Source organism: Rahnella sp. ATs2, from assembly GCF_051851855.1.
GTDB lineage: Bacteria > Pseudomonadota > Gammaproteobacteria > Enterobacterales > Enterobacteriaceae > Rahnella > Rahnella variigena.
The window spans coordinates 1-51544 of the sequence record NZ_JBLYPL010000030.1 but is presented as its reverse complement, the minus strand read 5'-3'; the positions used below and the strand labels follow the sequence as shown (position 1 = coordinate 51544).

At 44.4% G+C, this 51544-nt stretch carries 41 protein-coding genes and 15 pseudogenes; 41 read left to right on the top strand and 15 right to left on the bottom strand.

Annotated elements, in window-relative coordinates; translation table 11 throughout:
• The first annotated feature begins 7 nt into the window (after positions 1-7).
• The gene (locus ACJY2G_RS23405) at positions 8-88 is read left to right on the top strand and encodes an IS3 family transposase (RefSeq protein WP_439292210.1); all 81 of its coding nucleotides are present in this window, start codon (positions 8-10) and stop codon (positions 86-88) included.
• Here ACJY2G_RS23405 and ACJY2G_RS23400 read toward each other — a convergent pair.
• Positions 85-687: a DUF4142 domain-containing protein gene (locus ACJY2G_RS23400; RefSeq protein WP_439292263.1), complete on the bottom strand. Its 603-nt coding sequence runs from the start codon at positions 685-687 to the stop codon at positions 85-87. The two genes, ACJY2G_RS23405 and ACJY2G_RS23400, sit on opposite strands and share 4 nt — an antisense overlap.
• A gap of 422 nt (positions 688-1109) precedes the next feature.
• Here ACJY2G_RS23400 and ACJY2G_RS23395 point away from each other — a divergent pair, with 422 nt between their 5' ends.
• From ACJY2G_RS23395 to ACJY2G_RS23385, 3 genes and pseudogenes are all read left to right on the top strand, one after another.
• Positions 1110-1505, top strand: coding sequence for a YgiW/YdeI family stress tolerance OB fold protein (locus tag ACJY2G_RS23395; protein WP_439292262.1), 396 nt, complete (start codon positions 1110-1112; stop codon positions 1503-1505).
• Between the two features lie 221 nt (positions 1506-1726).
• A pseudogene (locus ACJY2G_RS23390) lies at positions 1727-2007 on the top strand (type II toxin-antitoxin system RelE/ParE family toxin).
• Positions 2007-2309, top strand: a complete 303-nt coding sequence (locus ACJY2G_RS23385; protein ID WP_439292261.1) for a HigA family addiction module antitoxin — start codon at positions 2007-2009, stop codon at positions 2307-2309. The pseudogene ACJY2G_RS23390 and the gene ACJY2G_RS23385 overlap by 1 nt, the downstream one beginning before the upstream one ends.
• A gap of 124 nt (positions 2310-2433) precedes the next feature.
• Here the strand turns inward: ACJY2G_RS23385 and ACJY2G_RS23380 are convergent.
• The 7 genes and pseudogenes from ACJY2G_RS23380 to ACJY2G_RS23350 form a co-directional block, all read right to left on the bottom strand.
• A pseudogene (locus ACJY2G_RS23380) lies at positions 2434-3550 on the bottom strand (IS3 family transposase).
• 166 nt (positions 3551-3716) lie between these two features.
• On the bottom strand, positions 3717-3977 hold the full coding sequence (locus tag ACJY2G_RS23375) for a Txe/YoeB family addiction module toxin (protein WP_439292260.1): 261 nt from the start codon (positions 3975-3977) through the stop codon (positions 3717-3719).
• Positions 3974-4219: a type II toxin-antitoxin system Phd/YefM family antitoxin gene (locus ACJY2G_RS23370; protein WP_439292259.1), complete on the bottom strand. Its 246-nt coding sequence runs from the start codon at positions 4217-4219 to the stop codon at positions 3974-3976. Before ACJY2G_RS23370 ends, ACJY2G_RS23375 begins: the two co-directional genes overlap by 4 nt.
• Before the next feature lie 211 nt (positions 4220-4430).
• On the bottom strand, positions 4431-5210 hold the full coding sequence (locus ACJY2G_RS23365) for a tyrosine-type recombinase/integrase (RefSeq protein WP_439292258.1): 780 nt from the start codon (positions 5208-5210) through the stop codon (positions 4431-4433).
• Between the two features lie 619 nt (positions 5211-5829).
• Positions 5830-5994, bottom strand: a complete 165-nt coding sequence (locus tag ACJY2G_RS23360) for a DDE-type integrase/transposase/recombinase (protein ID WP_439292257.1) — start codon at positions 5992-5994, stop codon at positions 5830-5832.
• Between the two features lie 220 nt (positions 5995-6214).
• Positions 6215-6445: pseudogene (locus tag ACJY2G_RS23355) on the bottom strand (IS3 family transposase); the annotation flags it as partial.
• 647 nt (positions 6446-7092) lie between these two features.
• Positions 7093-8191 (bottom strand): annotated as a pseudogene (locus tag ACJY2G_RS23350) (IS3 family transposase).
• A gap of 1152 nt (positions 8192-9343) precedes the next feature.
• Between ACJY2G_RS23350 and ACJY2G_RS23345 the strand changes: the two are divergent.
• From ACJY2G_RS23345 to pilV, 16 genes and pseudogenes are all read left to right on the top strand, one after another.
• Positions 9344-9898: a tyrosine-type DNA invertase gene (locus ACJY2G_RS23345; protein WP_439292256.1), complete on the top strand. Its 555-nt coding sequence runs from the start codon at positions 9344-9346 to the stop codon at positions 9896-9898.
• 1077 nt (positions 9899-10975) lie between these two features.
• Entirely contained in the window at positions 10976-11545 is a 570-nt protein-coding gene (locus ACJY2G_RS23340; protein ID WP_439292255.1) for a helix-turn-helix domain-containing protein, read from the top strand.
• Between the two features lie 403 nt (positions 11546-11948).
• Positions 11949-14459 carry an autotransporter outer membrane beta-barrel domain-containing protein gene (locus ACJY2G_RS23335; RefSeq protein ID WP_439292254.1) on the top strand — a complete coding sequence of 837 codons (2511 nt, stop codon included), beginning with the start codon at positions 11949-11951 and terminating at the stop codon, positions 14457-14459.
• Positions 14460-14693: 234 nt separating this feature from the next.
• Positions 14694-15384, top strand: a pseudogene (locus tag ACJY2G_RS23330) (IS1 family transposase).
• Positions 15385-16127: 743 nt separating this feature from the next.
• Positions 16128-16550, top strand: coding sequence for a hypothetical protein (locus ACJY2G_RS23325; protein WP_439292253.1), 423 nt, complete (start codon positions 16128-16130; stop codon positions 16548-16550).
• Positions 16547-17302, top strand: a complete 756-nt coding sequence (locus ACJY2G_RS23320; RefSeq protein WP_439292252.1) for a toxin co-regulated pilus biosynthesis Q family protein — start codon at positions 16547-16549, stop codon at positions 17300-17302. The genes ACJY2G_RS23325 and ACJY2G_RS23320 overlap by 4 nt, the downstream gene beginning before the upstream one ends.
• Positions 17303-17308: 6 nt before the next feature.
• Positions 17309-17755, top strand: a complete 447-nt coding sequence (gene pilM / locus ACJY2G_RS23315; RefSeq protein ID WP_439292251.1) for a type IV pilus biogenesis protein PilM — start codon at positions 17309-17311, stop codon at positions 17753-17755.
• A 13-nt stretch (positions 17756-17768) separates the two neighbouring features.
• Positions 17769-19412, top strand: coding sequence for a PilN family type IVB pilus formation outer membrane protein (locus ACJY2G_RS23310; RefSeq protein WP_439292250.1), 1644 nt, complete (start codon positions 17769-17771; stop codon positions 19410-19412).
• Positions 19413-20729: a type 4b pilus protein PilO2 gene (gene pilO2, locus ACJY2G_RS23305; protein ID WP_439292249.1), complete on the top strand. Its 1317-nt coding sequence runs from the start codon at positions 19413-19415 to the stop codon at positions 20727-20729.
• Positions 20716-21279 carry a type IV pilus biogenesis protein PilP gene (gene pilP, locus ACJY2G_RS23300; RefSeq protein ID WP_439292248.1) on the top strand — a complete coding sequence of 188 codons (564 nt, stop codon included), beginning with the start codon at positions 20716-20718 and terminating at the stop codon, positions 21277-21279. Before pilO2 ends, pilP begins: the two co-directional genes overlap by 14 nt.
• Before the next feature lie 9 nt (positions 21280-21288).
• On the top strand, positions 21289-22830 hold the full coding sequence (locus ACJY2G_RS23295) for a GspE/PulE family protein (protein ID WP_439292247.1): 1542 nt from the start codon (positions 21289-21291) through the stop codon (positions 22828-22830).
• 10 nt (positions 22831-22840) lie between these two features.
• A complete protein-coding gene (locus ACJY2G_RS23290; protein WP_439292246.1) occupies positions 22841-23947 on the top strand; it encodes a type II secretion system F family protein in 1107 nt (368 codons plus the stop codon).
• A 1-nt stretch (position 23948) separates the two neighbouring features.
• Entirely contained in the window at positions 23949-24551 is a 603-nt protein-coding gene (locus ACJY2G_RS23285; RefSeq protein WP_439292245.1) for a type 4 pilus major pilin, read from the top strand.
• A 63-nt stretch (positions 24552-24614) separates the two neighbouring features.
• Entirely contained in the window at positions 24615-25094 is a 480-nt protein-coding gene (locus ACJY2G_RS23280) for a lytic transglycosylase domain-containing protein (RefSeq protein ID WP_439292244.1), read from the top strand.
• Positions 25094-25753 (top strand): prepilin peptidase, encoded by a 660-nt coding sequence (locus ACJY2G_RS23275; protein WP_439292243.1) that lies wholly within the window; start codon positions 25094-25096, stop codon positions 25751-25753. Before ACJY2G_RS23280 ends, ACJY2G_RS23275 begins: the two co-directional genes overlap by 1 nt.
• Before the next feature lie 13 nt (positions 25754-25766).
• Positions 25767-27152 (top strand): shufflon system plasmid conjugative transfer pilus tip adhesin PilV, encoded by a 1386-nt coding sequence (gene pilV, locus ACJY2G_RS23270; protein ID WP_439292242.1) that lies wholly within the window; start codon positions 25767-25769, stop codon positions 27150-27152.
• A gap of 61 nt (positions 27153-27213) precedes the next feature.
• Here the strand turns inward: pilV and ACJY2G_RS23265 are convergent.
• A pseudogene (locus ACJY2G_RS23265) lies at positions 27214-27510 on the bottom strand (integrase core domain-containing protein); the annotation flags it as partial.
• Positions 27511-27632: 122 nt separating this feature from the next.
• On the opposite strand from ACJY2G_RS23265, the pseudogene ACJY2G_RS23260 reads away from it, so the two are divergent.
• The 3 genes and pseudogenes from ACJY2G_RS23260 to ACJY2G_RS23250 form a co-directional block, all read left to right on the top strand.
• Positions 27633-27812, top strand: a pseudogene (locus tag ACJY2G_RS23260) (IS110 family transposase); the annotation flags it as partial.
• Positions 27807-28194, top strand: a pseudogene (locus ACJY2G_RS23255) (IS1 family transposase); the annotation flags it as partial. The pseudogenes ACJY2G_RS23260 and ACJY2G_RS23255, both read left to right, overlap by 6 nt.
• A gap of 429 nt (positions 28195-28623) precedes the next feature.
• Positions 28624-29517 (top strand): Mig-14 family protein, encoded by an 894-nt coding sequence (locus ACJY2G_RS23250; RefSeq protein ID WP_439292241.1) that lies wholly within the window; start codon positions 28624-28626, stop codon positions 29515-29517.
• A gap of 360 nt (positions 29518-29877) precedes the next feature.
• On the opposite strand, the pseudogene ACJY2G_RS23245 reads toward ACJY2G_RS23250, so the two are convergent.
• Positions 29878-29979, bottom strand: a pseudogene (locus ACJY2G_RS23245) (IS6 family transposase); the annotation flags it as partial.
• 169 nt (positions 29980-30148) lie between these two features.
• Between ACJY2G_RS23245 and ACJY2G_RS23240 the strand changes: the two are divergent.
• The 11 genes from ACJY2G_RS23240 (at position 30149) to ACJY2G_RS23190 (ending at position 37836) form a co-directional block, all read left to right on the top strand.
• Positions 30149-30783, top strand: a protein-coding gene (locus tag ACJY2G_RS23240) for an IS6 family transposase (RefSeq protein ID WP_439292240.1) whose coding sequence is annotated in 2 segments (ribosomal slippage) — positions 30149-30602 and positions 30602-30783 — 636 coding nt in all. Because the reading frame shifts where the segments join, the coding sequence is not laid out codon by codon here.
• 64 nt (positions 30784-30847) lie between these two features.
• Positions 30848-31189 carry an inverse autotransporter beta domain-containing protein gene (locus tag ACJY2G_RS23235; protein WP_439292266.1) on the top strand — a complete coding sequence of 114 codons (342 nt, stop codon included), beginning with the start codon at positions 30848-30850 and terminating at the stop codon, positions 31187-31189.
• Between the two features lie 206 nt (positions 31190-31395).
• Positions 31396-31635 (top strand): hypothetical protein, encoded by a 240-nt coding sequence (locus ACJY2G_RS23230; protein WP_439292239.1) that lies wholly within the window; start codon positions 31396-31398, stop codon positions 31633-31635.
• Positions 31632-31859 carry a hypothetical protein gene (locus ACJY2G_RS23225; RefSeq protein ID WP_439292238.1) on the top strand — a complete coding sequence of 76 codons (228 nt, stop codon included), beginning with the start codon at positions 31632-31634 and terminating at the stop codon, positions 31857-31859. The genes ACJY2G_RS23230 and ACJY2G_RS23225 overlap by 4 nt, the downstream gene beginning before the upstream one ends.
• A gap of 377 nt (positions 31860-32236) precedes the next feature.
• Positions 32237-32605 carry a DUF2913 family protein gene (locus ACJY2G_RS23220; protein ID WP_439292237.1) on the top strand — a complete coding sequence of 123 codons (369 nt, stop codon included), beginning with the start codon at positions 32237-32239 and terminating at the stop codon, positions 32603-32605.
• 601 nt (positions 32606-33206) lie between these two features.
• On the top strand, positions 33207-33830 hold the full coding sequence (locus ACJY2G_RS23215; protein ID WP_439292265.1) for a DUF2913 family protein: 624 nt from the start codon (positions 33207-33209) through the stop codon (positions 33828-33830).
• A gap of 726 nt (positions 33831-34556) precedes the next feature.
• On the top strand, positions 34557-35354 hold the full coding sequence (locus ACJY2G_RS23210) for a DsbA family protein (RefSeq protein ID WP_439292236.1): 798 nt from the start codon (positions 34557-34559) through the stop codon (positions 35352-35354).
• Positions 35355-35581: 227 nt separating this feature from the next.
• Positions 35582-36352: an Lnb N-terminal periplasmic domain-containing protein gene (locus ACJY2G_RS23205; RefSeq protein ID WP_439292235.1), complete on the top strand. Its 771-nt coding sequence runs from the start codon at positions 35582-35584 to the stop codon at positions 36350-36352.
• Between the two features lie 29 nt (positions 36353-36381).
• On the top strand, positions 36382-36789 hold the full coding sequence (locus ACJY2G_RS23200; RefSeq protein ID WP_439292234.1) for a hypothetical protein: 408 nt from the start codon (positions 36382-36384) through the stop codon (positions 36787-36789).
• A gap of 370 nt (positions 36790-37159) precedes the next feature.
• Positions 37160-37573 (top strand): lysozyme inhibitor LprI family protein, encoded by a 414-nt coding sequence (locus ACJY2G_RS23195; RefSeq protein ID WP_439292233.1) that lies wholly within the window; start codon positions 37160-37162, stop codon positions 37571-37573.
• Between the two features lie 38 nt (positions 37574-37611).
• Entirely contained in the window at positions 37612-37836 is a 225-nt protein-coding gene (locus ACJY2G_RS23190) for a hypothetical protein (RefSeq protein WP_439292232.1), read from the top strand.
• A 563-nt stretch (positions 37837-38399) separates the two neighbouring features.
• Here ACJY2G_RS23190 and ACJY2G_RS23185 read toward each other — a convergent pair.
• Both ACJY2G_RS23185 and ACJY2G_RS23180 read right to left on the bottom strand, forming a co-directional pair.
• Entirely contained in the window at positions 38400-39800 is a 1401-nt protein-coding gene (locus tag ACJY2G_RS23185; RefSeq protein ID WP_439292231.1) for an HdeD family acid-resistance protein, read from the bottom strand.
• Between the two features lie 350 nt (positions 39801-40150).
• Positions 40151-41116 (bottom strand): annotated as a pseudogene (locus ACJY2G_RS23180) (integrase core domain-containing protein); the annotation flags it as partial.
• Between the two features lie 66 nt (positions 41117-41182).
• On the opposite strand from ACJY2G_RS23180, the pseudogene ACJY2G_RS23175 reads away from it, so the two are divergent.
• A pseudogene (locus ACJY2G_RS23175) lies at positions 41183-41950 on the top strand (IS110 family transposase); the annotation flags it as partial.
• A 403-nt stretch (positions 41951-42353) separates the two neighbouring features.
• Here ACJY2G_RS23175 and ACJY2G_RS23170 read toward each other — a convergent pair.
• Positions 42354-43127 (bottom strand): SDR family oxidoreductase, encoded by a 774-nt coding sequence (locus ACJY2G_RS23170; RefSeq protein ID WP_439292230.1) that lies wholly within the window; start codon positions 43125-43127, stop codon positions 42354-42356.
• 196 nt (positions 43128-43323) lie between these two features.
• Between ACJY2G_RS23170 and ACJY2G_RS23165 the strand changes: the two are divergent.
• The 3 genes and pseudogenes from ACJY2G_RS23165 to ACJY2G_RS23155 all read left to right on the top strand — a co-directional run.
• Positions 43324-43392: pseudogene (locus ACJY2G_RS23165) on the top strand (hypothetical protein); the annotation flags it as partial.
• A gap of 72 nt (positions 43393-43464) precedes the next feature.
• Entirely contained in the window at positions 43465-44178 is a 714-nt protein-coding gene (locus ACJY2G_RS23160; protein ID WP_439292229.1) for a LysR substrate-binding domain-containing protein, read from the top strand.
• A gap of 408 nt (positions 44179-44586) precedes the next feature.
• Entirely contained in the window at positions 44587-45474 is an 888-nt protein-coding gene (locus ACJY2G_RS23155) for a benzoate transporter (RefSeq protein WP_439292228.1), read from the top strand.
• A gap of 604 nt (positions 45475-46078) precedes the next feature.
• On the opposite strand, the gene ACJY2G_RS23150 is transcribed toward ACJY2G_RS23155, so the two are convergent.
• Positions 46079-46471: a hypothetical protein gene (locus ACJY2G_RS23150; RefSeq protein ID WP_439292227.1), complete on the bottom strand. Its 393-nt coding sequence runs from the start codon at positions 46469-46471 to the stop codon at positions 46079-46081.
• A gap of 137 nt (positions 46472-46608) precedes the next feature.
• A pseudogene (locus ACJY2G_RS23145) lies at positions 46609-46725 on the bottom strand (IS1 family transposase); the annotation flags it as partial.
• Between the two features lie 390 nt (positions 46726-47115).
• Here ACJY2G_RS23145 and ACJY2G_RS23140 point away from each other — a divergent pair.
• The 3 genes and pseudogenes from ACJY2G_RS23140 (at position 47116) to ACJY2G_RS23130 (ending at position 51306) form a co-directional block, all read left to right on the top strand.
• A pseudogene (locus tag ACJY2G_RS23140) lies at positions 47116-48379 on the top strand (IS3 family transposase).
• 294 nt (positions 48380-48673) lie between these two features.
• Positions 48674-49603, top strand: a complete 930-nt coding sequence (locus ACJY2G_RS23135; RefSeq protein ID WP_439292264.1) for an aminotransferase class I/II-fold pyridoxal phosphate-dependent enzyme — start codon at positions 48674-48676, stop codon at positions 49601-49603.
• 171 nt (positions 49604-49774) lie between these two features.
• Positions 49775-51306 (top strand): annotated as a pseudogene (locus tag ACJY2G_RS23130) (IS3 family transposase).
• Positions 51307-51544 lie beyond the last annotated feature (238 nt).

Sequence of the window (51544 nt, the reverse complement as noted above, 5' to 3'; positions counted from 1 at the left end):
CATTGAAGTGGATTACAATCAGAAACGTCGACATAGCACACTGGGTTATGTCAGCCCGATGGTATTCGAACGACAAGTCCTCTCTTAAGGGCGTGTCCACCAAATCTGGGCCAGATCACCTGCTGACATATCTGTTTGCATGGACATCTGCTGGGCCGATTTTAGATGCTTTTCAACGACAGGCGTATGGGCGTCAGCAAGAGCCTTCACATCCGGATCATTGATCTTCTTGGCGTCACTTTGCAGTATCGACAACACCATCTTGTGATCCTTTGTGCCGGCGTTTTCCATATACATCTTGTCAAATTCGCTTCCACTCTGCTTTTCCAGCTTGGCAGCCATGGCCATGTGCATGGCGTCCGGCTGAGTAGGCAGTGCTACACCCTTTTGCCTCGCGGTGATCTGTACTTTCATTAAGGCATGACCATGGTCTTCGGCCATCTGCTGAGCGAATGCTTGGACTTCGCTGCTTTGGGCCTTACTCTGCGCAATTTTGGCTGCGGCGACTTCATTGATATCTGCTTGCGCCATATCCTTTAACGCCTTTTCGTCACCGGAGCTGATCTTAACGCTCGATGCATTCTGGGCAGCGCCCGCCGGGGTTTGGGCGTGTACGCCGACAGTGCTGAACATAGCAGCCACTGCCGATACCGCTAGCAACTTTTTCAAGGTTTTACACTTTTGCATGTTGTTCTCCAACTGGTCATGGGTAAAGTTGGTGTGGGGTAATTACCGTGCATAGTTTCGTGGGTAAATTACGACTTCGAATGATAAGTATAGTAAACCATCGATATATTGCAGCTTTTCAGAACTACTGAAAATAGCAGCTAGGAAGGAAGTTGCCAATAAAATACATTTTCTTTGAATACTAGAAGGTAAATCCTATAATTCAAACTTCAGCTTCAGCTTTGTAGTGGGCAAGCATAAATGGACTCGGTTTCCAGAATAATCTTTCTGACTCATTCGGCATGAGACCCTCATTATATTGATGTTGTATGAGCTGGCAGTCAGCGTGCTCTGAGTTTCTCAACTAATATTGATTTAGTCCTGAGTTTGACACTTCTGAATATGTAGCTATAAATATATAATCACTTAAAAAGGAGACAAAAATGAAAAGATTAATTCTGGCGTCCATCTTAATGTTATCTAGCTTACCTGCATTTTCTGGCCCCGGAGGTGGATTTGAGGCTTCAGAAACACCTCCGCCATCTTACAAACAGGATAGTGGGATAAAAGGTTCTGAAGATGCAAAAGAGTCTACAGTGAAGATGGCGATTAATAATGACAGAAATTCGTGGGTAACACTTGAAGGGAATATCATTAAAAAGACCGCAGAAAATCATTATATTTTCCGCGACAAAACCGGCGTTATCGCTATCTCCCTGAAAGATGATAAGTGGAATGGGCAGAAGGTGACACCTAAAGACCTCGTGAGCATCAGTGGTCCCCTTATAAAGGAAAAAGGGAACACAGTCATTCAGGTAGAACAAATCCGAATTCAGTAATCCTTCTCCCTGTCACACTCATATTTAAACTTAATTGTGATATTTGAAATAGAGAACATCTCATTTTAGTTACTACAAACCAGATACAGATAATGATATTTATATTAATTAAATCAATCACTTAATCAAAAAAATGATGCGATTGAGCTTCGTGCTTTTCATTAAATTGTAAAAAGTAACAAAGCAAGGTGTTTCCTTTTAGGAAACAGTAAGTGATTAAAGTGATAAAAAGCTGGAAGCACAAAGGGTTGCAAAAGCTCTATGAAAAAGGGACGTAAGCGGGGTACAAGCTAAAGACGCTGAACGTATTAAGCTCCGCTTGCTCGTACTCGATGAAGCATCAACCACTGATGACTTTAGACTTTATCCAAATCTTAAACTACACCCTCTGAAGGGTGATAAACATAATCTGTATTCTATCACTGTTAGGGCTAATTGGCGGATCACCTTCGAATTTAGAGATGAGGATGCCTATATACTTAATTTAGAGGATTATCATTAATGGCTATGTTGAACCCACCGCACCCTGGCGGATTAATTACGGAATATCTTGAAGATTATAAAATCACGCTACGCTCTCTTGCCCGAGATCTTGGTATCTCGCCGTCAGCTTTGAGCAAGGTGGCCACCGGTAAAACGGCGATTAGTCCAGAGATGGCGGTACTCCTCGAAGCTGGGTTAGGCATAGCAGCACGCCTTTGGCTTACTATGCAGGCAACTTATGATCTCAGTAAAGCACGTGAAACAGTAGATATCTCGCATGTTGTTCCATCTCCACATGCTCAAATTACTCTAATACACTAAAAAGAGCCTCACCTTAGCGAAGTTCTTTTATTCGAAACAGATCTTGCATTGAGTTGATTTTTCGCCTTCTGACTACACGTAATTTCCGACTGGTTTGACCTGCCCCCAGGATTAGATACAACGCTCACTTAGTAATGTCGGATCCTTCACTATCAGGATTACCCTTTCTCCAGGCCGCCGCAAATTCAGACGGCGTCTGATAATTCAGCGTGGAGTGCGGGCGGCACTCGTTATAATCCTGACGCCATTCACTGATGGTTTTCCTGGCATGACGGACGTCACTGAACCAGTGCTCATTCAGGCATTCATTGCGAAAGTGTCCGTTAAAACTCTCAATAAATCCGTTCTGTGTCGGCTTGCCGGGCTGGATAAGCCGCAGCTCCACGCCATGCTCAAAGGCCCATTGATCGAGCGCGCGGCAGGTAAATTCCGGGCCCTGATCAGTTCTTATCGTCGCCGGATAGCCGCGAAACAGCACAATGCTGTCCAGAATACGGGTGACCTGCACGCCTGAAATCCCAAAGGCAACAGTGACCGTCAGGCATTCCTTCGTGTAGTCGTCCACGCAGGTAAGGCACTTGATCCTGCGACCGGTGGCCAATGCGTCCATGACGAAATCCATCGACCAGGTCAGATTGGGCGCCGCCGGACGGAGCAGCGGCAGACGTTCTGTTGCCAGCCCTATCCGACGCCTTCTGCGTTTTACACCCAGGCCACTGAGGTAATAAAGCCGGTACACGCGCTTATGATTAACATGAAGCCCTTCACAGCGCAGCAACTGCCAGATGCGACGGTAGCCAAAACGCCTGCGCTCCAGTGCCAGCTCAGTGATGCGCCCTGATAAATGCGCATCAGCAGCCGGACGCTGAGCCTCATAGCGGCAGGTCGACAGGGATAGACCTGTTAGCCTGCAGGCACGACGTTGCGACAGACCGGTCGCATCACATATCAACATCACGCGTCAGTACTTTCGCCCAAGAGCCACCTGAAGCGCCTCTTTATCCAGCATGGCTTCGGCAAGCAGCTTCTTGAGTCTGGCGTTCTCTTCCTCAAGCGACTTCAGGCGCTTAACCTCAGGCACCTCCATACCTCCATACCTCCATACCTCCATACTTCTTACGCCACGTGTAAAAAGTGGCATCGGAAATGGCGTCCTTGCGGCAGAGTTCACGGGCGGATACCCCGGCTCCAGCCTCGCGGAGAATACTGATGATCTGTTGGTCGGAAAAAAGCTTCTTCATGGGGATGTCCTCATGTGGCTTATGAAGACATTACTAACATCGGGGTGTACTAATCTACGGGGAGCAGGTCAAACACGTTATCAAAGAAATATGCGACTCTAACGATCTTACTTTTCAGATGCGTTTGCCCCTACAGGCACAAAAAAGCGCGCAGAATGCGGGCCTATCAGATGCCGGTGTAATGAAAACGACAGGCGATGATAACAATTTCGCCGTCTTTTACGTAATAGACAAGCCGGTGTTCACGGTCGATACGCCGTGACCACAATGGCCTTTTGTGCTTTAGAGGCTCGGGCTTACCTATCCCGACGAACGCGTCAGCATGCAGGGCTTTAATAAGTTGGCGCATGCGTTCAAACTTCTTCGGGTCGTTATCTTGCCAGTATCGATAGTCCTCAGCGGCGCGCGCCGTGAATACGGTTTTCATACATCAATTTCAACCGTTTCACCGCGATCTAAATGGTTCAATGATTCCTCTAAATGCGCAGCGTTTGCCGGGTTACTGAACAGGTAAAGCGTCTCAACCATGCTTCTGTATTCGTCTGCATCAATCATCACTACGTCACGGCTGCCACGACGGGTGATAACGAGGGTATCGGCGTCATCGCTGACCTGATTCAGTACGTTCGCGAAATTAGTACGGGCTTCTGTAAAAGTGATATGTCGCATTGAACAGCCTCCTTAAAGCAATTTGTGATATAATACCAATGTACTTATTTAAGTACAAGTATGTCATCTAGCATTGCCCTTGGCTTCTCATAAGGCTGAACACAATGCATCATGTACTCGTTATATTCACGGGCTAAGACACGTATTCATTACATACTAAAATGGTACAAATATAGTGCCGTAACAGCGTGCTAATGGAGTCATTTTTGTGTCAAAAAACCTTCTCTTGATACGTTTCTTTCAGCAACATCACTGCCTGTGATTCAGGCATGCTAAACGTGATCTGCTGACTGGCCGCAATGTCTAACGCAAACACCCGCGTATACACTTCCGTACTTTCCGCTTTCTCATGGCCGAGCAGTGCCTGCAGCACTTTCAGCGGCGTATGCTGATAGCAGTGGTGCATAGCGTAGCTGTGCCGAAACACGTGCGGCGTGACCGGTACCGAAAATGTGACGCCGTCACGCCTTGCCTCATCCACCGCCCGGGTTAACCAATTTCTAACCGTTCTGTCGGTCGCCGTCCAGATGGGAAGCGGACGTCGTTCACCGGTCTGCGCATCTGTCTCATTACGCTCGCGCGTACTGGCGAACAGCCGGCGCAGCTCGTCCACAAACCCCGGATCGGATAAAGGCACTACGCGGTTTGCCGAGTTTCCCTTGGCCGGACGGCCTGTGCCGGCGCGGCGCTGCTTGGCGGTGCGGATCACCACGTGCGGGTAATCGCCGTTAAGTCGGAAGTCCCGCCTTTTCAACGCGAGCACTTCATTGATCCGCCCGCCGGTGTTCCACAGCGTGGAAACCAGGGCGTGCTGTGACCAGTCGGGTAAGTAGTGGAGCAGGGCGCTGACCTCCGGCAATAAAAGGTATCTTGGCAGGTCGACATAGGCCATCGCCATTTGCCGAAGGGCCAGCGCGCGCCGGTGATCTTCCGGACGCACCATTAACATGGGGCGACGCTCCGGTCCCGGCAGCGTGGTCAACTCAGTCATCGGTCATCTTCCCCTTCAAACAGAACCGCAAATGTCATCACGTGTGGCCAAAAACGGCCGAGATCGCGCTACGTAAAAATTAGCCTACTCACCCCCTGATCGCTTTTCAGAATTCACTCAGCGCGATCTGCGCAAAGTTGTCCGCCGGCGGCGGCTAAGGTGACCATTTTCGCCCAGCGGCGAGGCGGATACCACGGCAAAAACTCGTGGACGCTTCCGGTCATCGTTTCCGACTTATGGAATTATGCCATAAAACGGAATCAAATAATTCGGCACTGCATTTAGTGGATTGATACAGATGTGAACACCATATAGCGGGGTTTAGGCCAAAATTCCGCCCGGCGGACGCGGTTGCCGGTAATTACAGAAAACGGAAAAGCCAAGCAATCAGATTCAGAGAAGGAGATGTTTAGCTGGTTCATCATATTAATCACAGCTAGCCGGCAGAAGATGTATGCCTGTTTTTAAGGCAGACAACAGGCAAAATTCCTTCACTGGCGGCAGTTCATTTCTGCAGGATGTTGACGTTTACGTATCATCTGGATAAGTTCAAATCCCGCCGAAACAAGCTGAATCCCCACATCAGCCGCTGTGTTGGCTCCACTTTTATCGATTGTGATCAGCTATAGTTCGCCGTGATGACCAATGGCCTTGCGAAAAAAAGTAATGTGGTTGCAGTGTTCCGTTTGTCCGTCATCAGGAAGGTGATGGTGTGGCCAGCAGTGTCCATTGTGTGGTATCGATATTTCCAGTGGAGTTTGATTTTATTGTAGGTTTTGTCCATGCACACTCCTGTGCGCCTGGGTAGGCGGAAAGCCTTATTTAGGAAAGGTATCAGCCTGATAACCCAGTGCGATACGCTAGCATGATCAACAATAATACCACGCTCAGCTATCATATCTTTGAGGTTGCGTAAACTCAATGGGCAAGCCAAATTGTATTGATGAGATGGACGACACCGCGTAAAGCGCCCTGAGTTATCCGATTAGTGAGAACTTTTAAATGAGTCTGACATCAAGAACGCGGTGGTTTTTTAATATAATATTAAATTTCAATATGTTGTGTTTTTTCTTTGGACACCGTATTTAGATTTGTTCCGGGGTTATTAGAGGGGCTTTTGACCTTTTTCCCAGCCGTTCATCACGCAGCTGTTTTACCTATTTCATCATCGTAGAGAGGTCTACCTCCATGGCCTACATTACCTGAGTGGTAGTGTAATTTTGATCGACAACCAAATTGGCTGATTCGCGTTTGAATTCAAGACCCTAATTCAGGTGTAAAATATACTGCGCGTAAGGAGCAGTCATTGCCATACCTGCTGATTGTTTTCCACGGGCTTATTCAGTTTCGCCGCGACTATTTGTCGTTGTTCATTTCCATGGCCAAGAAGCGTTTATTAACAGGGGCGTTGTCGCTTTGCAACTAGCGAACCTGCTTTTCAATTTTTTGTATTCGCCGTTGTCCGGAGTTGAAGCACTTGCTATTGGTATGTTTCCACCGATCTCTCCTCCATACTGCCTAAGTACAGCAACCTGGGCCACTGTTTACTTGTGCCGCAGAACAAAATTGACAAATTTCTGCTCGAAAACTCATGGGTAAACCTTTTTGCATTCTCACTTCGTTAGTGTCGCTCATTATATCTCTGACAAAGTGCTCGGTTTGAATTGACGATTACACGCTTACAGGGTATTGGTTTAAGCCCTTATTGTTAATGAAATATAGACCATCCTCAGTAGGGCTTGTGAGCCAAGGAATCATCATACCGGAAGAGCTATTGTCCAATGCCGCTACCATGGGGTTGTAAGCATACCTGTTTTAGTTCCACACACTTTTTGAGAGTTCCGTTTTTTTGATCCCTTCCCAATATTGATGCCAGGATAAATCAGAGATCCCGGTCTGTTTGCAGGCTTCGGACAAAATCTTCCGGAGTCTGGTTATTTAATGAGGAATGTGGCCGGTACTGGTTATATTCCTGCCGCCAGTGCTCGATCTTCTCCTGAGCATCTTCCAGTGACAGGAACCAGTGCACATTCAAACACTCATCGCGCAGGCTCCCGTTGAATGACTCGACCAAAGCATTATCTGTCGGTCTGCCGGGCCGTGAGAAGTCCATTGTCACCTTATTTTCGTATGCCCATCGGTCAAGCGCTTTAGAGATAAATTCGCTGCCATTATCCGTCTGCAACCGGTGTGGTATACTGTGCTGCATTTGTTTCAGGCGCTCCATAACAGCCACCACATCCTATCCGCGCAGCCCCTGACCAACTTCGATCGCCAGGCATTCACGACTAAAATTATCCACTACAGTTAGGGCACGTATCCGACGCCCGTTGAACAGATTATCAGCAACAAAATCCATGCTCCAGCACTGATCAAATGCGGTCACTTCCGGACGGGCGTGTCGGTGCCTGGCTGTAACATGCCTGAGTGGGCGTTTTGCTCGCAGATTCAGTCCTTCCTCACAGTAAATTCGGTGGGTTTTCTTGTGGTTGACTAACCAGCCTTCCCTGCGCAAAAGAATATGAATGCGCGGGCAACCATAGCGGATCCGTGTCTCCGCAATTTCTCTTATCCGGTGAGTCAGGGCCCTGTCATCACGACAACTGCGATAGAGGTATACCGTGCGACTCTGCATCATTAAACGGCAACCACGACGCAGCCCGATACGATAGGCGTCCAGCAGGTAAGTCACCGCTTCACGCTTCTGAATGGGCCTCAGAACTTTTTTCGAATGACATCCTGGAGCATTTCCTTATCCAGACTGAGGTCCGCCACCAGACGCTTAAGCCGTTGGTTTTCGTCCTCAAGCTGCCGCAAACGGCGCAGTTCTGTTACGCCCATACCGCCAAATTTTTTCTTCCAGTTATAAAAAGTGGCTTCAGAAATACCCATCTTTCTGCACCCTCCTCCACCCGCGTGCCTGTTTCGGCCTGTTTAAGGGCGAATGCTATCTGTTCTTCGGTATAACGGGTCTTTTTCATGGTTGATATGCCTCTCAGTGAGATGAAAGAAAGACCGGATACTTTAGTTTAGGCTGGCACTGTTTTCAGGGAGGAGATCAGGGGCATGCATAGCTTACCGGAGATAACATGTGTAACAAAATTGACAGCCTTTTGAACAATACAGGCGAGTTCACACTTATCAAACCAAAAACTTTACTTTTCTTGGCGTGCGTATTCAAAAATCATCATCGAACCTCCTAAAGGTCGACTTAAACATTCTGCTGGAGCGACTTTCTCCAGAAAAACGATTTTATTCTTTACCACCCTAAAAACTGCTGTGCAGCTTTTGATGAGCTGATTACGCTACTGCAACAGTACCCTTCAAATTGAAAATGTAGTTTCAACAAACATTTCTTGATTAAAAGAATCAAAACGCTATATTTATGATTTGTTTGACACTAACTATTCACCTACTTTGAGCAGGGTTAGCAAGAGGGCTGATGAGAGTCTGATATAAAGAACCAGATGTAAATAAATGGTATACTTCGGAGGGCTTATTCAGTCTGCAACTTTTTGCATGGATTCAGAAGTTGAAATGTGAATACTACAATCAAGTCAGTATTATATTATAATGCTTTATTATTGCATTGAAATAATTAGGTCTATTGTGATTTATACTTGAATAAACTCCTGCTACTCTGATGAATCCATTATGACTATAGTGACTACGAGAGCGCGGAGTCATAGATTAAGTATTTCTTCCTTGTTTATCTGATTTTAGGAATAGTTATCTAGCTGGGGTTTCTGCTAATAATTGAACGTATTTACGAGATGATTTGATTTTTTATTGAATTTTCTGTGTTTCTTAGAAACTCACCAACAAAATGCGATTCATTTTTTTACAAAATAAAAAGTTATTGGCAACCAATGGTTTGTTTTATCCATATTTTTCATAAAATATTATTTATAGGTGTTATCTTATATATATTGCCGTATCGTATAAGCATATTCACATATTTTCCGGAAAGGGTTATCTCTGAGCGGTCCATCATTTTATTCTGTAAAGCAGTCGGGTATCATGTCTATTATTTTTCACAGAGGTCCGTCCCAGTTTTAGCTGGGGATTTTAAGTAAGGTAGCTGTCATCGACTGGTGGCAATAAAGAAATTAAAGATTTAGAGGCGAATTTAAATGAAGAAAAGAAAACATTTAACAAAAAGTGAAATTCAAAAGTTGTTAAGTATCAGCAACATAGGTATGCACGGAATGAGGAATCATTGTATGATTTATCTTGCTTTTACACATGGTTTAAGGGTGAGTGAGCTTTGTTCTTTACGGGTTTCTGATATTGATCTAGAAGAAAAAACAATTTGTATATATAGATTGAAAAACGGTTTATCTACAATACATCCATTAAGAGATGAAGAAGTGGATATATTAAAGGAGTGGCTAGAGTTAAGGGGGGGGGTTAGGGGTGCCAATAGCGAATGGGTCTTCCTATCGGCTAAAGGGTCTAAAATATCAAGGAAGAGAGTATATAGCATCATCTCCGCTCTGGGGGTGATAGCAAAAATAACAGTGAAAGTTCACCCCCATATGTTGAGGCATTCTTGTGGATTTGCCTTAGCGGATCAGGGGGTGGATACAAGACTGATTCAAGACTACCTAGGGCATCGTAATATTCAACATACCGTAACATATACGGCAAGCAACTCGAATCGATTTCTTAAGCTTTGGAAAGTATAATTTTTTTTGCATGTCACTATAAAAATAGACAGCAGTTATTTGAACTTAATGGAACAGTTTAAATATAGATTCCAATCTAATCTGCCATCTTGCCCGTTAGCAAGGTATTCTATCCAACCAGCAGTTCAAGTGGAGAAATTACTCTTGGGATGGCGGTCTCACCGCCGTTACATCAGGGTAGGAAGTGGTTCTTGCTTTAAATGGCTGCTTCGTTGATTCATTACGATCAAAACCAACCACACAGTGCTTGAGAATACTCTCCGGATGAATATATACAGCGGTGGGGCATAAGTTAACTTATAACTACAAAAGCAGCCTAAAGGGGGGAAGTTTCACGAAAGGAGACAGTTTGATACAAAATGTCTCGTCATGAGTCAATACGATTTAGAACATTAAGCACGGACAAAAAACATCCAGCTAAAACCCTTTTAAAACCTTTATCTGAAAAAAGTATAGCAGGTAAATCTCAAAAATTAAAATAAACGAATTAAAAACAAATCACAAAGCCCCCCCTAAAAACTTAACAAAAAAAATCACCTCATATAAATTCCTTAAATATCAATCTAATGGAGCCAAGATGCAAAAGGAGACATTTTGTATCAAACTGTCTCGTGCGGTAGCTATGCTAAAGGCAGCTAACATTTATCGCAGTGTAAGACCGACCTCAAGAAAGGGGGTGAGTAAGGAGATTGCATGAGTGTGTTTTCTTTTTACCTGAAAGCGAAAAAACTCACTACCATTGCCAACGTCAAGCTGTTTTGCATCGCTTGCGTTGTTCTGTTCAGTATGAGTGTTTTTGTCCTTACGGGCTGCATGGTTTTGTATTTTATTTTATTTGTGGGAGTAAGTTCATCTAGATTTCGTTTGCTTATTTCTGTTATGGAAGAATTCAGCCAATCCTCATGACTTGATATCTTGCTCTAGGGAGGGTTGTACTTATTTGGTTAGATTTTCTGTTGTTGGATCTGATTCATGTTTTAGTGACATTTATTAATCGATGTTGTTTTCAAAGAGTCAAATTCAATTTATTTCTTCAGATCTCCTGAGGAGATACGGAGTGTCATGAGGACGCGGCAATTGAATGTTTCGGTTATAGGGGACTCACCTTTTTGTGTTCTTGGGTTGGAAATGATGCTTGGTAACATAGGAGTGAATGTACTTACGGTATATAGCAGTCTGACGTCATTGCGGGAATACGAGCCAAGGGGGGGGGCGATTATCATCGATATGTATTTCACCGACATAATGCATGTCTATCGCGAGGCACATAAAATAAATGCTACTCGTGGGGGACGGTTCGTAATCTTCACAGATACTGTTCGGAGCGGTTGGAATGGTATGACTTTTATTCGCCGCGGTGAACAATTGGACACGATAAGAAAATATTTACTTCAAGGAATTATCGGCGGCAGGAATGAAATTTCTATCCCATATGAGCGACCGGTGATGGAGATAGACAGTAATATTACCCGCTCAGAAGCTTTTGTTTTGAAAGAGTGGCTTCGCGGGCAGACAGTGACTGACATTGCACGTCTTAGTAATCGCAGCGTAAAAACCATTAGCTCACACAAACGGAGCGCCATGAAAAAACTCAAGGTAAGTAATAATTGTGAATTGTATGGGAAATTATTAAAAGGACAGGGATAACGGAGTAAAACCTCTTATGCAGTAAAATTTACTATCAGGTTTTTTCACCTAGATAACCCATGCCTTAGGGAGGGGAATTGCATGCTCGAGAATGGTTTAAATATGCAAAAAATTCTTAAGAGGGTACGGGTGACTAATTATTTTATTAATCTGCCAATTTTAGCGTGCATAAAAGTTAATTTCGTAAAGCATTTATGAATTTAATATAGAAGCGAAATGATAACTTTTCAGATACATCAGTGCTGATTTCATTTTTAGCTTGAATAATTCCGAATCGAGTTGTTTTTTTATTCAAGCTAAAAGTGCAAGTTGCTACGAAGCATGCAAGTCGGTTAAGTAGCTAAATACATGTGTTATGGAATTATCTTATCAAGTTAATAAAGTATATAAGGGGAATAGAGGGATGAATGTAAATACAAATAAAAAGCCGTTGGCGATTGCACTGTCAATGGCGCTATTAACGGTTTCTCAGGCGGGATTTGCTGATACGCTCGGCCATACTCTGACCCAGCCGGGCCTTATTACAAGTTCAAATCCTGTGACTGATGGGAAGGTTATTGATGGTCAAAGGGTTGTCGGTGAGGGGAGCGGTTATTTCGTTTATCACGGAAGGGTTCAAAACTCCTCGTTCACTCAGGGGTCACAATTGTTGCTCTCCGGTCTTTATGACAGTTCTACCACCCCTCATATCGTTGCCGACAATGCGAATTCAGAAAATAACAACTTTCAGGATAATTCTCATGCAATTATTAAATACGGGCATTCAGCGGGCGATAGCTTTACTGATACCGCCGCACAATTTCTGGGGCATCCTGACTCTGACGAGAATATAGAAAAAAGTACAGCAGTACGCGGCTCCTTTAACAAAGGGGCCTACCAGGTACTTGAAAGTGATAGCTCTGCATCTGAGAGCCATTTTAATGACCATTCAGCACAGTGGCTTACGGATAATGCATCGTCTATCAGTAACGAATTTTCGGGTGAAAGTAGCCAAATATTGGTGCCTACCACAAAGACGGGAAGTGGAATAAATCCGTCGTCTATTTCTGACCATTTCAAAGATGCATCAAAACAATATGCCACGAATGCTGGTCAAATTGATAATGCCAGCTTTACCGACCAGGCGGGACAGGAGCTGATAGGCAACGCAACCTCACGTGAAAGTAACTTCAGTGCTCATTCCACACAGTCCGTGGGAAGCGGTGCTAAGTCAATCAAAGATAAATTCACCGACAATGCAATACAAACTATTCACAACGGTGGTGTGGCCACCGGGACAAATTTCTCAAGCAGTTCCGCATTAATACTTGAAGATGGCGGTGAGTCAGGAAACGCCACCTTTAATGACAATGCGAGTGGCATGGTCGCGAACAATGCCCGCATGTCTGGTACCACCACGTTGAACAATGGTTCTGTTCTGACCGCTGTTGCCGGCGACCGGCTACCGGACGAAAATATACACGTAGATCCAACGACCAACCAAATCGAAAATATTGTCATCAATAATGGTGCACGTCTTAATATTATGGCTGCTAGCAATGGCAGCAGTGTGAACAAAGATGTGACTACGGGCTCGATTGTCATGAATGGCGGTACCATTCAGTTTGGACATGAAAGCGGCACTGACCACTACAGCACTTTGTTTGCAGACTCGGTGACGGGTACAGGTGGCAACCTGATTATGAATGGCAACCTTGCAAATCATCATACCGATGTTTTGAGTACGGGAACCATGTCGGGGTGGTACTCTCTCACGCTGAATAATCAGGATTCCGGCAGCGAAATCGCAAATGATGATGATTTGCATAAGCTGATTCAAATTGATGACGATAAAGGCACTGTATTTACCCTGAACACCCCTGATAAGGAAACAGGTAAACCCACTCCAAACAATCCAGATAATCATGGTACTGACCAAGGTACGCACAAGGTCACGGTCGTCACCAAAAAAGATCCAAACACCGGTAAAACCATTGTTGGCCTGATTACAGATACCAGTAAAACCTCCAACTCCACCGATGCCGTGATGGGCCTGGCTTCTGCTACCCAGTATATATTTGATGGCGAGATGCAGGCCCTGCGTACCCGTCGTGGCGACATTCAGCGTTTTGACCAGAGTGAAGGCGGTGTCTGGGGCCGTTATCTGCATAACTCCAGTGACATTAAAGCGGGTGCCGGTGCAGACTATCGCCTGGGCCAGAACGGCATGGAGTTGGGTGGGGACAAGGTGTTTGATGTAGCAGACGGCAAACTCTCCGTTGGCGCCATGACCTCGTACTCCAAGAGTTCGGTGAAGCAGCGTGGCGACAGCAGTCAGGTCAGCAGCTATGGCGTGGGGCTCTATTCCTCCTACCTGAGCTCATTAGGTTATTACATTGATGGCGTGGTCAAGTTCAATCACTTCAACAATGACCTGCATACCCGCACCGACCGCGGTCAGGCGGTCAAGGGGAGTTACGACCAGAACGGCTATGGTGCTGCGCTTGAGGCAGGTTATCAGTACACTCTGGATAATGGCATCAACATTGACCCGTATGTGCGTGCTAACTACTTTGCCGCTCAAGGCAAGGACATAGAGTTGAGCAACGGCATGAAGGCAGCCATTGGCAGCCAGAAGTCCGCGAAAGGTGAGCTAGGTCTATCCGTGGGCAAGGCCTTTGAAGTGCGCAGCGTGACGCTGAGCCCGTACATCACCGCCGCCGTGGAGCATGAGTTCCTGAAAGACAACAAGGTGACATTCAATGACCGTTATACTTACAAGAACGACCAGTCAGGCACGTTGGGCAAGTTCGGGGCCGGGGTGACTGCCCAGGTGACAAAAAACGCTCAGGTTTATGTGGAAGCGGATTATCGCAAGGGTAAAAAGGTTGAAAGCCCGATTATTGGCAATGCCGGCTTCCGTATTAATTTCTAAGTGCAATAAGCGGCCGGCATGCCCTGGTGCTCCGGCCGAATCCACAACCTTGTCAAAGAGCTGCTTGTCATCTTAAGTACGCTTGCTGTGTGGTTTGTTCCCTTTGCCCAACTTTACCGCTGGGCTTTTTTATCGCGCGTGGCCATCAGGTTTTAGAAAATACAGATTTTCCTATTATGGTAAGCTTCTCTATATTTGAATCCGAAATATAATGTTCGCTTTTGCGGATCTCTCATGACAAGCGTTAACGTTCAATGTCGCTGCTGTAAGTCCACTCAGGTGTACCGTTAGGGGCAGAACCCTAATGGTCATGACCGATTTCGCTGCCACGACTTCAACCACGTATTTCAGATCGCTTACGCTTATGAGGATCATAAATCCTGAATTAAAAAGCAGATCACAGAAATGGTCTGTAAGGATATTGGCGTGCGGGAACAGCAAAAACATTGAAATTCGATATCAACACGGTCATTGGCACTTTAAAATACTCTCTCCGAAGAGAATAACATCCTCTCAAGCCGCATCATGCTGATGTTGCATTTATCTGCTAACTTAATGAACACAGGGTTTTGTAGGGAACAAAGCTTGTCAGCGCTAACTCTGATACGCGTACAACTCTAAAACATGTGGCGTGAATGCCTGCCCCTTCGGTCCGCAGAGGATGAAACTCACCGCGAAATGCTAGTACTGCTGCCCCCTATTTACTGTCGGAATGATAACAAGTGGTGATTGGGGGTTATGCCAGGGAAGTTACAAAGGATAAACTCCTGATGGGAAAGGTTTTTACTCAACGTATTGAACGTAACAACCGACAATAAAGACAAGCCTAAAAACGTCTGGCCCGTAAAAAACCAGTTTTTCAAGCTTAATTGGGTTACATGAAAAGGTCACAGGGGCATTTACTGAAAAATATATGTTTAAATAATTCCAGTCCGCACCGAGCCTTCAAATACGTTAGTGATATTTATTTTTTTATCTTCTTCATAACCCTATAATCATGACAGTTATGAAACAAATTTAAGACTTGGAATAGTCGGGCATTCACCTTCCAGAGGCATACCAACTCTAATACTAGTGACAGGATTATCAATACTTACTGCCAATATTAAACATGAATACATAGAAATCCCGCTGACCTAAAGCTAAAAAGAAGCATTATATGTTTAAATATGCAAGTGGTTCTACACGGCCTGCTGAGTTAATTGAAGATGGCAAATATATAGGTTGTGTTATATAAGGTCCACTTAATTGCATCATCAAGTTTTAACATGATAATCCGATGTAGGTTAGTTATATGCGATGCCAGAGGTAACTTCATTATCCCAATAGCGATAATTTATCACTAAATGAAGAATCTAATTGTTAGCAGTGCGTTGCCAAAAAACAGATTGAAAGTTTTTTGTCAGTCAGTATATTACAGCCTACATATTGATTGTAGGATAGAGCTTGGTTGAAGTAAATTATCCCTAAATTAAACAGGAGCAGGCAAAGGTAAGTTATAGATGGTGATAAGGTAATATCACATTCACAGGAAGGTGGACTAAATATAATTAGTGCGGGGTGATGGGTTATCCGCGTTATCGCCCATTAGCAGCTCGACGCGCGAGTAATCACAGCTGGCTATGGCCGCGCTGGACAGAAAGGCATCTAAAAAAGGAAGCAGGAAAAATGATGACAAAGTATATAAAACTTAGTGTCCAAGTGGGGGGCTTATGCCTGGTGCTTATTGGTACCACTGCGTGTCAAAACACGAAGACAAGTGAATCCTTAGCAGCCGAAAAGGTTGGAGTCACCAAGATGATATCGGAGGAAAGCTTACACAAACAACGTGAGGTTGAATTGCTACAGCAGTGCCAAGATCTACTGGGCGTATTACATAATATTAGAGCTAAAGAGTTTCAACAGTATAAGCAGGCTTTCGACAGTTTATTGAGCGGTGCTTCGCAGTATGCCGAGATGCGAACCAAGGTTAATGGGGATACCCAACAGACCATGGACGCATTATATCGCTATAAAGCCAATTTCCTGTGTGCCGGGGTGAATCAGGCTGTGCTAACGACCCTAGCCGAACGTGGGGAGTTGGTTAAATGAAGCGGGTGCTCTATTTGTTTTTTTTTTGGGGGGGGGGGGCATTGTTGGCCTTGAGTAGGGTTCACGCAGATGAATACGAGCCAGCTCTGCTACAATTTTCTCAACAATACCAGCGTCAGTATGTTAAGTCGGAGACTCCAGCGAGCAATAAGGCCCGCAATCACATGAAAACGGTTGTGCCAAAAATTAAACATAAGAGTCACCACCAGATAAATAGGCAGGCTTCCCCTCCGGAAGTCGGTGCTTCGAGTGTGAATTGGAATAATGATTTAGTTTCCATAGCTTTTTTAGAAGAACAACCCAAGAAAAAACCACCTCAGGCTAAGACGCCAATATCGGATAAATTACTGAAACCAATTATTCGGAATAAGGCTACGGACACGAGGTTACTTGGCAGAGGTGAAGCCATTTTTTTGGAAAAAAAATTCATTGGAAAGATGGTGACAAAATCCGATGTATCAGATAAAAAGCCACAACTGGTTAAACTCTCAGTCTGGCGCGGTGAAGTCGGTTCAACATTAAAAGACACAATATTCCGGTGGTCTGCATCTCAAACTTGCCTCGATGGTGGCGGTTGGCGTGTTATTTGGGATACACCCGTAAATTATAGTATTGATGCTCCGTTACATTTTGAAGGAGATTTCAAAAAAGCATTAAATGACATCTTTAGTCTGTATCAGTATGCAAAAAAACCATTATATGCGTTGATAAATAACAACCAGTGTTTGATTAAAGTTTCTAATAAGGGGTAGGGTACGATGGGATATCTGCTTTTTTCGCTATTTCTCGTTATTTTTTCTCTTGTTGGTTATATCGATAATCGATTGGTGCTTTCTCAAGAAAGTGCGGAGGCTGAGTTAGTTACAACACAACGTGCCATTAATACGGTAATCCTTATAAATACAATAAATGATTACATTTATGATCATCCTGATGAAATTGATAGTGATGACCCTATTGTGCTACCCCAAGATAAAATAAACATTCCTGTTGATCCTGTAATAAAAAATGTCATTTTTAGGAAGAGGGTGTATGTCTGGCAAATGCCAATGCGGGGCTTAATGAATGCATTGAAAGTGCAAACGCGCAACTCCTCCTTAATAGGCGTGGTTAAAGATCGGCGGCTCATTGATGAGGGACACCTTGATATGAAAGTTGATATTCCCGCACAGATCCCTGAAGGCGCATTAGTCTATTTAAATTAAAGTGGAATGCCTCATGAAATTTATTAAAAAACTGCTTTTCACATGCTCAAATGCGCTAGTTACAGCTGCATTACTCAACGGTTGTGCCAGTGTTGATCGCATTAATAGTACTATGGATAAAGCCAATTTAGACTATGACCGAGCGCAACGTCATATGGAGAACTTACAATCTCAAGAATCAGTTGTGAAAGAGACAAATGTACAATGGATTAATCCAACGCCAATTATAGAAAAGCATACAGTAAATAATGTAGCTCCTGGGTGTTCAATTACACTAAATCGACAGGGAACTATCACGCTCAGAGAAATAACACAACGGATCACTTCTGTATGCGGTGTTCCCGTGACTGTCTCGCCTGATGCGACGATGGTTTTGGGGGGCGTAAGTGGCGGGAAGACAGAGCAGATCAGCGGCACTATTCCTGTGCCTGATGCAACGGGCATGGTGCCGCTGGCGTCAATGGGGGGAGCAACAAAAAATGTTGTTGCGAGCACTGGGAATACCTTGAACGGATTATACTGGAGCGGCTCATTATCAGGCTTGCTCGATACCATTTCCAGCAGATTAGGTATTTCCTGGCGTTATGAGCAGGGGCGTATTTTCTTCTATTACCTGGAGACACGCTCTTTCACCATTGCTTTCATGGATTCAAAAGCGGATTTTAATTCAAAAGTGGTCAGTGGGACAACTTCATCCAACGGGAATACCGGTGCTGGCGGCAGCAGTATTGCCGGGGATTCGAACACCTCTCAAAGCACGACAATGGAAATAAAAAGTTCGCTTTATGCCGATCTGCAAGAGTCGGTTAAATCAATGCTTACTCCAACATCAGGAAGGATGTTTCTGTCCGCAGGAGTAATGACTGTCACCGATACGCCGCAAGTTTTGGATTCTATTGGTAAATTCATTGAAACCCGTAATAAAGAGCTCAATCGCCAAGTGGTGCTCAATGTTGAGGTACTCAGCGTTGAAAAACGCAATCAGGATCAGTTAGGCATTGACTGGAACGCGGTGTTCAGTAGCGGCAGTATCGGTGCTACGTTAGGCAGTCCTTTTACCGAAGCTACCGCTCGCACCATGACTGGCGGGTTGTCTATCATTGATGGAACACTGGCGGGCTCGAAAGCTTTTATCAAAGCGCTGTCCGAGCAGGCTAGGGTGAGCGTTGTAACACAGCAGGCGAGTACAACAACCAATATGACGCCGTTGCCAATGCAAGTTGCTGATCAGGAGGATTACGCTGCTCAGATCAGCACCAGCTCTACGGCTAATGTGGGGACATCAACCTCTATCACTCCAGCGACTATTACCACTGGCTTTAACATGACGTTGTTGCCTTACATTATGCCGGATGCTCACAACCTACAACTCCAGTTTTCTATCAGTTTGTCGGATTCGCCAACCCGCAGAACATTTACCAGTGGTGGCAGTTCGGTGGAACTGTTGAAAACAAAACTGAAAACAGTCAATCAGCGCGTCAATATGAAGTCTGGTCAAACCATTGTACTCAGTGGGTTTCAACAAGGGAGTAGTAAAGGTAGTAAGCAGGGGGTGGGCAGCCCGAACTTTTTTGGGTTAGGTGGTGGCTATAACGGCGAGAATGACAACTCCTTGTTGGTGATTCTCATAACACCAACAATCTTGCAGGGGGAGTAAATGAGCTCCGTTCAAGACAATGCCAATGTATGGCCCATCATTAGAGGGAAAACGGCCTATCTCGCTGGCGTAAATTGGGTGCCTGTATCCACACGTTATCGCAAAAACATCAAGGGATTAGCAAGACGGCTAGGCGCAGACAGAGTTGTCACTTATTTCTATCAAAATCAGGATGCTGGGCGTGAGTACGTGGCCGGGTTAATCAACTTGGCCGAACTGACTCCAGCTGTGCAGGCGGTGAAAGGCGTTTATGCCCTGGCACTGATGGTTATCCCTATTTTAGAGGGAGCAGGATACGCCATTATTCGCCTCGCACCTGATATTTATACCTTCGTCGGTTGTGTCGATGGCGTGTTGATGAATGATGTTGTTGGGGACAAATCGGCGATGGAGCAGGCGCAACATACGTTCCTTCAATTTAATCTGGAACCGGAATCAGGCTGGAAGTGTTATGCGCCACCGGAATTTGGTTTAGCAGGATGCTCAATCTTCGATCTGGATCGCCTTCTAGAGATCAAAAAACTTCCTGCATCGGCGCGGTTTTATTCCGTGTCCGCAAAAAAACCGCTCGCTAGCTTCATCATGTTGGTACTTGTCTTGTGTAGCAGTTATTACGGCTATTGTCTATATGCTGACCGCGAGGAAACCTTGCGATTGAACGTTGCCCGCGAAGCGTATATACAGGCGCAGGAGGCGGCTCATAGAGAAGCAACAAAGGGGGAGGAGCCTTGGAAAAAAAGTCCAAGTGTCAAGAGCTTCATTGCAGGCTGTTCAGCACACTGGGGATTAGCGCCTTTGTCCATAGGCGGTTGGATATTCAGTGAGGCTGAGTGCGCGCAGATGATGGGGAGCCAAGCGCGTATCCGACTGGCCTATACCAAACCACAGGGTGGCAATGTGGGAGATTTCACCGTTCGTTGTAGACGCTATTTCATTGGTGAATATAAGCCTTTCTTTAACGTTCCTGGGCCGGGGGACGTGGGAGGGATTACGCAGCCCATAGAGATGCTAGCAAGTAACGATAACAGACCGCTGCCAAGTGCAGATATTCAGGTACAACGTATGACCATGTTCGCACAGCAAACCCACCTCCAGTATAGTTTTGAAGAAGATAATAACCGTATGGTCAGCGAGAGCGGCGTAGAGACGTTATTGCCGTGGAGGGTCTTTACGATGTCATTAAAAACCGATATTTCTCCAACACTGCTCTTTTCGGGATTAGACGATACGGGTGTGCGATTAAGCGCTATCAAGCTATCACTCCAACAAGGGCGCTTGACGTATCAAATTGAAGGGAGGTTCTATGCTCAAAAGTAAATTAATTCCATGGTGGCGTGTCCTAATTATTTGTGCAATGTGGGGTCAGTTGCCCGCAAATGCTGAGAAAAGTGATTTACCATCACCTCTATCTGCACAGGCGTTCGAACAGGTCGATTCATCAAAAAAACCTACTAAAACTGAGAACGATGGTAATGAAGGGAAAGGTATCACCCTTAGCAGTTTGGAGAGGATACAGACCGAGACAGTTATCATAGAAGCGCAGGTTGCAAGGGCAAATGCTCTGAAATCACTCGAAGACAGCGGCTCTTCAGGCAAAATACAAGATGTGACGACCGGTATACCCGCAGCGGGCGTCAATGTATCACAAGCACAAGAAAAAACGATACCTTTGCCGCAGATCAAAGAGATTTATGGTGCAGGTAGCCGGCTCATCGCCCGCTTAGTGCTTGATGATGGAAGCTATGCGGAATTGACTGCCGGGCAGCAAGTGCCTGGAACTACGCTGAAAATCACCAGCATCTCAGCGAGGGAAGTTCGCGTTTCAGCTCTAGATGGTGGGGGGCAGAGGGTATTACCGTTCAATTAAGGAAAAATGATGGAAAAGATTATTGATTCCCCTGATAAAGACATAGAACGCTATGTATGTGCGTTTTCTACTGATGACGATGTTATCGAAATAGTGGTGGCAGAGAACCACCGAGCGCAATTCTCGGTGCAGAATTATGTCACTACTCTGCAACGTAAATATCCAGGGAACACTAATGTAAAATTTGTCTCCCTCAATGAGGTAAGCCAATTCCGCGAGGCTAAAGGCCTTGATAAGCAAGAAGATGATATTCTGGCCAATGTAGAAAATCAGCAACGTGTGTTGCATTATTTCAAACAAGGTGTCGAGCTTGGCGCTTCTGATATTCACTTTACCATTGGCCGAGATAACGGTGAGTTTACCTATGTAGAGGTTCGCGTTCACGGCGAACTGGAGCAGATTGACTGCATTGATAAACAAGATGGGATGCGGCTGGCTGCAGCTATCTGTCAGGGTATGTGTGATGTGACGGAAAAGCAGTTTTATCCGAACAGGCAGCAAGATGGCCGTATTAAAGAGGAGTTCGTAAAACCACTCGGTATTTTTGGTGCTCGTTATAGTCATACCCCTGCGGTGGGGGGGCTTTACGCCGTGATGCGAATTATTCCCGATGATGGTGATAATGTTCCTTCACTAGAGACCCTCGGTTTCTTGCCTGATCAAATTACTACTATCAAACGCATCCTGCTCCGCCCGGAGGGCATTGTTGTTCTGTCAGGCCCAACAGGTTCTGGAAAATCGACCTCGCTCAGATCCTTTTCCTCGTATTATCTGTCGAGGGCGGGGAAAAATAGAAACGGTTTGCCAAGGAAAAGACTTCTGACGATAGAAGACCCGCCAGAAGGTCGCATACTCGGTGCAGTACAGACGCCTATTATCGCGGATAAAAAGGATGCACGTGCGGTAACGCTTGCATGGCTTCGGGCTATATCGTCGGCACTCAGGTTAGATCCAGATGCTATTTTGAATGGCGAGATGCGCGATATGGATTCTGCAATGGCCGCGATTAATGCGGCTATGACAGGGCACTTGCTGATGACAACTCTACACGCCAATGATGCAATCAGTATTATTGAACGTCTGGAAATTATGGGAATAAATGTGCGCTTAATTACCGATGCGCAACTTATGGTGGGGTTGATAAGTCAGCGCCTGGTGCAACGGCTGTGTCCGCATTGCAAAGTACCCTACAGAACAGCAGCGGAGCTGATGGAAGAAGATGATCGCAACATCATAGAACACCACTGTCAACCTGAGCATGTGTATCTGCGTAATCCTAGCGGATGTGAGCATTGTTTTAAAGGTGTAATTGGTCGAACTGTTATATCTGAAGTTATTGCTCCGGACGCGAAGTTTTTTGAAATATATCTTTCGCAGGGAAAAGCTGCAGCCAAAACATACTGGAATAAAACCCTAAAAGGTATCACTAGAAACGAACACCTGTTGTATTACATCAATTCTGGTGAAGTTGATCCACTGGCAGCCGATGAGATATGCCCAATTGATGAAGATACTTATTCTTTAATTAACGAAAAACAGCTTGCTTTATAGAGAATTTGAAATGAATCAGAGACTGCAATTTTCATTGCAGTCTGTCAAAGAAAAAGCCTCCAATATCAATCGATGGCTATATCGACATACATTTTCTGCCAATGATCGCATAGAGTTTTACGAACTGCTTGCGTTTTTATTGGATAATGAAAAATCTTTGCGACAAGCTTTATCTGACATGTGCGACGTTGCAACGGATTTTGGTCGAAATAAACACCCTTCTGCGGTGTTACTGACAGACTGCATAAATTCTCTAGATAACGGGGAATCAATAGAAGTGGCATTACTTGATTGGGTTCCTAACCAGGAAGCAACATTGATCGGTGCAGGCGTTCTCGAAGGTAATATTGCTCAATCGTTACGCCGTGCCAGCAAAATAGTAGCTGCCAAGACGGAAATGTTAGGCGCCATCAAAGGCGCTGTTATGTATCCTTGCGTGTTAATCGCTCTTGTAGTAATGATGATGTATATGGTGAACCAAAAATTCATCCCGCAACTAGAGAGAATGGTACCGCGTGAGAAATGGAAAGGAGCCATATGGTGGTTGGGTAATTTGTCTCAAGGAGTTATAGAAAATGGCGCTCTATTAATTATTTTTGTAATCTTGATAATTGGGTTGATTTATTGGTCTTTAGAAAATTATACTGGTAAAGTAAGAGGATTCTTGGATTTAATAACACCTTGGTCACTATATCGTATTTTCCAAGGGGTGACATTCCTGCTAAATATATCATCGCTACTTCGTGCTAATATTCAAACGTTAGTTGCATTGGATATTCTTAACGAGAATTCCAGCTCTTGGTTGCAACAGCGGATTATAGAAACACAAAAATATATCAGGCAGGGGCAACATTTAGGAATGGCATTAAAAAAAACAGGCTACAACTTTCCTTCAAAAAAGTGTGTAAGTCAAATGATGTTACTAACCGAAGGAGATGGTGCTGAGAGTATTATTGAAATTTATGCTACTCGCTGGCTTCAAGAGGCAATAAAGGATGTAAAGAAAAAAGCACTTCGTTTAACAATTATTTGTTTTGCTCTTGTGTTTTTATATATGACGCTACTGTTGTTGGCAATATCACAAATCAATTCACTTGTTGATACATTAGGAAGATAAAATGAGTTTAAATATATGTAATGAAAATAAGAATCCATTCACTAATAAAACAGACGACATACACCGTGGCTGGTTAGGACTGGAAGCAGGCGGTGTACTGCTACTGATTATGGTTGGTACGGTATTAGCGTTAGTCTTGGTCGCTTCGCTGTTTAGCAAAAATGATGTTAGTACGGAGATTTCTAACGCACAGTTTATTATGAACCAGACCCGAGGTCTTTTAAAAACACGGGGGATCTATGATTTCACTGATACCAAAAAAATGACCGGTACCTTGGTTGAGTTTGGTGGTGTTCCTTCTAGCATGACCGTTGTGGGGGATGCTTCTAGAGGAGATGCGACGGTAACTAACGTTTGGGGAGGAGATGTAGCAATTGCACCTGTACTTTCCAAAAAAGGATTCACGCTGACCTATAAGGGAGTGCCTCAAGAGGCATGTGTAATAATGGCAGAGAAAATGAGTGAGACCAAGCTGGTAAGTGAAACAAACGTTGGAGGAAAAAATAAGGTTGGTGGTGTAACCTCACAAAATGCTGGTGCTATGTGTATCGCTGATACTGGCTCTACCGGTAATAACACCATGATTTTCCAGTCCAATAACTAATTACATTTTCCCATCAAAAATAACTGGGTCGGTGACCCAGTTATTAGATAAATAAGGGTGCGAATGAAATGTATTTCTCTTGTTTTTTTATATGTTGCTATACTAAGTATTCCATTATCGGCAACAGCATATTGTTTTGATTTTGCAGGAGAGAAGTATAAAATTGACCCGCTGTTACTAAAAGCAATAGCAATACAAGAAAGTGGGCTTAATCCAAAGGCTATTAATTACAATAAAAGTAAATCAGGAAAAATAACCAGCATCGATTACGGTTTGACACAGGTCAACTCAACTCACATCCCTACTCTCATACGTATGGGTGTAATTAACTCCAAGGATGACTTGCTCACAAATCCCTGCCTGAATGTACAAATTGGTGCATGGGTACTGGCTAAGCACATAAAAATATGTGGAGTGAACTGGGTGTGTCTGGGAACGTATAATGCTGGTTTTAGAAATGATACCGATAAACAAAAAATGAAATATGCTAGGCAGGTTTACATTATTTATATGTCACTATTAACTAAAAATAGGACAACATAATGAACGATTTTTTATATATGTACTTTTTTGCCTGTGCATTTCAAGTGCTGGCATTTTTTTCTTCTAAACAGTTTATTAAAATATATGATGCTAGCTATTTTTTTACCAGTAGCTGGTATTATGTGTTATTAATCACGTTGTTTTCATTATTGGCTGTGCTGTCAATTCAAAAAGACATTAAAATAATAAATATATTGTTTATTTCAATTTTTTATGGTTTTTTGTCACTCTTTATCATATTAGATATCAAGCGTAATTGGTTGCCGAAATGCTTCACTCTTACCTTTATTATTATTGGTATTTTTTACCAAGTTATTGAGGTGGATGGTGAGTGGTGGGCGAAGGCTGGAATGCCATGCATTTTGTTTTTTGGTTTGCTCCTGTTTAGAATATATATTAATCAGCGTTGTGGAGGAGATGTTTTTGGTTTGGGAGACGTTTATTTAATATTAGGTCTGGCTGTTTGGTTTTCAGTTTTAATAGTGTTGGAAATAACAATTATTGCAACGTTTATCGCAATTACTTTTATTATATTAAAAAGGTATCATTTTCTTTCTCGCTGGTGCCACCATAATGAACATCCAGGCGTACCATTCGCTCCTTTCTTGTGCGGAGTGACGGCTGTATGGGGAATTCTGCCTGTTGCAATCTTCAAATAATCAGGATTAGACAATGAAATTTATTCCTTCATCCCCAAAGATAGATCGGGGTTATATGGCGTTAGAAGCGTTAGGCGTCTTGCTAATTATTATGTTTGCGTCGATATTCGCTGCTGAAAAAGTTAACGAGTATCTTCAAGAAAAAGAGTGGGGCGTCATGGCAATGCATGCCACAACTTTCAACACAGCAGCTAAGATCTATATTGCTGATAATACAGACTTTCTGTTAGCAAATACCCCCATCAAGATCACCCCATCCTTGCTGATCAGCAAAGGATATTTGCAGAATGGTTTCTCAAAAGAGAACAGCTTTGGGCAGACCTATGTAACGGGAGTGGTTAAAAACGGTAAACTGAAAAATAAGCTTCAAGCATTGACATGTACTGTCAATGGCATGGCAATCCCATATCGTGGTTTACGGTCAATTTCAACGCAAATTCTAGGAATGGGGGGCTATGTGAATGAAAATAATGTTGCAACCGGTGCATATGGTGGCTGGACGAGTAACACGCACGATTTTGGGGTTAGTTGCACGAAAGGCCATATTGCTATTGCGTTGTCATCGGAGGTGCTGGGAACTGCAATGCAGGAGAGTGACCGGTTATATCGCTATCAGGTCAATGGAAGGCCTGACTTGAACAAAATGCATACCAGCATTGACATGGGGAGCAATGATCTGAATAGTGCAAATATCATTGATGCGGAAACTGGTAATTTCAAGCACAATATCAACGGTCAGAATGTCTATGCGAGTGCCGATATGACGACAAATCGTCTTGTAGCCAAGAGTTCTGTTGTTTCCGGGGGCGAAGTTGAGGCGAATGGTAGCATACGAAGTGATACTGGGTGGCTCATCACTAAAGGCGAGAATGGTTGGCTCAATGAAGAGCACGGCGGCGGGTTTTATATGAACGATGATAAATGGATTCGCGCGGTTAAAAATAAAGGTATATATACTGAAGGGGACATTAAAGGCGGAACAGTCACCTCCAAGGGGCGAACTTCAGTTGGAGAATATTTACAACTTGATACTGTAGTTGTTCAGGGGGATAATTGTTCTCCTAATGGTTTACAAGGTCGTAATGAAGCTGGGAAAATATTATCTTGTGTTTCTGGAGTGTGGCAGGGAGTAGCCATTAAAAAGATAATAATTGATGGGCCTCCAATATGTAAGCGTTCAACATTTGGAGTCGCAAAGTGCCCATCGGGTACTATTTTATTAGGAGGAGGATATGAAAAGGTTGGAAATGATTATGATAGCCATGATGGCCATGCGGAAAACTCACCCGATGCATCGGAGCCTGCCTTAAATAATGATTTCAACGGATGGGGAATAAAGACACCAGGTACCCCAGGATTTTGTATGAGGCCTGTAGCGCTCTGCGGGGGGGTAAACTGAAATAACAATGCAATTAATTTTGAAGTTTAAATATTATCTAGCTTGACCCAGGTTAAGAACACTAGTTTTGTTCCACATTTTTTAATTTTACCGTCTTCTCAGCCATCAGTCGATATTCTTCCCTAGTCTGGTTATTTAGGGGCTCATGGTGACGCCCACTGTTATATTCGGTCAGCGTTCTGTTATTTCCCGTGATTCATTTAATGTTTTGAACAGATAAAAATCCTGTATTTCTGTCCATTACGTTCGGTTTAACCATTTAAAAACGCGACTTGCGTCGGTTGCCTACCTTAATATGTCCAAGAATTATGCAAGGGTCCTCAGCCCATTGTGCCAGAGCCAGTGATATCATTTCCGGCTCGTGATACTTGTTGATTGCATCCTGCTAGCGTTTAAATCTGCTATTTTCTCCAATTTGTAATGTCTGTGTCTTTCACAAGTGGACAAAATTAATAAACATTTTACTTAGTAACATGGTGGATCGGGACTGTGATTGTCCTAGATATCGCTAAAAAACATCACGAGGCAAAGATTTGGCACCCGGATGGACGAACATCTTACCTGTATATAGAAAATACCCTGGAAGGGTTCAATGGATTGCTTGATCTCACCGCTTCACCCCATGAAGCTATTATCTCTGACTTTGAACCTACAGCTGACGTTTCATTTATCTGAGAACTTGATGAACAGTAAGCTTTGTTGGCAACAAACCTCATCAGCACTGGCTCTGGTACACATGTACAACCCTAAGGCAGGCGGTGTACTGGCCTACGCCTTTTGACCGTGGACGGATTAAACCTATCGCGAATTGCTGGTACAGCTGCCCCCTTTCACTTTCTGATTGATAACCGGTGATGACTGGATGGAGTTATACGGGGGGATCTCCAAAGGTAAGCATCTGACGATAAAGATTTTTACACAACGTATTGCACGTAACAACCTTATGTTAAGGACACGCATAAATCATCTGGCCGATAAAACAATCTGTTTTTCATGCTCAGTTGAGTTACATGAAAAAGTCATAGAGGCATTCATTGAATAATAGATGTTTTACTAATTGGAATCATCACATTCTCAAGGTTTTAATCCATGATTCATTCAAATGTGTTCGTGATTGTCGTCTCACTTCTTTACTTTCTCGCCATTTTAGTTTCGGCAAAATACTTTATTTTTTCAAACTTAATTAAAATTGAACGAGGCTGTGTTTCCACACTTATAGCGATTATTTGCTTGTTGGTTCTAATTTACTAGCACCAAAATATAGGTTTCTCCTACTCATCGTAAGGGTGCGCTGCGAATTGTAATGCAAGGTTCGAATTTGTGACTCTCGGTGATTAATATATAGTATGTACTGCAATCACTTTGGAATGAACGTTACTAACGAACTGGTCGTATATGTAAAGGCCTATACATCCTTGAGTTAGCTCCTTGGAATGAAAAATCAATCAACATTATGATGGTTAAAAATATCATGGTACATAAACTTAAAAATGCTTTATTTGGGTGGGAACCCTCTGACTTGATTACCTATCGGGAAGCTCATACATTATTTGGGGGGTGTGTTAACACACACCCAGATGTGCTGGAATTTCTCATTAATAAAGGAGAGGACATACATTTCTTTCATTACAAAAGCAAAGGGGGGTTACTTGGTGCTTTATTTTTGAACGATAAAAAAGAAATTGGTGTAGATGTTTGGCGGAAATACCCTATATCCTATGATGAGATTATACTTCCATTAAGTAAACAAGCTAAAGTCTTTATCCCAAATCGTTGTAAAAGATTATCTCCAGTGAATGAAAATAGTGTAAAGAATATTTCTTTCGGGGTTTTTAGTAAGAAAAGTGTTTGTTTGGCCAAAGGACAGTTTTCAAAAAAAAATGTTAAAAACAGAAGAAACGAGTTTAACAAATTTGTTCGTGAGGGAGGGCGGGTCCTATCTGTTGATGATGTGCAACCACAGGAGTTGGTGAACATATACATCTCATTATTTAATAAGCGCTTCGCTGGTGCGGTAAAGTGCTATAATGAGAATAATTTATTAGACATTATTACTTCTTTAAAACACATGGTTTTTGGGAATATTTTGTTTGTCCATGAAACCCCGTGTGCTTTTGATTTGATTTTCAAGTCTCATTGTAATGAATGGATTTACTTCGATGTGCCGAATGGTGGAGTTGATCCCTGTTATAGTCATCTCAGTGTCGGCAGTATATTGATGTGGCTAAATATTGATTCAGCAAAACAGCTTAGTGATAAATATAATAAAAAAATGCTCTTTTCTCTAGGTGTTGATGATGAGAGGTGGGAGTATAAGTTTAGATGGGCTGACCGGGTTTCTTTGGGGCGCGTTCTAACGTTATAATCGATGATCTTGTGTCATTAATATGACATCCAAAACACCTAAAGTTACACTGATATGATAGTTGATACCAATAGTCGATTTGTTTGACATAGGCGCACAACTAAAAAATGAGGATTACGAATATCATTAATATTATGATGGTTGCGCTCATCGTATTAGCGATGGTGGCGGGGTTTATTTGGTGGGTGATAAAGTCAGGAGCAAATGATGTAAATAATGATTACTAACGAATCATTTTTCTCTGGAGCGATATAAATATAAATAGTGTAGTAAGATTATTAAAATTCGCGCTGCCAATTCTCCAGGCAATCAACAGTAAAATCATTCAGGTACGGACAATCCATCACCGAGTGGATGATATTATTGCTTTTTGCGTATCCTGTGTACCAGTTCGATTCCTGCTAATAATGTCTGAACTCGTCTAAACCATTTGTATCCCAGCATCAGCAGTATCCGGTGTTGATATTTCTCTGATAAATTAGGGCTTATCGTTCACCCCCATTATTTCGTTACTTCCCTAATTCAACCATCTCCGGATTCCTGTTGTGCGTTAGGTCAGAGCTTGCCTGCGGGCTCTGTCGCATTAAGGCGTCGTCGGTAACATGCTATTTGTTTATAATGTTACCTGCTCATGCCTCTTATACGAAAAGCTTTTAAATTCCTGCACTATCCCATCGATGTTATTAGGCAATGTGTTCGCTGGTATCCAAATTACTCCCTAAGCCTGCGTAATTTAGAAGAGCTAATGGCAGAGCGTAGGGTTGTCGTTGATCATTCCACGCTTCACCGCTGGGCTATCCGCTTCATGGCGCTACTGTATAAATCTTTTGGCCGACACAAGCGCATGGTGGAACGTCGGTGGCGGATGGACCAAGCCTACATCAAAGTCAAAGGCCAGTGGAAATATCTGTACCGTGCTGTCGATACTTCAGGTCACACGGTCGACTTCTTGTTGACCACCAGACGTGACACTGCGGCTGCCATCCGCTTCTTTCGCAAGGCCATTCGCCACCACGGTGAGCCTGAGGTTGTAACCATCGATAAAAGCGGTGCCAACACGACGTCGCTGGCCACACTCAATGCCGTAAACCTGAAGAAGAAACCATCACCATCAGGCAGAGTAAATACCTGAACAACCTAATTGAGCAGGACCATCGGAATATCAAACGGCGAATACGGCTGATTTTCGGGTTCAAATCATTTCGGCGAGCGCAGATGATACTGGCGGGCAGTGAGTTAATCCACATGATACGGCAAGGGCAATGAGCAGTACTATGTTATGGAACTAGCTCTATCTGGGGTGGTCAACGGTCAGTAAAATCCGCACGCCATCACTGCCGGGATTATCTATACGCCGGTGCCGCTGATGACCTTGGGTGTGGAGCGGCGTCGGGGCCAGTCAGGAGAAAGCGATACTCAGCTGACGATGGGTGTGAACTACCAGCTCGGGGTGCCGTGGATTACCCAGGTGGACCCACCGCAGATGTCTGATATGCGTAGCCTCACCGGCAGTCGTTATGACCTAGTGGAGCCAACAACAACATTGTGTTGGAGTACCGCCAAAAAAGACATCATCCGTCTGCACTCGGCAGACTTGGTACCGCATTCCGGTGAACAGAAATCCTTGGGGTTTTCGGTGACTAGCACGTACGGGCTGACCCGCATCGACTGAAATGCACCAGCTCTGAGCGCTGCTGGCGGTAAAATCATACAGAATGGCGCGTATTATGCAGTAGTGCTCCCGGTGTACCATTCATCAGCGCAGGGTGTGAATACGTACGCCGTCGGTGGTCGGTATCAAATTATCCCTAGCTGGGGGGGACCCTCAGTAGCGCTAAACCGGACGCGGGGCAGTCGATGTTCAAGGAGAGCCCAGAGATGATTGTGGTCGGCAATACGTCAACCTCGACACTAATGCTGGTTGCGAAAGATGTGGAGTGTAACGCTCTGACGGAGCTGAATGACAGCCTGGCGTTCACAATTAAAGATAGCGGCAGTAAAACTCGGGCAAGCGAAGCAATCACGGAAAGCACCATCATAGTGAACAGTACGGCGGGAATCTACACGGTAGCCCTGAAGAGGAGTGTGCCGGGCAAATACACCATCGTGTCGGAATGAACCCTGAAGGATTAAAACCTGCAAGCATTAGGGGCCTGTCGACCCTGCTGAACGACAGCACGGTGGAGGTACCGAACGCGAGCCTGAAATCAGGCGGCGGCTGGAAGGAGACGGGGGCGGGTACCGGCGTCTTCACGACGAATACCTCTAGCACGGTCAATGACGACGGCTGGAGTGAGCAGCAAGCGTCCGATAAGTATGACATCAAGCGCGGCGGTGTCTGACCAGGCCAGCCCGAGTGTAATCCAAGACCTGTCGATATACGGGGTTGGTGACGAGGGGGCAACTACAACTAGTCGTCGGAACAGAAGAGCAGCAACAATTATAACGACAGCAACACTAACAACGTGGTGTGTCGTCAGGCTATAGATAACATACTTTATTCAGCGGATAGTGTGCTTATCCAGTAGCCCGCCTGCGGCGGGAGCTATTACTCTGTCAGAATGTTGCTTTTTCAATTGCCGAAGCTCGTTATAATCCCGCGAATGCATATTTCACGCCCCGTAGAACTCCTCTTTCTGAATGATTATAGCTTTTCACATACCCATTAAAGGCGTGTGTTATTACGCATTAATAAATTACCCTCGTTAAGGGTTCACATTTGACCACTGCTTACCAAACTCGTCTAACATCTGAACTTGCAAATTTAGCCTGGTGTATTCTTGTTGCTGTTCGCCTGGTTCAACAAGATGGAAAGGCACAATCACATCTGCAACAACACTTATTTATCATGCGATGGCTCACCACGGCACAAAAACAGAAGCGCTTCCCTAAAACCATCTCACGCGACATCAACTGGCTGCAGGGACAAGGGAAACGTTATGGCTTTATGGCTTTGTGGCCAATCTTGGTAATAAAGTTGAGTACATTTACCGTTCAAGCGTCGGTGAGCTGGCAGTTCAGAGTACTTTATTCCGCTTCACCTACTTCATTGAAACCCTCAAAACGATGGGGCGGCTGGATTTTCTAGTGTCGCCTAAAGAGTGAGCCGCTCACTGGAAAGCCTCTGAAAAAGCCAGCGCCGTCTACAACCCTAAAACAGAGTTACACCTTTTATTTGATGGACGTGGGGCATTGCTGAAACCCTTACTGATTAGCTTTACCGGCGACATATCTGGAGTTTTTGTGCTACTGGAACAATGTCACCTTTCCGTCGAGTGTTATCCTGATGAAGAAGGGTTCTCCGTATTGGCATTACAACCCTGAGTTCTTATTCGGTCTTAAATGCTCTGTATTATTACACACTAACACTGTCGCTTATTTTTATCCTGAAAGCTCCGCCATTCATCCTACCTATTACACTTTTGTATGCAGCCCTGCATACATAGCTATAAATATCGACTGTCAGAGGTTGGGTATTTTGCCGCAAGTAAACATTGCGGCGCTGTCGTATGCAAACTTGTTAAAAGTATTTTGCCGTGCATGGAGTTATATAAAATGGTTAGACTATTTACCGCGGTACAATCAAAAGAATATGTACTATGTACAAAATGGATAACGCCAGAGAGAAGTAAATATCTGTGAGCACTGAATCGTTGACGAGAAAATCCGGCCATCTGGCATGGTGTGCCATGGTCGCCCTTCAGCTGGCAAAACGTGACGGTCAGGTCAGTTCTGAATCCCAGGAAAATTTGTTTCTGATTCGCTGGCTGGCCACCGCACTTAAACAGCATCGATTTCCCCGCGATGTGGCCCCGGACATTGAATGGTTGCTAAGGCAGGGGCGGGCTCTGGGAGCCAGAGCAAAGATGCTTCATAAGCTTGATTACCTGTGGCGTTCCTGCACCGGCGAGCTGTTGAAGCAGAATGATTTGTTCCGCCTGACGTACGCGCTCGAAACGGCAAGGGAGATGCACTGGATATATCGACTCCTTACTGACAGACAGTGGACAGGACGCAATGCGGTGCCCATGAATGACCGTGTTAACGCGATATTCCTGTCTAGTTTTTCTCTCGATGCGGCTTTTGATGATGACGGAAAGCAAATTACTCCATTAATGGTCAGAGTCACCGGTAGTGTAGCTGGGCTGGTGAAGCTGCTCGATCGGTGTGGCTGGGGAATAAAACGCTGCCCGGGTGAGGTCCAACTTTTCCAACTGATAGCTTTCCAGAACCTGGTAACGACTGAATCTTCAAACGCGGCACTTAAATTGACAAGTCGTAGGGATGGAACAGAAGACAGAAAAAAAAGATAAAGGGCTATGTTGCATTAAGGTATCGTCGGGTAACCACCACCTGTTTATTGCATATAAGAGCGAGGACGGATCTATCAAGGCTGGGCGGCTATGCCGCGTAACGCCGCACATCAAAATAACTTAAATCAATCGGATCCTTTGTTACCTTCATGCCTAACGGGGATATCCTGCATATCTATAATCTTGAGGTGGGTATATGGAAAAAGAATCAGTGCGCCATGGCGGCAGTTCACTTCCAATATACTAATCTGGAGAATATCGCTATGCGTATCGTCGAAACACAATCTGCTTTTGTTTGTGCATTATACTGCCTCAGACGTCGGCAATGGTCGAAACAAGCATTTTGTCTAAGAGCGTAAAGTGTGACGAGACTTTTGATATCACTCTGCACACAACCCCTTCAACAAGCTATATCTTGATGATACACACTCTTCCTAGTGTCTGCCGGCTAGTTTCTACCAAAGGGGCCGGTATCGGCAACGTTTCTAAGAAGCCGATACGGCCAAAACTGAGGTGATAATGATTACAGTTCAGTAAGGGGTAGCTTTGCTAAGGGCCAGAGAATTATTGAAAATGCCAAAACCCTTATGAATATTTGTGTTGAACGAAAGAGGCTGATCTGACGGCATAGCCTCAGAAACAGTAGATGCGCGACAACATGGCGGAAAAGCTGAAGCAAACTTATCGCCAAATGGTCATGGAAAAAAATCTAAGAATAGTGACAAGATGAAACTGAATAACACCCTGAAAATGATGATAACTGCTGGCATGATAGTGTCCGGTCTGGCTACAGCAACACAGCAGCCAACAATCAGTTTTACCCCGGCGCAGAAAGCTCGCATTGGTGAAGTGGTTAAGGAATACCTGCTGATGCATCCGGAGGTGCTAATTGAGGTCAGCCGGAGACTGCAAATACAGCAACAGGAAAAACAACAGCAGGCGATGGCGGCGCTGGTATTGGAATACCATGATGCACTGCTAAATGATAAAGCCACGCCTACCTACGGCCCAAAGGATGCGAAGGTGGCTGTTATTGAATTTTTTGATTATCAGTGCTCGGTGTGTGCCCGACAGGCTCCTGTGTTAAAAGCTCTGATGAAGGCGAATCCGCAGGTGCGTTATGTATTTAAAGAATGGCCCATCTTCGCACAACGCTGGGAACCGTCACTTATGGCGGCCAAAATCGGCCTGCAGATTTGGCTGGAGAAAGGCGCGGACGCTTACCTCACCTATCACAATGCCCTCTACGCGACCGGTCATTATGAAGGTAGGTTGACCCCGTCCGATATTAGCCGTGCAGAGATGCAGGGCGGAAGTTTCAAGAGCAAAAATGATAGCATGCTGGAGGTGCTATCGCGAACCGACTCGTTGGCGCAGAGCCTGGGACTGAGGGGCACGCCAGCCATGATAGTGATGCCAACAAAAAATGCCGTTGCAGACAACGTGACGGTCTTGCCAGGAGGAGCAGATCAAGCGTCGCTGCAGGAAGCCATCAACAAAGCAGCCGGAAATGTGAAAAAGTAGTTTGCTTCTCAACTGTGCTCTCATATTTATCCGGAATCGCGAGGAAGGAAATTTTCCCAATGTGTACAGGATTACCTGCCGGACTTAATATTTCACGTCCAAAGAGTATGCCATAATATAATGGGCTAATATTTTCATGCCGAATATCCCCGTGCGTTACATGCACTGGTTCATCTTGCTGAGCACTCCTGGTTACAGCGTGGGAAACAATAGTTGGATAAATCATAATGACAGAAAAAAAAGCAAATAATGCCGACGAGGGCATCCCCTGGCTACAAGAGTATTCCCGGGTAGCCTCCATAAAATGGCAAGATTCTGACAACGTTCACATTAGACATGTAAGAAATTTTAATTATTCAGCTGAAGTTCACCCTATCGAGGACTGGTATGACTGTCAGCTTAAAGTAAGTGACGTTATCGCTGTTGACCTGGTTTTATCATATTGGTCAGGAAATGCTATTGCGCATGTTTTCCTCAGTTTTGGCTTGAAAAATGGGCAGTGGCTAGCGATTTCTATTGAAACACGCAGACGCCAAAATCAGTCCTGGTCTGCTTTTGGCGGTTTCTTAAAAAATTACCCTCTGGTTTATGTGGTCGCTGATGAAAGGGATCTAATTGGTGTTCGTGTCAATGTCAGAAAAGAGCGCGTTTATCTATATCCGCTAAACATCACACTACAGCAAAGTCAGGATTTACTTCGCAGTTATTTGTTAAGGATTGAGAAAGTGAACCAACACCCTGAGTGGTATAACACGCTGCTGAATAATTGTACGTCCAATATATTTCACCATGGAAAATCCGTATCCTCTGCGGTGAAATATGATTGGAGAATATTGGTGAGTGGTTATGCTGATCAGTATTGTTATAAAAATAAGCTTCTGGAAAATAGTCTCCCTTTTGAAGATTTGAAGAGGCGCAGTCGCATCATTCACTCCGATGTTCCAACAATTGGCCAAACATATTCCATGGATATACGCCGTAACCGCCGAGTCGTCTAAAATACCTTCACTCTGGAAAGGGATAAATCATGTGCAAGACGCTCAAATATTTACTATTCATCATACTACCTTTTATTGATGTTGCTAACAGCGCTGTTTTACTCTTGGTGTCCAGGGTGGCACATTCGGAACAGCGTATAAAACTCGCCATGCTGATTATTGGGCACTCCCGTATATCGGCTATAGCGGCAAAGAATGGTATATCGATGGCACTGAGGCCGACTATAATTTTATCATTACCGATACGCAACTCAAATGCGTTTAACGGTGAGCAATACCGCTGTCTGGCCGCGGGTAGGGATGCAGTGCTGATCAAACCGCTCACACAGCAGGATTTGCTGACTTTAGTGTCGGAGCATATAGGCCATTTGCGCAGAGATGTGGGAAATCCCTTTGATGGCCGCTGTGCAGCCGCAAATCATAGCCACCTTGATTGACAAATTGCAGCGCAGCAGCGACACAGACTGCCACCAGCTGCTACCGCACAACCTGACGCGTTCGCCGCGGCGTTGCTTCGGCTGGAAAGAGGTTTTACGCTGACTGGCTACCAAAGCGGAGTTAATCATTGCTAACAGTATTGAACAATACTCTTCTACATCTGCAGAACTAACATTAGCTCTTCTGCGTATGAATGCGCTGATTTTCCGTTTTATCGCTTTACTTGACCAACATCGTGCGGCGGTAAACGTTAACGATTAAAATGCATACTTCTCTCTTCATTAAAGATCATCATTTTATATTCAGTTGGCTTAACGCCAATCCCCACTATTGATAGAAAAAAATTTCTCAACTTCAGGATATTAAAATATGCAAATACGTATCGTCGTCCTACCATTGATTTTCTCATTCTTTTTTTCAAGCAGCGCGCTGGCAGTGGGTAAACCTGAAAGCAACTGTTTGCAGACAGCTCAGAATCAGAGGGAACTGAATGATTGTGCTGCCCAGTCTTACAAAAATGTAGATCGAGAGATGAATGCAGCCTATAAAAAAGTCATGGACACGTTAAAATCATCCCCTGAAAAAAGTAAGGCGCTACTTCAGGCGCAGCGCGCATGGCTAAAATTTAGAGATGCAGATTGTGCATTTTTGAGTTCAAACTCTGTAGGCGGAAGTATAAACGCGATGAATGGCGCTTTATGTTTGAGTGAGCTCACAACGGAACGCACAAATTCTCTGAATAAGATAAAAAAATGCGACATGGGTGATCCTGAGTGTCAATAATTGATATTTAACTTGATGATATTTAATAATGGAGAAGAATGATGCGAACAGTATTACTTGCGGTTTCAATGGTATCTTTATCAGGGTGTGGGATCAGTGATAAGCTTGATGCGATGGCTCTGGAAAACCATAAAAAAGTTTGTGATGGTTATGGTTTTACAAAGGGGACCGATGCCTATGCCAATTGTCTGATGCGACAAGACGAACTGAGAGATGCCGATGAGCAAAAGATGATGGATAGAGAGGCGAAAAAGAAAAAGTAACGGCAGTAATCATCTTGCCTTGATTCTCACAATCAGAGAAATTGAGCTACTCAACTTTCCCTCACAAAACCCTCTAGAATCAAACGAGAAAAAACCTGATTGCTCAGAGCATTCTGCAGGGTTTTGATGAGGCATCGAATTTCCATTCGTTCAAAAAATAAACTACTTCCATTGAATTAATCTCAAAGATGTGTTTAAAGAGGATGAAGAACAATCTGTTGTTTGCGGACATCGGTTCTGACGCCAATTAAGTGTTACTCATCGCCAAGCCACATACGTCAACTTGTAATTTTAAAAAAAAACCGCACCAAGTCGAATATCGCTGGTCGCGGCTACGCCGTACTTCTATCGATAACGAAGCTCAAAAAAGATGCGCGCAACCTTGCCTGACCAGTAAGATGAGACCATATCTAAAGCTTTAACTGGCTAATATCGATATCTGAAGTTGCGAAGATTACGCAGTACATTTTAGCCTGCTTCCCTAAATCGGATATATTCCAACACCTAGTCTTGCTAATTGTTTGCCGTTGGTGAGGTCAATTACGAAAACATGGCCATAATTGCTACTTGCCTTTATCTTTTGGGGGAACGTTTCTCACAGTGGGTGCTCTCATGCCCTGTGATTTTTCATCGTGCCATTGTTTGTGCAAAGTAAAAATTTTGTTTATGGCGCGGCGTATGGTGGTTATCCAGCCGGCAGGCCGAGGATCCGCCAACATGCTTAATGCACGTGCATAGTCGAGCGTCAGCCCTGGGGTCCAGGCCATCGTTTTTGCGCGCTTCCGTATTTGTATCGCCACCCATAACTCAGGCGTCGTGAGGATTTTACTCAATACCCACCAGTGGCCACGCTGCACCCATATTTTACCCACCACCCCTTCCAGTGCAGCTTCAAGCCCACATGCCACACTGCTTGAGCAGTTACGATGCGTAAGGTTATAGGTATTGTCTGCCTGGTAGACCTCCCAGAACCGATTCAACCGTTCAGCATCGTAGTTCCTGATCCGCACCTGCATGGTTGAAGGGCACCATTTTTGGGATTCAGTCACATAATCCGGTTGAAACTGCCCTTCAACATTATTATCTGCTGTTGCCCTTAGCAAGCGAGTAAATTGATCCGGTGACCGGTCAATATCCTCTGCCGGATATAGGCTGATATATACGCCCTCCGGAGATTCTAGCGCAGCATGACCGGTGGAAATCACCCCGTTTTTATCCACCGCAGCAATATAACGATCAATGACTGGATGGGGCACCACTGCATTCTTCGAGGATCCTACAGGTGTCCAGACATGTATGGTCAGTGCAGGTTCATCGGCAGTCGGAGGACCATCCCATTCCGTAGTCAACGGGGTCGATTCTTTACTGCTGGCTTCCTCAGCAGCCGTATTGCCCAAAACGGCAGGGTTGACCTCTAGCTTTTTGACACGCATCGCCAGCATAACCATATTCCACCCGCCGAATATCAACCCCAGACCTAAACAATAAGGGACGGTGCCTACATAATGGGTCGGATAGGGTTGAAAGAAAAAAATGGCTAACATGATTTCGATGACGCCGCCGGCGACCACAAATGTCCAGTTTTTATAACGTACAATGCCAGCGGTGATGATTTGTAATAGCCCGTCGGTCAAAAATAAAATGCCAAAAATCATCGATAAAATAAAATGACCATGGTGATGCCCACTCAAGATCAATATCGCGGCCAGGGAGAATGCCGCCCCTTTTACGTAACGTAAGGTACGTTGTCCCCCGATGCCGGTGTGCGCAACCATCAATGTTGCCACACCTTCGACCAACAACAGGAAAGCAAAGGGATATAGTGGAAAATAAATCGCGTTATCCAATGCATCGATGAAGATGATTAAGCCAGCTAACGCACCTAACCAACCAGCAATCATCAACCCACGCCAGCGGTTACGTAAATAATCAACTCCCAGTAAAATCATTACCAACTGAACCATGCCTTATAACCTCTTCTCATTTTCTTTTAATCTTAAGTTGGCTTATCAGCCCAGCCAGACATTCTTAATGGGTAAACACTATAAAGAAATCGCAAAGCAGCGCAGCCATGAATGGTAAGAGGTAGGTATTCAACTGTATGGCTACTCACCTATCATTCGGCACAACCATTGCGTGCGCCAATGCCCCAAGTCATCGACCATACAGTATAAACTCTGACTAACTCACCATTTCTGAAGCGTTCGCTCACAAGTGTAACCACCACAGTATAAACATCTACAAATTGTAGTTATCAATAAAAATGGTAATAATTATAGAGCTTGCTCAAAAAATATTCCGGATTCATTTTGCGTTAATCTGACCCCTTTCCAATATTGGTGCCTGAATAAATCAGGGCCCCCTGACCTGTTTGCAGGCTTCGGATAAATTTTGCCGGAGTATGGTTATTTAACGAGGAACGTGGCCGGTACTGGTTATATTCCTGCCGCCAGTGCTCGGTCTTATCCTGAGCATCTTTCAGTGACAGGACCGGTGCATGTACAGACATTCATCTCGCTGGCTGCCGTTAAATGACTCAACTAGGGCGTTATCCGCGGGCTTCCTGGGGCGTGAAAAGTCCTTCGTTACCCGGTTTCCATCCGTCCAGTTAATCTAGCATTTTCAAGATTAATTCGCTGCAGTTGTCCATCTGTAGCCGCTGTGGTACACGCAGCTGTGTCTGCCAGATCCGTTTTATCACATCATCACCGCGAAGACCCTAGTGAACCTCAATCGCCACGCCTTCACGACTACAGTGAGGGCATGGATCCGGCGCCCGTGGAACAGATTGTCAGCAAGGAAATCCATGCTCCAGCACTGACCTACAGCGGTCACTACCGGGCGGATACGCCTGTGCCTGGCCGTCACGTGCCACCGCGAACATTTTGACCGCAAGCTCAGCCCTTCCAAATAGTAAATTCGATGGATTTTCTTGTGCTTAACTAGCCGCAGCAGGATATGTATCCGCTGCACACCATAACGAAAGTGGTTTCTGCATTCTCCCGTATCCGCTGAGACAGGTGCGGTAGGTGCAGACCGTTCGGCTCTGCATCATCAACCGACATCCCCTGCTAACCCCAATGCGGTACGCCTCCAACAGGCATTCGACCACCTCGCGTTTCTGCATCGGTCTCAGAAAATTTTGGATGACATCCTTCAACTTTTCCTTATCCAGACTGAGATCGGAGATTAGCCGTTTCGGGCGGTGACTCTTTTCCTCCAACTTGCGCAGCTATCGCAGTTCTGTCACGCCCATGCCGCCAAACTTCTTCTTCCAATTACTGGAATAGACTACATCCTCCCTTAGCGCTTAACTGGACAAAATACGTTCAGAAGGAGAGTAAACATGAATATCGTCTATCTGGGTATCGATCTGGCTAAAAATGTTTTCCAACTCTGTGTTTAAACCTGGCTGGATAACCCTTTACACTAAACGCGTTCACCGAAAAATATTGCTTCAGACTGTAGCCAATATACCGACTTGCCTGATTAGCATAGAAACCTCAAATGGATCATTTTACTGGCAGCGTGAGTTTGAAAAACAGTCACGTAGAGTAAAAGTCATCAATCTCCAGTTTGTTAAAGCTTTTGCCTTGGGGCAATAAAATGACGGCAATGGCGCGCTGGCGATCCTATAGCCGCTGATGCTGCCCACGATGAGATTTGTCCTGCTAAAAAGCACGGGAGCAGCAAGATATTCAGGCCTTATATCGTGCAAGACAACGGACCGTCAATCATAGTACTGCGACGGTCTGTCAGATACGAGGGTTGTTGCGGGATCGAGGGATACCCATTGATATCACTGTCACAGGGGGTCGTCGAACTATTCTATTGATTCTCGAAGATGCTGAAAACGGGCTCAGTGCACGTATGCGCAGAATGATTGCGGAGCTCTATGACCTCTTTTGAGATCTAAACAGCCTATAGGATTTTTTCATAAAGAAGTCTACATCGTTTTAAACAGTCCGAAAACTGTCAGCATATTGCTAAAGTGAAAGGTATGGGCCCCAAAACCGCCACAGCCGTTATTGCAACGATTGATAAAGGGACAGAAATTAAGAATGGCCGCCATTTTGCTGCGTGGTTGGGCCTCGTGCCGCATCAACACCCGAGCGCCGGTTTCGGCCGGTTTAAGGGCAAACGCTATCTGTTCTTCGGTATAACGGGTCTTTTTCATAGTTGATATACTTTCAGCGAGATGAAAGAAAGACCGGATGCTTCATTTTAGACTGTCACTCCTTTCTGGGAGAAGATTAGAGATCAAGGAGAGCACTGTCGGCTTTAGCAAAGGCCGAACACCAGAAAATTCTCGAAAACATTAATGAAGGCAGGTGGGAAGCTAAGATTAAAGGCGTCAAATTTGGCCGATAACGCACCGTGGACAGAAATGTCGTGCAGGCACTTCATGCAAAAGGCACTTGCGCAGTGGAAAAGCTCATGAGCCCGGCATTGCATGTTCTACCGTTTTAATTTATTGAAAATGATAAGGCCTCTGAAAGCTAAGAGGCCTTAATGTGCTACTTGGTGGTATAACCGCCGTTAATGAGGATAGTCTGTCCCGTCATCCACCACCCCTCGCTGACCAGGAACCGGACCCATGGCACGATATCTTCAATGTCGGTCAGGCCGGTTTTGCTGAAAGGAGACAGCGCCGCTGCTGTTTTATGGTAAGCGACCGCATCTTCGCCCTCTGCTGGATAGAAGAAAGGAGTATCCATCGGGCCGGGACCGATAGCCGTGACAGAGATGCCACGTCCACCGAGCTCCTTTGAAGCGGCACGAGTAAAGTGCTCGACCGGCGCCTTCATTCCCGCATAGGTAGCATAAAATGGCGTGTAGGCACCAAGAAGGGAGGTCACCAACGTGCATATTTTACCGTTATCATTGAGGTGATTACCGGCTTCTTTCAGAAAGAAGAAGGCAGTTTTGGCGTTGACTGCACTCATTTTATCAAATTCAGCCTCAGTAACCTCAGCCATTGGTTTTTTCAACACCTTACCGACGGTATTAATGGCGATATCCGGTTTGCCGACCGCCGCCACCACATCTGAAAATAATTTTTCCATGGTAGCAGCAGAGGTCAGATCGGCCTGAAATGCGAAGGCTTTAGCACCGCTGGCCTTCAGAAAAGAAACGGTGTCTTCGGCTTCCTTCTGTGAGGTCGCGCTGTTGTAATGTATGGCAATGGCACGCGCTCCCTGCTGTGCAAAATCACGGGCAATCAGACCGCCCAGATTTTTGGCCCCGCCGGCAATAAGAACAGTTTTACCGCGAATGTTGTGGTCAGCCATGCTTTAACTCCTCAGAAAATAATTGTACGGGTCAGCCCCGCACTAAGTAGCTTAATACTTTAATAATATTTATAAAGATTGATAATATGCATGCACTATCCATAGATAACGCATAATGAGGTCCTGTGGACACAATAGATCTGTATCGTGTTTTTCTCAGGGTAGCCGAGAATGGCAGTTTTATACGGGCCGCTGAATCACTCATCCGGCCGGATCGACTGTCTCAGCAGCTGTCCGCGAGCTGGAGTTAAGACTTAATGCGCGCCTTTTTCACCGGACGACACGTAGCGTTTCGCTGACACTTGACGGTAATATTTTCTACGCGCGTTGTCAGGAGATGGTGAAGAGAATTGAAGAAACTGAAAACCTTTCCCGACAAGCCAGCGATGTAGTGGCAGGTAAAATCCGTGCTGATGTGCCAGGACGCGTCGGTAGCCATATCATTTTACCCGCGCTTCCAGAGTTTTTTAAGCGTCATCCGGCTATTCAGATTGACCTCGGCGTTACTGATCGCAATGTTAACCTTGCAGAGGGAGGCATTGATTGTGCCGTGCGGGTAGGCATTCTGGATAACTCCGGGATGGTATCGAAATGTATAGGATACCTGAATATCATCAGTGTGGCGTCTGATGACTATGTTGCTGCGTTTGGTCAACCCTTATCTCCGGCGGAACTCAGTCAGCATATTGCCGTGGGCTTTGCTTCCCCCACTTCAGGTAGAAGAGAGCGATGGGAGTGGATGCATGGAGGTGAAGTAAAAAGCACTGACGTTAAAAGTCATCTGACAGTCAACAGCGCTGAAGCATATATTTCTGCCTGCAAGGCAGCAACAGGGATAATCCAGATACCCGAATATGATGTTCTTGATTTACTTGTATCGGGAAAGCTACTGGAAATAATGCAGAAATTCAGGCCACATCCGTTGCCGCTCAGTATTCTTTATCCTCACCGACGGCATCTCTCCAGCGCTGTGAGGGTATTTGCAGACTGGTTGACACCGTTACTGCAAGAAGAAATGCAGCTCGATACTTCAAAAAATATATCCGGTTAAGTTAAGCCACGTAGTTAATAGCATGGTAACTACACAGGAGTATCCAATTTACGGAAATAAAACTCAAAACACATTCAGCCAGAGCTGTGCTACTAAATATAATGAGGTCGGTAGTGCGCAAATGTGCGGTTCATTCAACATGCCGGATATGTAAGGCAACATCATTAACGTGAGTTTTCTTTCTAATGAACATCAGCCCCCTTTCACCTCCGCGTACAGATAATGGCTTTACGCCTTCCAAATGCATTAAATTTTGAATGTATATAGACGAAATATTTAAACAATGATTAAACCATCTCTATTTTTTTTGGGAATTTCTAATATATTCAATGAAAGTTTAAGTAAATACAATTCTGTTACCTGTAGAATTATATTCTTTAGTATTAAGATTTAATTAGCGGGGATGTGATGATTTACGATTGTTTTTTATACTATGATGAAGATATGCTTTTGGATATTCGTCTTCATACCCTTGATTCAGTTGTTGATAAGTTCGTTATTGTTGAATCTCTTTATACTTTTACCGGGAAAAAGAGAGAAAAACTTAATTTTGATATCGAAAAGTTTATAAAATTTAAAGATAAAATAATTTATGTTGTAAATTATACGCAGCCTAAGGTTTACGATCATGAATTTTTGTCAAATAGTTCTACGGTAAAAGCTGGAGAATCTGACCCGTGGGAAAACGAAACCATTGCCCGCAACAGTATTATGCGAGGGCTCAACGATGCGAATGATGCCGACATAATCATTGTTTCCGATGTTGATGAGATTTTAAGACCGGATGCGATTAAGCTTTTCAGGCACCGTAATCTCTGCACTACTGTGCACATGGATTACTTCAATTACAAGTTTAATGTTCAGGTAATGAATTCTGATGGTACACCACGTAAAGCTGTGTTACCTAAAATGGTGACTTTTAAAACTTTAAAAAACTTCTTTTTTGGGCAACCCGATTTGCTGAGAAATGTGAAACGCAGGGGTAACCCTATCCGCGATAGTTGGTTTAGATGGAATTGGCTTAAGTATCGAACTAAAACCATTTGTGATGGGGGGTGGCACTTTTCTTGGGTGATGACGGATAGACGTATTTCTGAAAAAATGTCTACTATTTCTCACACTGAACATAATGTACCTGAATTCAACAATCCGAAACATATCAGGGACTGTGTCGAGAACAATCTTGACATATGGGGGCGCCCACGACTGTTGAAAGTGTTGCCGGTGACAAAGAGGCTGTTTCCTGCTTATCTTGTCGAGAGAAGAAGCCACATGGCCGACTTTTTCCGTGATTAGTTTCTAGCCCAATCCATAATCAATATATCGGTAAGAAAATGAATAGTTTCCCATGGATGAACATAACAAACCTGTCGGTTTTGTAATTATGCCGGACATTTTCTGAGAGATATAATCAGCCTCTCTATCGAGGATAAAATGCGAAAAAAAAATTTTCATGAGTTTAAATATGAGCGTGAGAATCTGGCTCTGCAGCACAAGTACCCGGTGACTCATACTGCTGAAACGATGTGAATATTGGCCTTTCAACCTTAAAGCGCTGACTACGGCAGTATCGCGAAGAGATCCGTGAAAACACACCGATAGTCAGTGCAATAACACCAGAATAACGGCGAATACAAGAAATTGAAAAGCAGGTTCGTCAGTTGCAACGAGACAGCACCCTGTTAAAAAAACGGTACAGCCTTCTTAGCCATAAAAAATGAAAACCAAAAAGTTACGGAGATGATGAACGAATCTGCCCAACCCCGAACAGGCCATAAGTAATTTCTATCATTAATTCAACCAGATTCAGCCCTGTCTTACGTTCCACATAACTTTTCAAAAAAAATTGGAATTCCGCAATGTGCCGGGTACAACACTGTTTACGGCCCATAGACGGTTGTTATTTTATGACTATTTCATCAAAAAAACAGTGCGTTAATTGTTCTGGAGCATGAATGCCGTGGGCCCATTTTAATACGTTAGTTTTTTCGTCTTGTTCTACCATTCCACCCCAGACATCAATAAATTTTTTGTTTTGAAAGAAAAAAACGCCTGGCTCAGATGTTTTTGTTGAGGCGAAAATAGCGAGCCATCCTTCGTTGGATAAAACTTCGGATACGTCGATTTGTTTTGAGCTGACTTTTTCAACCAGTACCTTTTGCACCAGATCTTGGTAAAAGGGATTGTTACCAGCGTTGATTTTTAGCTTTAAATTTCCACAGTCGACGGTGGCTGACGCTATGTTTACTACTAGAAATAATGGGAGAGAAAGGAATAATAAAATTTTTTTCATAATAAAATTACTTCGTTAGGGTTTAGTAAAAATCAGTATAGAACACAAAATCTCATCAAGTGCCCAAAAATGGTAATTTACTACTTATTATAACATATATTTTTAAGTGCAGGCAGTAATGTCTTTTTCATGCAGCTCTAGAGCGAGTAAAAAGCAAATTTTCGGTGAGACAGACTCTTGAACCGGGTTCTTAATGTCACATTATTAAGTTCAAAATCTTGAGTAAAGAGTTGGCCGATCAGATGTTTACTCTTCGGTGCCTCTTTAACTAATTCCTCCTGCTATCTCAGGTTTATCTTGTCGATATGAACGGGGGTGAGTAGGACCAGTATTTTACGGGACGGATGACCCGTGAATGGTCCGAACCTATAAGAAAGAACACCCCTGTGTTAGATATATCGATGAAGCTGTAATCTGAAAGTGGCCACTGGCAAAGAATCATCGGGCACGGTAATGCAATGGAATTCACTCTGTTCACAGGTCAATGCCCGCAGGTAGACACGAACAAACATAGTCATGGTACTTTAGAGTCCTATAGCGAGACCTGTCTAGTTTGGATTAGGCCTACCAGATTATTGTAGTAGCCCCGTTTAAACCTGACACTTCACTAGTAAAGTCATAGAGCTATGTTTAAGAAGTGTCCTGTGCAAAGAATCGAAGTGATCACTGGCGTGCAAAAGCGCCATCGTTATACTCCCGAAGAGAAAGCCCGTTTTGTTGTGCTCGCCTTACAGTCCGGCTACACCGTATCACTCGTTGCCCGGCAATATGGCATCAAACCCAGTCTTATTTTTAAGTGGAAACGGTTCATGAACGATGGTGGAAAGTCTGCGATAGCCGCAGGCGACGAGGTGGTCAGCGTCTCGGAGGTGAAAGTTTTGGAGAAAAAAGTCAAACAGCTTGAACAAATGCTGGGACGCAAAACGATGGAAGCCGAAATCCTTCGGGACGCGCTTGAGATAGCCCAGGCAAAAAAGTTGATATCGCGCATGCCATGGTTGCCACCGGACGATACCCCCTCATCCGAATAGCCAAAGTGCTCTGCGTATCGCGTTCGAATCTTTGTGAACGGCTGCTGAAGAAACACCAGCACCGGTCAGCCCGCTACAGCAAAGATGATGACGCCCGCCTGTTACCGCATATCCGCCAGATATGCAGCGAGCGGGCGACAAACGGCTATCGTCGCGTGACTGCGTACCTCAATCGTGCGCTGAAGGAACAGAACTGGCGGGTTAACCCCAAACGTATTTACCGGATCATGCTGGCGAATAACCTGTTACTGGCAAAATCTGACCATAAAAAGCCAGAGCGCTGTTATACCGGCAACATCGTGACACTTAAGCCGGATACTCGCTGGTGTTGAGATGGATTCGAAATCCGCTGCTGGAATCGGGAAGTCGTGCGGGTGGTGTTCAGCCTTGACTGCTGTGATCGCGAAGCCATCGGTTGGTCGGCGACAACAGGTGGAATAAACAGCGGTATGATGCAGGATTTGCTGGCAGAGAGTGTAGAAAAGCGCTTTGGAAATACGCTTTATCTGCCACATGCCGTTGAGTGGCTAACCGATAACGGCAGTTGCTACATAGCGGACTCAACAAAAAAGTTCACTGCCTCACCCGGGTTGATCGTGTGTACGACGCCAGTACGCAGAGCAATGGGATGGCTGAATCGTTCGTGATAACGTTCAAGCGTGACTACGTGTATGTGAATAACCTGCCGAATGCGGTGACCGTAATGGAAAAACTGTCGGAATGGATGGAGGCCTATAATAACTGGAGTCCTCACAAAGGTTTGAAAAAGCAGTCACCGAGAGAGGATAGAAGTGCGCTGCTGGCTATAAATCAACCGCGTCCGTTTTGGCATGGGCAACTCCAATTATACAGTACCGATTCTGCCAGTTCGGTATAGGGATACGTTAAAATGACATGGTAAAAATGATTTTTATTGATTATATTGAAATATAATTTATCTATTTTGGTGACATATGCGTCAAAAACCTCTCCCACCTTTCCTTGAACAAAGAATAAAAGAACACTATCAGGATCGCTTTGTTAATGAGTGGGGGGGGGAGAGTTTATTTAAATCACCATCACCATCATCGGATGATGTACCATTGAATAATAATGACTACCTTTGTATTTGTAAAAACAAATTACTTCCCTATAGCCGTCGGGAGAATACTTCCGCTGAAGTGTTGATGTCATCATTTTTTTAGATGAATCTAGTTTTCAAAGTGAAGTTGAAAAGGAATTTTCAAAATTCTTTAATGTAGATAGTAGCATTTTATGTCAGTCTGGGTGGGCTGCAAATACAGGGTTAATACAATCATTAGCGGATAATAACACACCAGTCTATGTTGATGTTTTAGCTCATATGTCATTCCATGATGGAGTATTACTTGCGAAGGCAAGGTCTTATATTTTTGCACATAACAATGTAAATAGTGCGCGAAAAAAAATATTGCTATATGGCCCTGGTATTATAGTGGTAGACTCAGTTTATAGCACTAATGGTAGCCTTTGCCCATTAATTGATTTCGCTACATTAGCTCAAGAGTTAGATTGTGTTTTAGTTGTTGATGAGTCACACTCAGCAGGTACACATGGTCCAGAAGGACGAAGGTTGGTAAATCATTTAAAAATTAATGAGCAAGTCGATTTTATTACCGTAAGTCTTGCTAAAGCGTTTGCTGGCAGAGCTGGGTTGATAACTTGCCCCAATAATTTCAAAGATTACTTTCTACTTGAGTCTCACCCATCAATATTTAGTTCAGCACTGATGAGTCATGATTTAAAGTGGTTTATGGATGTGATTCCACTCATTATTTCTTCTAATGTCAAGAGAGAAAGGTTGCATTCTAATTCCAAGCAAGTAAGGGCAAGTCTGGCACAACTTGGATATAATGTTTCCAGTGGAACAGAACAAATTATTGCGGTGGAAATCGGCAATGAAAAAAAAGTGCAAGTACTGCAAAAAAAACTTCAAAAGAAGGGCGTGTATGGTTCCGTATTTGGTTATCCTGCTACGACAAAGAACAAATCTTTAATTAGGCTTACAATAAATTCAGATCTAACTGATTCTGATATATCAAGAATAGTCGATGCATTTAAGACAAGTATCGCCGATGTATGATTTGAGGATCATGAAATGTTATGACTGGATATAGGGTTTTCTCAAAAAAGGTACTTATCGTACCTTTTCATATAGTTCGGCTTCAGACCCATATGGGGTGAAGTGTTGATCGCAAGCAGTCGGGCGAACGGGGGGGGGCGGACGATTTCTTGGACTCTCGGGAGAGAGTTAATGCATTCATATGAGGACAGGGTTCGGGCTGTTGAACTCTATTATCGATATGGCAAAAAAGCCTCTGTGGTCATCAGAGAATTGGGATATCCATCCATAAAACAGCTCGGTCGCTGGGTGAGAATTTATGAAGAAACTGGCGAATTACCGAGAGAATTAAAATCGAGACAGCGATACTCACAGGCGCAAAAAATCGCTGCTGTGGAACATTACCTGACGCATGGTGGTTGTCTGGCGTTTACTCGGCGAGCCATAGGCTATCCCAGCGACGTATTACTTAAACGCTGGATTGAAGAAATATATCCAAACCGGCATCCTCTGATTGTCCGCTCAAATACAAATAAATGCTTCAGTCAGGAAGAAAAATATCAAGCCGTCCGTGAGCTCTGCAACCGAAGCGGAACCGCCCTTAACGTTGCTCAAAACATAGGCGTGAGCGTCCCGGTCCTGTACAAATGGAAGAAAGACCTGCTCGACGATGAGGCTTATCGATCCATGCGAAGACGTAAAACATTACCTCAGAATAAAAACCAGGATGCATTGCTTGATGAAATCACGCGGCTTAAACAGCAGGTTCATCAGTTGCAGCTTGAACGCGATATCCTGACAAAAGCGAATGAACTGATAAAAAAGACATGGGCATCAGCGTCCTGACCCTGAAGAACAGAGAGAAAACCCAGATCGTTGATGCCCTAAAGGAAATCTATTCCGTCGCTGAACTGCTCTGTGTTCTGAAGCTTGCCCGGAGTTGCTATTTTTATCACAAAGCGAGCCAGCGTCTGAATGATAAGTACGCGGAAATACGCATAGCCATGGCAAAAATCTTTGAAGGAAATTACCGCTGCTATGGATACCGGCGTCTGCACGCGATGCTCCGAGAGAACAAGCTCTGTATCACTGAAAAGGTTGTCCGCAGGCTAATGACTGAGGAGCAACTCGTCGTTAAGCGAGCCAGGCAACGACGATACAGCTCTTACTGCGCAGAAATAGGGCCGGCACCTGAAAATCTCCTTGCCAGAAATTTTCGATCCTGCAGCCCAAATGAGAAGTGGCTGACTGATATTACTTAGTTCCACCTGCCGGAGGGCAAGGTCTATCTGTCGCCCGTAATCGACTGTTTTGATGGCAAAGTGGTGAGCTGGTCGATAGGAAAACGTCCGGACGCGAAACTGGTGAATTGCATGCTCGACGACGCGCTCGATACGCTCAGAGAAAATGAAAAACCGGTGATACACAGCGACAGAGGCGGCCATTATCGATGGCCGGGTTGGTTGAATCGTATTAATGCATCAGGTCTTAAAAGGTCCATGTCGCGCAAAGGTTGCTCGTCGGATAACGCGGCGTGTGAAGGCTTCTTCGGGCGGGTCAAAAATGAAATGTACTATGGCAGAAACTGGGCGAGCACGACGCAGGAAGAATTTATCTGCTTCCTGGACAGGTACATACGCTGGAATAACGAGAAGCGAATTAAATTATCATTGGGTGCAATGAGTCCGGTTAAGTACCGGCAGCATCTGGGGATCACAACATAACCAGTCCAACAAAACTTCCGCATCTCCGAACACGACATTATCGCTTTGCGCTGACAAGTTATGTCTATCCCTGTTTAAAATGTCACCCTGATTTCCCATTTTTGAATGTCACTTTTTATCCAAATTTTGAAGAGAAAAGGGCAGTCAGGTCATCTTTTCAGACTGGGTTTGAACAGGGTCGGGTCGGCAAGTACCGGGTTCATTGCCCTCAGTTGTTCCTGAACCTGAGCCTGTCTTC

Coding starts and splice junctions, on each gene's coding strand:
- ACJY2G_RS23400 (WP_439292263.1), bottom strand. CDS start 687: ATGCAAAAGTGTAAAACCTTGAAAAAGTTGCTAGCGGTATCGGCAGTG.
- ACJY2G_RS23395 (WP_439292262.1), top strand. CDS start 1,110: ATGAAAAGATTAATTCTGGCGTCCATCTTAATGTTATCTAGCTTACCT.
- ACJY2G_RS23385 (WP_439292261.1), top strand. CDS start 2,007: ATGGCTATGTTGAACCCACCGCACCCTGGCGGATTAATTACGGAATAT.
- ACJY2G_RS23375 (WP_439292260.1), bottom strand. CDS start 3,977: ATGAAAACCGTATTCACGGCGCGCGCCGCTGAGGACTATCGATACTGG.
- ACJY2G_RS23370 (WP_439292259.1), bottom strand. CDS start 4,219: ATGCGACATATCACTTTTACAGAAGCCCGTACTAATTTCGCGAACGTA.
- ACJY2G_RS23365 (WP_439292258.1), bottom strand. CDS start 5,210: ATGACTGAGTTGACCACGCTGCCGGGACCGGAGCGTCGCCCCATGTTA.
- ACJY2G_RS23360 (WP_439292257.1), bottom strand. CDS start 5,994: ATGGACAAAACCTACAATAAAATCAAACTCCACTGGAAATATCGATAC.
- ACJY2G_RS23345 (WP_439292256.1), top strand. CDS start 9,344: ATGAAGAAAAGAAAACATTTAACAAAAAGTGAAATTCAAAAGTTGTTA.
- ACJY2G_RS23335 (WP_439292254.1), top strand. CDS start 11,949: ATGAATGTAAATACAAATAAAAAGCCGTTGGCGATTGCACTGTCAATG.
- ACJY2G_RS23325 (WP_439292253.1), top strand. CDS start 16,128: ATGATGACAAAGTATATAAAACTTAGTGTCCAAGTGGGGGGCTTATGC.
- ACJY2G_RS23320 (WP_439292252.1), top strand. CDS start 16,547: ATGAAGCGGGTGCTCTATTTGTTTTTTTTTTGGGGGGGGGGGGCATTG.
- pilM (WP_439292251.1), top strand. CDS start 17,309: ATGGGATATCTGCTTTTTTCGCTATTTCTCGTTATTTTTTCTCTTGTT.
- ACJY2G_RS23310 (WP_439292250.1), top strand. CDS start 17,769: ATGAAATTTATTAAAAAACTGCTTTTCACATGCTCAAATGCGCTAGTT.
- pilO2 (WP_439292249.1), top strand. CDS start 19,413: ATGAGCTCCGTTCAAGACAATGCCAATGTATGGCCCATCATTAGAGGG.
- pilP (WP_439292248.1), top strand. CDS start 20,716: ATGCTCAAAAGTAAATTAATTCCATGGTGGCGTGTCCTAATTATTTGT.
- ACJY2G_RS23295 (WP_439292247.1), top strand. CDS start 21,289: ATGGAAAAGATTATTGATTCCCCTGATAAAGACATAGAACGCTATGTA.
- ACJY2G_RS23290 (WP_439292246.1), top strand. CDS start 22,841: ATGAATCAGAGACTGCAATTTTCATTGCAGTCTGTCAAAGAAAAAGCC.
- ACJY2G_RS23285 (WP_439292245.1), top strand. CDS start 23,949: ATGAGTTTAAATATATGTAATGAAAATAAGAATCCATTCACTAATAAA.
- ACJY2G_RS23280 (WP_439292244.1), top strand. CDS start 24,615: ATGAAATGTATTTCTCTTGTTTTTTTATATGTTGCTATACTAAGTATT.
- ACJY2G_RS23275 (WP_439292243.1), top strand. CDS start 25,094: ATGAACGATTTTTTATATATGTACTTTTTTGCCTGTGCATTTCAAGTG.
- pilV (WP_439292242.1), top strand. CDS start 25,767: ATGAAATTTATTCCTTCATCCCCAAAGATAGATCGGGGTTATATGGCG.
- ACJY2G_RS23250 (WP_439292241.1), top strand. CDS start 28,624: ATGGTACATAAACTTAAAAATGCTTTATTTGGGTGGGAACCCTCTGAC.
- ACJY2G_RS23230 (WP_439292239.1), top strand. CDS start 31,396: ATGATTGTGGTCGGCAATACGTCAACCTCGACACTAATGCTGGTTGCG.
- ACJY2G_RS23225 (WP_439292238.1), top strand. CDS start 31,632: ATGAACCCTGAAGGATTAAAACCTGCAAGCATTAGGGGCCTGTCGACC.
- ACJY2G_RS23215 (WP_439292265.1), top strand. CDS start 33,207: ATGGTCGCCCTTCAGCTGGCAAAACGTGACGGTCAGGTCAGTTCTGAA.
- ACJY2G_RS23210 (WP_439292236.1), top strand. CDS start 34,557: ATGAAACTGAATAACACCCTGAAAATGATGATAACTGCTGGCATGATA.
- ACJY2G_RS23205 (WP_439292235.1), top strand. CDS start 35,582: ATGACAGAAAAAAAAGCAAATAATGCCGACGAGGGCATCCCCTGGCTA.
- ACJY2G_RS23200 (WP_439292234.1), top strand. CDS start 36,382: ATGTGCAAGACGCTCAAATATTTACTATTCATCATACTACCTTTTATT.
- ACJY2G_RS23195 (WP_439292233.1), top strand. CDS start 37,160: ATGCAAATACGTATCGTCGTCCTACCATTGATTTTCTCATTCTTTTTT.
- ACJY2G_RS23190 (WP_439292232.1), top strand. CDS start 37,612: ATGATGCGAACAGTATTACTTGCGGTTTCAATGGTATCTTTATCAGGG.
- ACJY2G_RS23185 (WP_439292231.1), bottom strand. CDS start 39,800: ATGGTTCAGTTGGTAATGATTTTACTGGGAGTTGATTATTTACGTAAC.
- ACJY2G_RS23170 (WP_439292230.1), bottom strand. CDS start 43,127: ATGGCTGACCACAACATTCGCGGTAAAACTGTTCTTATTGCCGGCGGG.
- ACJY2G_RS23160 (WP_439292229.1), top strand. CDS start 43,465: ATGGTGAAGAGAATTGAAGAAACTGAAAACCTTTCCCGACAAGCCAGC.
- ACJY2G_RS23155 (WP_439292228.1), top strand. CDS start 44,587: ATGATTTACGATTGTTTTTTATACTATGATGAAGATATGCTTTTGGAT.
- ACJY2G_RS23150 (WP_439292227.1), bottom strand. CDS start 46,471: ATGAAAAAAATTTTATTATTCCTTTCTCTCCCATTATTTCTAGTAGTA.